Here is a 56,320-nt window from a genome sequence, read left to right as displayed (position 1 = left end):
TGGGATTCGAACCTACGACCAATTGGTTAAAAGCCAACTGCTCTACCAACTGAGCTAACGACCCAAAAATGGTCGGGGTAAGGGGATTCGAACTCCTGACATCCTGCTCCCAAAGCAGGCGCGCTACCGGACTGCGCTATACCCCGGCTTGAAATTGGCTCCGTGACCAGGACTCGAACCTGGGACCCAATGATTAACAGTCATTTGCTCTACCGACTGAGCTATCACGGAACTACACATTTCAATTTACAACTTTGTAGCTTTACTGCATTCTCTTCGACCCGTTCGCATCGCTGCGTTCGTGTGTCTGAGGCGCGCTATTCTACAATCTTCAGCACCTCTGTCAACCCCCTAATTTGCATTCAAGTTAATGATTTGCAACTTATTTTAGATTCCTGCCTGAAGCAGAAACCCTGGCGGGTGACTTACTGCGGGGCGCACTTTACAAGCCTTTTCCTTAGAGTTCAACAGCCTGAATGAAAAAAAGGCCTCGTTGTGCGAGGCCTTTTCGATTTTGCTGCGGTTACGGATCAGACGAAGACGATTTCGTCGTTTTCCACCACGCCCTGAGCGGTGTCACCCGGCATGAATCGACCGGAAAGGATCAACTGCGCCAGCGGGTTCTCGATCCAGCGCTGTATGGCCCTCTTGAGCGGCCGTGCGCCGTACACAGGGTCGTAGCCGACCGCGATCAGCTTATCCATGGCCTCTGGGCTCAGTTCCAGCTTCAGCTCCCGCTCGGTCAGGCGACTGCGCAGGCGACCCAACTGGATCTCGGTGATGCCAGCAATCTGATCCCGCGCCAAAGGCTCGAAGATCACCACTTCGTCGACCCGGTTGATGAACTCCGGCCGGAAGTGGCTGGAAATCGCATCCATCACCGCCGCGCGCTGCGCCTCACGATCACCCACCAATTCCTGGATCTGCACCGAACCCAGGTTGGAGGTCATGACAATCACGGTGTTCTTGAAGTCCACCGTACGGCCATGGCTGTCGGTCAAGCGACCGTCTTCCAGCACCTGCAGCAGGATGTTGAACACATCCGGGTGCGCCTTCTCGACTTCGTCCATGAGGATCACCGAGTATGGCTTGCGACGCACCGCCTCGGTCAGGTAACCGCCCTCCTCGTAACCGACGTAGCCTGGTGGCGCACCGATCAGGCGAGCCACGGAATGTTTCTCCATGAACTCGGACATGTCGATCCGCACCATCGCCTCTTCGGTATCAAAGAGAAATTCAGCCAGCGCCTTGCACAGCTCGGTTTTACCGACACCGGTCGGGCCGAGGAACATGAACGAGCCGCTCGGGCGATTCGGGTCGGACAACCCGGCGCGGGAACGCCGCACCGCGTTGGACACGGCCACCACCGCTTCGTCCTGGCCGATCACACGCTGGTGCAACAGGCTTTCCATCTTCATCAGTTTTTCGCGCTCGCCTTCGAGCATTTTCGACACGGGAATACCGGTCCACTTCGACACGACTTCGGCGATCTCTTCTTCAGTCACCTTGCTGCGCAGCAACTGGTTTTCAGGTTTTCCATGCTGGTCGACCATTTGCAGGCTGCGCTCCAGGTCCGGGATCACCCCGTACTGCAACTCCGCCATGCGGTTCAGGTCGCCTTTGCGGCGAGCGGCTTCCAGTTCCTGACGGGACTGTTCGATCTTCTGCTGGATTTGCGCAGAACCCTGAACCTCGGCTTTTTCCGAGTTCCAGATTTCTTCCAGGTCCGAGTACTCACGCTCGAGGCGGGCGATTTCTTCCTGGAGTTTTTCCAGGCGTTTCTTCGCTGCGTCGTCGCTTTCTTTCTTCAGCGCCTGGGATTCCACCTTCAGCTGGATCAAACGTCGTTCCAGGCGGTCCAGCACCTCCGGCTTGGAGTCGATCTCCATGCGGATGCGGCTGGCGGCCTCGTCGATCAGGTCGATGGCCTTGTCCGGCAACTGCCGGTCAGTGATATAGCGATGGCTGAGCTTGGCCGCCGCAATGATCGCGCCGTCGGTGATCGCCACCTTGTGGTGGACCTCATAGCGTTCTTTCAGGCCACGCAGGATGGCGATGGTGTCTTCTTCGCTCGGCTCGTCCACCAGCACTTTCTGGAAGCGTCGCTCGAGGGCGGCGTCCTTCTCTATGTATTGACGGTACTCGTTGAGCGTGGTGGCACCGACGCAGTGCAGTTCGCCACGCGCCAGGGCTGGCTTGAGCATGTTGCCCGCATCCATCGAGCCCTCGCCTTTACCGGCGCCGACCATGGTGTGCAGTTCGTCGATGAACAGGATGATCTGCCCTTCCTGCTTCGACAGCTCGTTGAGCAGGGATTTCAGGCGTTCTTCGAACTCACCGCGATACTTGGCACCGGCAATCAATGCCCCCATGTCCAGGGACAACAATCGCTTGCCCTTGAGGCCATCCGGCACTTCGCCATTGATGATGCGCTGGGCCAAGCCTTCGGCGATGGCGGTCTTACCGACGCCAGGCTCACCGATCAGCACCGGGTTGTTCTTGGTGCGGCGTTGCAGCACCTGGATAGTGCGACGAATTTCATCGTCACGGCCGATCACCGGATCGAGCTTGCCCTCCTCGGCACGCTTGGTCAGGTCGACCGTGTACTTATCCAGCGCCTGCCGGGCTTCCTCGTGGTTCGCGTCATTGACTGCCTCACCACCACGGAGGTTGTTGATCGCGTTTTCCAGGGCTTTCTTGCTCACGCCCTGACCGAGCAACAGCTTGCCGATCTTGCTGTTCTCGTCCATCGCGGCGAGCAGCACCAGTTCGCTGGAAATGAACTGGTCGCCCTTTTGCTGGGCCAGGCGATCGGCCTGGTTGAGCAGACGCGCCAGATCCTGCGACATGTTCACGTCGCCGGTCGGATTCTGAATTTTCGGGAGCTGGTCGAGCTCTTTGGTCAGCTCTTTACGCAGGCTGTTGACGTCGAAGCCCACCTGCATCAGCAGGGGCTTGATCGAGCCGCCCTGTTGCTCGAGCAGGGCTTGCATCAAGTGCGCCGGCTCAATGGCCGGATGATCGAGACCGACGGCCAGGGATTGGGCATCGGACAACGCTAACTGCAATTTGCTGGTTAAACGGTCTATACGCATGGGTCACCTTCCTTTTGAGCAGGCCGGACCTATAAAACATCCTGAATGAAGAAACCTGCCAGATACCACAATAGATGCGGTCGATTCTGGGAGTTTCAAGCGTCGAGACGTTGATGCAGGTCAGACAAGTCTAGCGTTCGAGCCAGATCAAGGAGGCAAATCGACCGGTGCGGGACGCACGGCGGTAGGAAAAGAAGCGTGGATCGGTGACGGTGCAGAACCCGCCGCCGTAGACAGCGGTTACACCACGGGCTGCCAGGCGCAAGCGCGCCAGCGTATAGATGTCGGCCATGAACTTGCCGGGGTTTTGACTCGGCGCAAAAGCTTGAGCAGCTTCGGGCAGTTGCTCGACGAAGGTTGCCCGCACTTCCGGGCCGACTTCGAAGGCTTTCGGACCAATGGCCGGGCCAAGCCAGACCAAAACCTCGGCAGGTGGCACGTCCAGGCTGTCGAGGGTCGCTTCCAGCACCCCCGCCGCCAACCCGCGCCAACCGGCATGGGCCGCCGCGACACGCGTACCGGCACGGTCGCAAAACAACGCAGGCAGGCAGTCCGCAGTCATCGCCGCACAGGCAATGCCCGGCGTTGAGGTCCAACTGGCATCGGCAGTGTCCACCCGGCTCGGATCCGCATGCGCCACGACGATGCCGTGGACCTGCTGCAGCCAGGCCGGTTGAATCGAAAAACGATCAGTCAGACGCCGGCGATTTTCGGCGACAGCTTCGGGGCTGTCGTCGACGTGATCACCAAGATTGAGGCTGTCGAACGGCGCCAGGCTGACGCCGCCCGCACGGGTGGTGACACAGGCTTTGACCCCGGCCGGCGCGGGCCAGTCAGGAATCAGCCAGTCACTCATCCGACAAACGCCTCGCGGTCTTGCTTGAGCAGGGTCAGCAACCAGACGAAATCTTCCGGCAACGGCGATTCCCAGCTCATGCGCTCACCGGTGGTCGGGTGATCCAGCTCGAGGAACCGCGCATGCAGCGCCTGACGCGGGAAGTTTTTCAGCGACTCGACCATGGTCGGGTTGGCGGCCGGCGGAATCCGGAAACGACCGCCGTAGGCAGGGTCTCCGACCAACGGGAAGTTAATGTGCGCCATGTGCACGCGAATCTGGTGTGTACGACCGGTTTCCAGCTTCACCCGCACGTGGGTGTGGGAACGGAAACGCTCAAGCACGCGGTAGTGGCTGACGGCCTGCTTACCACCTTCCATCACGGCCATGCGCTGGCGTTGCTGGCCATGACGACCGATCGGCGCATTGATCTTGCCGCCAGCCGTCACCACGCCGATCACGATGCACTCGTAGATCCGGCTGACGCTGCGGCTCTGCAACTGTGTAACCAGCTGCGTCTGCGCCTGAATGGTCTTGGCTACCACCATCAGACCGGTGGTGTCCTTGTCCAGGCGATGCACGATACCGGCGCGGGGCACATTGATGATGTCCGGCACGTGGTGCAGCAAGGCGTTGAGCAAGGTGCCATCAGCGTGGCCAGCAGCCGGGTGAACCACCAGGCCCGCAGGCTTGTTGATCACCAGGATGTCGTCGTCTTCATAGACGATGTCCAGGGCGATGTCTTGAGCGACCCATTCGCCCTGAGCTTCCTGCTCGGCAGTGAGTTCAAGAATGGCGCCACCGTGAACGATGTCTCGCGGGCGGACAACCGCCCCATCCACAGTCAGGCGGCCGTCTTTGATCCAGGCGGAAAGGCGCGAGCGCGAGTGCTCAGCGAATAATTGTGCGGCGACTTGATCGAGGCGTTGGCCGCCCAATTCGGACGGCACCTCTGCGCTAAGTTCAATTTTATCGGACATGCTCGGACTAGGCGTCGGCACAGCCTTTGGTTTCGGCTGCGCGCTTGTGGTTAAATACGGCGTCTTTTGCCCCGAGGCTATTCAACGGGGCGCTCATCATAACAGGACGGCCTCGCCCAAGACAGCGGCCGTCATAGGGACGCAAGCCGCCATGCAAGTGAAACACCTGCTGCTGATCGCCATCCTCGCATTGACCGCTGCTTGCTCTTCGAAGGAAGTCGTAGACGAAAACCTGAGCGAAGTCGAGTTGTACCAACAGGCTCAAGCCGATCTGGACAATAATAGCTACACCAGCGCCACTGCCAAGCTGAAGGCTCTGGAATCGCGCTATCCGTTCGGCCGTTATGCCGATCAGGCCCAGTTGGAGCTGATCTACGCCAACTACAAGAACGCCGAACCGGAAGCCGCCAAGGCCGCTGCCGAGCGCTTCATTCGCCTGCACCCACAGCACCCGAACGTCGATTACGCCTACTACCTCAAGGGCCTGACGTCTTTTGACCAGGACGTTGGCCTGCTCTCGCGCTTCCTGCCGCTGGACATGACCAAGCGTGACCCGGGTGCCGCTCGCGACTCCTACAACGAGTTCGCCCAGCTGACCAGCCGCTTCCCCAACAGCCGTTATGCGCCGGACGCCAAGCAGCGCATGATCTACCTGCGCAACCTGCTGGCCGCCTACGAAATCCACGTGGCCGACTATTACCTGACCCGTCAGGCCTACGTCGCCGCCGCGAACCGCGGTCGCTACGTGGTGGAAAACTTCCAGGAAACCCCTGCGGTCGGCGACGGCCTGGCGGTGATGACCGAGGCCTACCAGCGCCTGCACCTGGATGAACTGGCTGCCACCAGCCTCGAAACCCTGAAGCTCAACTACCCGAACCACCCAAGCCTGGTGGACGGTCAGTTCGTGCCATCGGTCGCCGAAGCCGACAACCGTTCGTGGCTGAGCAAGGCCACCCTGGGCCTGATCGAATCCCGTCCGCCGCTGCCGCCGGGAGAAACCCGCGCCAACCAGGACGTGCAGAAGCAGTTCCAGGATGCCAAGGACGCGATTCCGAGCGAGCTCAAGCCTAAAGACGGCAACGGCGATGTGATCGAGGAAGAGGATCACGAGGCCGAGGGCAACAACGAAGACCGCTCGTGGTTCAGCTACATGACCTTCGGCGTGTTCGACTGATACGACCGGCGGTACAGAAAGGGAGACGCTCGAGTCTCCCTTTTTTATTGCGCCGTTTTTATGCCGCGCGAATACGCTGTGCGCCTGTCATGTCCTTGGCTAAACTGGCGGCTCATCCGTCATAAAGCAGCTCACCATGCTTCGTTTACTATTCTGGATCGCAGTGATTGCCGCCGCTGTCTGGTTCTGGCGCAAGTACAAGCGCCAGGTCTCTGCACCCAAGTCCTCCGCCGAGCTGGAAGCGGCGCCCATGGTCCGCTGCGCCCATTGCGGCGTGCACCTGCCCCGCGACCGTGCGCTGAGCCTTCAACAACAGTGGTATTGCAGCCAGGCTCACCTTGAGCAAGGCCCAGGCTCCAGTGATCGCTGAGACGACCAGTCCCGGCGACAAACAGGCCCAGCGACTGCTGCGCCTCTATCACCTCTACCGCCTGAGCATCGGCATCACCCTGGTGCTGCTGATTTCCAGCAACCTGGACTACCGGTTGCTGACGTCCGCCAATGACGACCTGCTGCGCTACGCCAGCGGGTTGTACCTGGTGCTGAACATCCTGCTGGTGGTCTTCTTCGCAAACACCCGCCGTCCAACACAACTGCTCAGCCTGGCGCTGGTCGATGTCCTGCTGCTTTGCGTGTTGTTCTACGCCGGTGGCGGTGTGGCCAGCGCCATCGGCAACTTGTTGATCGTCTCGGTGGCCATCAGCAATACCTTGTTGCGAGGACGCATCGGCTTGCTGATCGCCGCCATCAGCGCACTTGGCATCCTGGGTTCGAGTTTCCTGCTGAATCTCAGCCATCCCGCCAGCCCCAACGATTACTTGCAGATCGGCACGCTCGGCGCCCTGTGTTTTGCCGCGTCACTGCTGGTGCAAGGCCTGGTCCGACGGCTGGAAGTCAGCGAAACCCTGGCAGAACAGAAAACCAGCGAAGTCATCGGCCTGGAAGCCCTCAATGCCCTGATCCTGCAACGCATGCGTACTGGCATTCTGGTGTTTGACGACCAATGGCGCGTGCAACTGGCCAATCACAGTGCGTTGGCCCTGCTGGGCTGCGAGCGTCTCGAAGGCCGGCGGATCGACGAACAGGCCCCCGCCCTGGTCGAACGTCTGCAACTGTGGATCAACAACCCGACGCTGCGCCCGCATAGCCTGAAAATCCCCGGCAGCGGCCTTGAACTGCAGCCGAGCTTCATTGCCCTGGCTCCTGGCCCGCATCAGCAGATCCTGGTCTTTCTCGAAGACCTCGCCCAGGTCACCCAGCAGGCTCAACAACTGAAACTCGCCGCCCTCGGCCGCCTGACCGCCGGTGTCGCCCATGAAATCCGCAATCCGTTAGGCGCCATCAGTCACGCCGCGCAGCTATTGCGCGAATCGGAGGAACTGAATGGCGCGGATCGACGTCTGACGCAGATTATTCAAGACCACTCTCAGCGAATGAATCGGGTAATCGAAAACGTCCTGCAACTGTCCCGTCGCCAGCAAACCGTGGCGCAACGACTCGACCTGAAGCCGTGGCTGGAGCAGTTCGTGACACAAACCCGCGAGCAGGCGACCGAGCGCCAGAAGATCCATCTACGCATGGCTTGCGGTGACTTCAGTACCTTGATGGACCCGAACCAGCTGGAGCAGATTCTCGACAACCTGATCCGCAATGCATGGCGCCATAGCGCCCTGAACCACGACCAGGCGCAGGTCTGGCTTGAGTTGTTCATCGACCCTGAGAGTCAGCTGCCGATCCTCGAAATCCTCGACGACGGACCCGGGGTGGCCCCGGACCATCAAGCGCAATTGTTCGAGCCTTTCTTCACCACCAGCCACCAGGGCACGGGCCTGGGCCTTTATCTGTCCCGCGAGCTGTGCGAAAGCAACCAGGCCCGCCTGGACTTCAAATCACGCCAGGGCGGCGGCTGCTTTCGCATTACCTTTGCTCACGGATGCAAACAAGGTTGAACATGAGCCCACGGCAAAAAGTCCTGATCGTCGACGACGAGCCGGACATCCGCGAACTCCTGGAAATCACCCTGGGACGGATGAGACTCGATACCTACAGCGCACGCAACGCTGGCGAGGCGTTGATCCTGCTCCAGCGCGAGGCGTTCGACCTGTGCCTGACCGACATGCGCTTGCCCGACGGCAGCGGCCTGGAGCTGGTGCAACACATCCAGCAACGCTACCCGCAAGTCCCGGTGGCCATGATCACGGCCTATGGCAGCCTCGACACGGCGATCAATGCGCTGAAGGCCGGTGCGTTCGATTTCCTGACCAAACCGGTGGACCTGACCCGCCTTCGGGAACTGGTGACCAGTGCCTTGCTGCTGCCCGCCCCTGGCTCCGCCATCGATCGTCGTTTGCTGGGTGACTCACCGCCCATGCGCGATCTGCGCAAACAGATCGACAAGCTGGCCCGTAGCCAGGCACCGGTGTACATCAGTGGCGAGTCCGGCAGCGGCAAGGAACGGGTCGCCCGCCTTATTCATGAGCGAGGACCACGGGCCAGCCAACCCTTTGTCCCGGTCAATTGCGGTGCGATTCCGACCGAGCTGATGGAGAGCGAGTTTTTCGGCCATCGAAAAGGCAGCTTCAGCGGCGCCATCGAAGATAAACCGGGACTGTTCCAGGCGGCCCACGGCGGCACCCTGTTCCTCGACGAAGTGGCAGACCTGCCTTTGCCGATGCAGGTCAAACTGTTGCGGGCCATCCAGGAGAAAGCAGTACGCAGCGTCGGTGGGCAACAGGAAGTGGTGGTCGATGTGCGCATCCTTTGCGCCACCCACAAAGACCTTGGCGCCGAAGTCGCTGCCGAACGTTTTCGCCAGGACCTGTACTACCGCCTGAACGTGATCGAGCTGCGGGTTCCGCCGTTGCGCGAACGCCGTGACGACATCGAGCCCCTGGCCAGCCATGTGCTCAAGCGCCTGGCTGCAGACACCGGGCAGCCCGCGGCAACACTCCACCCGAATGCCCTCGAGGTCCTGAAAAGCTACCGTTTCCCGGGCAATGTGCGCGAACTTGAGAACATGCTCGAACGGGCTCACACGTTATGCGACAACCAGCAGATCGAGCCCAGCGACCTGCGCCTGGCCGAAGGCAACTGTGCCGCCGAAGCGGGTGTGCCGGACCTTACGCAGATCGATAACCTGGAAGCGTACCTGGAAAACGTTGAGCGCCAGTTGCTTTTGCAGGCGCTGGAAGAGACCCGCTGGAACCGCACGGCGGCGGCTCAGCGGTTGAATCTGTCATTCAGATCGATGCGCTACAGGCTCAAGAAACTCGGTTTGGATTGACGGCCTCAAAAGATCGCAGCCTGCGGCAGCTCCTACAGGAGGGGTACGCATTTCTCCTGTAGGAGCTGCCGCAGGCTGCGATCTTTTGATCTTGTTTCAAATCCGCCCGGCTGGCGCATACGGCGCAGGATCGATGATCGGTGCCCTGCCCAGCATCACATCGGCAAACAACTGACACGACGCCGGTGCCAACACCAACCCGTTGCGGTAATGCCCGCAATTGAGCCAAAGCCCCTCAAAACCCGGCACCTGGCCAATATAGGGAATGCCCTCCGGCGAGCCTGGCCGCAACCCGGCCCAATGCCCCACCACCTCGGCATCGGCCAACGCCGGAATCAATTCGATAGCCGAGGCCTTGAGGCTTTCGAGTGCCGATTCGGTCGGCGTCTTGTCGTAGCCTTCATGCTCCAGGGTACTGCCAATCAGGATGTGACCATCGCGGCGCGGAATCGCATAGCGCCCCTTGGCCAGCACCATGCTTGGCAGGAAGTCCGCCGCGCACTTGTAGAGGATCATCTGCCCTTTCACCGGTTCGACCGGCAATTCAAGGCCCAGGCTCTTGAGCAGATCGCCGCTCCAGGCACCAGCGGTGAGGACCACTTGGTCGCCATGGATCGCGCCGGTGGAGGTCTGCACACCGACTATTTTTTCGTCCTGCCGAATAAACCCGCTGACTTCGCACTGCTCATGGATCGTCACGTTCGGCAGCGCCTGCAAGGCCGCCTTGAGCGACTTCACCAGCCGTGGATTGCGCACGTTGGCCACGTCGGCCATGTAGATCGCCCGGGAAAAACCACCGCCCAGCACCGGCACCGCATCGTGGGCCGCCGAAATATCCACAGCCCGCAGCGGCCGGCCCTCGCGCGCGGCCCAGGCCAGCGCCTCGGCCTCATCGTCCAGGTCAAGCCAGTACAGGCCTGTGGTATGCACCTCGGGATCAATGCCGGTGGCCGCAAACAAGCGCTCGCCCAGCTGTGGATAAAAATCCTGGGACCAATGCGCCAGCGCGGTCACCGCCGGGCTGTAGCGCCATGGATAGAGCGGCGAAACGATGCCACCACCGGCCCAGGACGATTCCTGGCCGACATTCGAGCGGTCCAGCAGCACCACACTCTGCACCTGGGACGCGAGATTGAATGCCGTCAGCAGCCCAATTACCCCACCACCGACGATCACCACTTGCTGTTGCCTGGTCATGTTCTGATCCAACCGTTCAATAGACAGAGGCGCAAAGGGCGCCCGAAAAGGAACTCAGCGACCCCAGCAATCCTTGGTGGTCAGGCCGTCCGCCGCATTGACCATGCTTCTGACACCGGTGTTGGTGAGCGTGAAGTCACCACACTTGTCAGCGGCCATGGCGGCATCGCTCTTGCGGGTTGCCGTCAGCATGAACGTCTGGTCCGTCAGGGTCGGTGTGATGCTGTAGTAATCGTTGCCGGCGCTAAGATCGGTGGCATTGGTGTAGACGTTATTCTTCGAATAGTAGCGCTCGAGGATCTGCGCCTGTTCCGAGAGCAGGCCGGCGACTTCGGTGCGACGCCCCTTGTTCACGTACTCGGTGAGGCTCGGATAGCCAATGGTGATGACGATCCCGATGATCGCAATCACGATCATGATTTCGATCAGGGTAAAACCGCGGTTGGAACTGCGCATGCCTCAATTCTCACTTACTGTATTTGTCGCCACATGATGCGACGGCTGCCGCCGCCGGATTTTTCCACCAGCGTGGAGATACCGCCACTGGAATCGTTCACGATCTTGCGCGTCGCGCCATTGACGATGGCGTTCAGGGTCGGCATCCCGCCGGTAAAGACCACGCCGCTGGACAGCGTGTCGGTGCTGTCGACCACGGCGTCGCCGTTGGTGTCGAGCACCGCGTAATTGAGCATCTTACCGCTGAACGCATCGAGTTCGATCAGTTTGCCGCTGCCAAAGCTGGCGCAAGGGTCGGTGGTATCCACGCTGGCCGTGGTAAAGACGATCCGACCGAGCACCAGGCTGGCCTGGTTGATCACCCGCTCACCGGTCAGCGCGCTGTTATACACCAGCGGCAAATACCAGCCCTTTTGCGTCGGGTAGGTGACCTCGTGCTGGCTGGTGGTGATGGACTGCGCCGACACCCCGGTCACTGCCTGGGCCTGCAGGCTGGAGGTAGTGATCTGCCCCGAGCCGCCCTGCGCGTCCCACACCGCGTAGAACGCCTGCAGGTCTTTGTTGGTCCTGTCCGCTGTCTCGTTGAATTTGCCGGTGCCGAAAAACACCATTGTTCCACCCTGGGCGCTGTCCGCCAGTAATGGCTGCGCGGTGATGGGCTGGGTAGCGCCGCCGGCGGTGGTGAACAAAGGCTTGCCGGCAAATGCGAGGCCCCAGGCGTTCGGGGTGGTGCCACTGAGGTCGAACTTCCAGAGCCGCCCCTTGAGGTCACCGCCATAGGCAGCCTGTACCACATTCTGCGAGTTCACCTTGAGTTTCACCGAAGACAAGCCGTTAGTGGTCTCGCTGCTGTCGATCACGATTTTCCTGATCAGGCTGCCGTCGCGAATATCCACCACGTACAACGCCGCCACCCCGGAGTAACTGCCATAGCCATTGGCAATGAACGCCGCCCAGCGCCCATCCGCCAAGCGTGCCACCTCCGGACGGGCGTAGGCATAACCCAGGTCATTAAAAGCGTTCGCCGCATTGGCAGTGTCCGGCGCGCTGATTTCCCACAGGGCCTTGGTCACATTCCCCGCCGATGCGTCGAACAGTTGCAGCGCATAGAAGGTTCGCCCGCCCGCGCCCGTTCCGCCCAGGGCGAGGGTCTTCCAGGCGCTGTTCAACTGGGCATCGAACACGCCCACCTGCCCATCCACCAGAAACCTGTGGCCAACGCCGTTGATGTAGATGGGATCGGCGATGTAATGCAAGGACGGCAGCACACTGGCGGGCATGTAGGCGTAGCGCCGGGCACCGTTGGCGGTGTTGATGACGCTGACAAAACCGTCGTTGGCGTTGACCACCAGGCTGGCATGCATGTTGGCCGCCTTGGTCGCCAGATAGGTGCTGTAGGAGGTATCCCCCGACCAATCAGCTGCGGTTTTATCCGAAGGCGCCGCCAGGACCAGCGGCGAGTTGACGATATCGCCGAGCAATACACTGCGCACTTTCAGGCCGGCCTTGTTCGCGCCCTTGCTCCATTCCAGCAGATCGCTGCCCGTAATACCGCCAGGCAAGCCCTGGCTGAGCACGCCTTGCTGAGCCGCAGACAAATTGGCAAAGGCCAATGTCACGGCGCTGTGGGTCTGGCTGTTCCACGATTGATAGGCCGGTCCCGTGGCGCCCGGCACGATGGCCGTATCGGTGGACCACAGCACCGAAGAGGTATCGACCGTGCCACTGGCGGTGAAGCCATAGGCCTTGATCGTGCCACGCCAGTCCCTGGGGTCGTAGCTGGTCTGGAAATAGCGGGTGCCGCTGGCGACACCACTGCCGCCGGAGCCGGCCTTGCTGCACAACAAGGGCGAATCCGCAGGCGTGAAGGCATAGGCCGGAGCGGCCAGCAACAAGGCACACATGGCCCCACTCAACCACCGCCAGCGCTGTGAGCGACTTTCAATATTTCGCATAAATGCTCTCCACCACACTGCGTGAACTGCCCGCAATGCCCACGGCGGTGACCCGGTACAGGGTCGCCGAGGTGTTACTCGGCACGTTCACCGCCGCCTTGGTGGTGCCGATGTTCTGCACGCCATAGAAGCCGTTGCCGGACGCGATCCAGGTCACCCCCGAGGTGGAATTGAACCCGGCCGCGGTGAGGCTCGCCGACTCGGCAGGCGGGGCGCACCGGGCAGTGCCGCTGCACACGGGCAACGAGTAACTATCGAGCTGCACCGCGCTTTCACCCACGCGCAATACCGCTTCGGCCAGCTGGAACGACTGATTGCGCAAGCCCAGGCTGCCGGCCATTTTTTCCTGCAGGGTGGCGTTTTGCATCGATGAAATACCGATCAGCGTCAGCAGCAACAGGAACACCAGGCTGACCAGCAGCGCCATGCCGCGCTGGGCACCAGGGGCAACGCTCATCGGCCCGCGCCTCATGGCAAGCGGTTGCGCAAGGCGGCAACCACGTTGAAGGTCTGGTCGCCCACCCGATTGTTCGGGTCGGTGAGGGTCAGGCTCAGGCGTACGCTGCGGATGCGTGCCGGGTCCGACGGGTTGCTGCTGTAACTGGACACTGCCAGATCGGAAGCCGAGCTGGCCAGGCCGAAGCTGACGTCGAAGGCACTGACGTTATCCACCAGTACTTGCTCGAGCGGCTTATCCCTGCCGACGCCCATCTTCAGCTCACCGTTCTTCAAGCTGTAGATCAATCGGCGGATGGGAAATGCCAGTTGCCCCGTAGCAGGTGCTTGCGAGTCGGAATACGCCGTCGCGCTGGTGCGACAATCGGATACCACCGTCCAGGCCGGCGTCCCGCCATTGCTGCCGATGTCCGCCGTGACCAGGGTCAACTTGCGACCGGCGTTGTCCCAACTGATCGGCTTTAGATGGCTGGCATTGAAGTCACGCGCTTTGCTGGCATCGGTGATAGACCCCAGGCAGCCGAACATGCCGACCATGCGGATTTCCTGGATCATTTTGCTCAGCACGAAACGCGCGTCCTCCTGCATGGCCGCCGCGGCGTTCTGGCTGATGTAAGTGTTTTTCGCGGCGATGAATACCTGCACCACGCCCAGCACCACGACCAGGCTCAAGGCCAGGGCGATCAGCAACTCGACCAGGCCGAAGCCGCGACTGAAGCGGCTCATGGCCTCGCCACCGGGTCGACAGTCGCGCGGCTGGTGAGGACGAAACTGCGCCGTGAGTCGGCAGCGTTGGCGGCCCGCGAGTCGTCCCAGGTGATGGTGATGGTGTACACCCGCTGGCTCAGGGAGATGCTGCCGGTCGCCGTTTCGCCACCAAAACCGGCAATGTTACGGGTGAAATCGTAGAGGTCCTGGTCCCGGGCGTCGTTCGGATTGCCCGAGGTTGGCGGTGTAACGGTGTAGTCGGCGGCTGCATTGGCGCGAATGCGGTCCATCATGTCGTAGGCGATGAAGCTGGCCTGACTGGTCATGCGCGCACTGTCGGTGTACTTCAAGGCATTCAATTGAAAGGCGGCCGCGCCCAACAGCCCCACGCCCAGGATCAGCAACGCCACCAGCACTTCGATCAGCGTCATGCCCTCCTGGGCACGCTTGCTCCATGGCCTCATCCGCAACTTCCACCCAATAGAATTCGTCCGTTCAAACACACATTCAGCGTCCTGCTTTGTGTTCCGAGCACATAGCTGATCACCACTGGCATGGAGGGTGATGACAGCCCGCCCAGATTATTGAAATCGATCGCCGTGACATCCGAGGGTAGCGCCAGAGTCGCCCCGCTGCTCATCGGCGGAACAACCCGCAACACATTGGCCGGGGTGCCCGTGCTGTCATAGACCGACAATTCCCCGCTCCACCCGCTCCCTCCCGCCGTGGGTCGCAGCCGAATGGGCACGCCTCGGTCGATGGCTTCCAGTCGGGCGTAGTTCAGGGCACGTCGCAGATCCCCCATCTCGGTGTCGGCCCTGGTGCCTTGTGTCGATCGGATGAACGCCGGAACCGCCAGGGTGATCAGGACCAGGAAGATCGCCAACGCCACCAGCAACTCGATCAGCGTGAAACCTTTTGAACGATGATCCACCGTTGCCCTTGGTTGCCGTCGGCTATACCTGCTTCTACTGGCGCAGGGATCGCGCGAGGCAGCATATTCCAGGGAGGGAGTTTTCATGCGTGAGCAAGGTTTCAGTCTGATCGAATTGCTTATGGGACTCGCGATTGTCGGGATTGTTCTGCTCCTGGTCAGTCCGGCCTTTGCAGGGCTTAAAGAATCGAACCATCGCGAGGAGGCAGCCAAGTCACTCGTCAGCGGTTTGCGCAGTGCAAGAAGCGAAGCGATAGCCCGTGGCCAGGTCGTGGTCATTCACGGCATCGACGACGACTGGAGCCAGGGCTGGCGGATCATTCTGGATGTCAGCGGCAAGGGCCATGAGGACCCCGACAATCCGCTGCTGGTCGAGCGCCGCAGCGGCATGGGCGTGGCGATCATGGGTAATCGGTATATCAAGACAGCCATACGCTTCGGTCCACTGGGTGGGCCGGTAGCCGGGGGATTTCAAGCGGGGACATTGCACGTGTGCGCGGCACGCGAAGCGCAGAGCCAGCACCAGGTGGTACTGGCCTCGAACGGTCGCATCAGCCTGCGCAACGAGCAGGCCGCGCAGGCGTTATGCCCGGGGTGAAGGCTCAGAGCAGCGAACGGACCCGCAGCTCCTTGGGCATGGAGAACGTGATGTTCTCTTCACGACCGGCCAACTCATCGGCACCGGTTGCGCCCCAGGCCTGCAATTGCTGGATCACGCCCCGCACCAGGACTTCCGGAGCGGAAGCGCCGGCGGTGATGCCGATGCGCTCGACACCGTCGAACCAGCTTTTTTCCAGGTCTTCGGCACCATCGATCAGGTAGGCCGGGGTAGACATGCGTTCTGCCAGTTCACGCAGGCGATTGGAGTTGGAGCTGTTCGGACTGCCGACCACCAGCACCACATCGCATTCGTCGGCCAGTTGCTTGACCGCGTCCTGGCGGTTTTGCGTGGCGTAGCAGATGTCGTCCTTGCGCGGGCCGCCAATGGCCGGGAAACGCGTACGCAATGCGTCAATGACGCGACTGGTATCGTCCATGGACAAGGTCGTCTGGGTGACGAACGCCAGTTTTTCCGGGTTGTGCACCTGCAGTTCGGCGACATCCTTTTCGTCTTCGACCAGATAGATCGCACCACCGTTGCTGCCATCGTACTGGCCCATGGTGCCTTCGACTTCCGGGTGACCGGCGTGGCCAATGAGGATGCATTCACGACCGTCGCGGCTGTAACGGGCGACTTCGATGTGCACCTTGGTCACCAGCGGACAGGTGGCGTCGAACACTTTCAGGCCACGGCCGGCGGCTTCGGTACGCACGGCCTGGGACACGCCGTGGGCACTGAAGATCACGATCACGTCGTCCGGCACCTGATCCAGTTCCTCGACGAAGATTGCCCCGCGGTTACGCAGGTCTTCGACGACGAATTTGTTGTGGACCACTTCGTGGCGCACATAGATCGGCGGCCCGAAGACTTCCAGGGCGCGGTTGACGATTTCGATCGCCCGATCCACACCGGCGCAGAAGCCACGGGGGTTGGCGAGTTTGATTTGCATGCTGTGCCTCGTGTCTTGCGCGCGAAAACAATGAAAAACCACTGTAGGAGCGAGCTTGCTCGCGAAAAACTCAGGTACACCGCGCACATTCTATGTTGACGCGGTGCCAATGAGTTCATCGCGAGCAAGCTCGCTCCTACAGAAAGCAGTTACAGCGCTTTGACGGTGATGATTTCCACGTCAAAGGTCAGCGTCTTGCCTGCCAGCGGATGGTTGAAGTCGATGGTCACTTGCGCGTCATCGAACTCTTTCACCACACCCGGCAATTCAGTATTGGCCGCATCGTTGAAGATCACCAGCAAACCGGGTGACAGCTCCATGTCCTGGAACTGCGAACGCGGGATGATCTGCACGTTTTGCGGGTTAGGCTGGCCGAAGGCGTTTTCCGGCTCGATGCTCAGGGTACGCTTGTCGCCCGCCTTGAAACCGAACAGCGCCGCTTCGAAACCTGGGAGCAGGTTGCCATCACCGACCTTGAAGGTCGCCGGGGCCTTGTCGAAGGTGCTGTCCACCGTGTCGCCGTTCTCCAGGCGCAATGCGAAATGCAAGGTGACTTCCGTGTTCTGGCCGATGCGTTGCTCAGCCAATACCTGTTCAGTCATGAACGGCTTCTCCGGTCTTTTTACTTTTGAACATATCCAGTGCCAGCATGACAGCGCCTACAGTGATTGCACTGTCGGCAAAGTTGAACGCCGGGAAATGCCAGCGGTTCTGCCAATGCACCAGGATGAAATCGATCACATGGCCCAGGGCAATGCGGTCATACAGGTTGCCCAGCGCGCCACCGAGCACCAGCGCCAGCGCAACGGCCAGCCAGGTCTCGTTGCGCCCCAGTCGCTTGAGCCACACCACCAGCACCGCACTGACCACTATGGCGATCAGGGCAAACAGCCAGCGTTGCCAGCCGGAGCTGTCAGCCAGGAAGCTGAAGGCCGCGCCGGTGTTGTAGGCCAGGGTCCAGCTGAACAGATCGGGGATCACCACGATCTGCTGGAACATCTCGAGCTTGCCCTCGAAGTAGAATTTGCTGGCCTGGTCGATGACCAGAACCAGCAAGCTCAACCAGAGCCAGCCCAGCCGTCCGAAACGGCCAACTGCATTAGGCCCGGCTGCATTAGGCATAGTGACGAACCTCGCCCGCGCCGCTGATGTTGTCGACGCAACGACCGCAGATTTCCGGGTGCTCCGGATTCACACCGACGTCTTCACGGCAGTGCCAGCAACGGGCGCACTTGGCGAAGGCCGACTTGACGATTTTCAGCTTCAGGCCGCTGACTTCAGTGACTACCGCATCTTCTGGCGCCTTAACAAACGGCGCAACGCTGGCGGTGGAGGTGATCAGCACAAAGCGCAGTTCGTTGCTCAGCTTGGCCAGGTCGGCGCTCAGCGCGTCTTCGGCGAACAGCGTCACTTCGGCCTGCAGGTTGCCACCGACGGCCTTGGCCGCGCGCTGGATTTCCATTTCCTTGTTGACCGCTACCTTCACTTCCATGATGCGGTCCCAGTAGGCGCGACCCAGCTCGAAGCCTTCCGGCAGCTCGGTCAGGCCTTCGTACCAGGTGTTGAGCATCACGGACTCGTTGCGCTCGCCCGGCAGGTACTGCCACAGCTCGTCGGCGGTGAACGCCAGGATCGGCGCGATCCAGCGCACCAGCGCTTCAGAGATGTGGAACAGCGCGGTCTGGCACGAACGACGGGCCTTGCTGTCGGCGCCGGTGGTGTACTGGCGGTCCTTGATGATGTCGAGGTAGAAACCGCCCAGCTCCTGCACGCAGAAGTTGTGGATCTTCGAGTAGACGTTCCAGAAGCGGTATTCGCCGTAGTGTTCTTGCAGCTCGCGTTGCAGCAGCAAGGTGCGGTCCACGGCCCAACGGTCCAGCGCGAGCATTTCTTCGGCCGGCAGCAGGTCGGTGGCCGGGTTGAAGCCGGTCAGGTTCGAGAGCAGGAAACGCGCGGTGTTACGGATACGCCGGTAGGCGTCCGCACTGCGTTGCAGAATCTGCTCGGACACCGCCATTTCGCCCGAGTAGTCGGTCGAAGCAACCCACAGGCGCATGATGTCGGCGCCCAGGGTGTCGTTGACCTTCTGCGGTGCAATGACGTTGCCCAACGACTTGGACATCTTGCGGCCGGACTCGTCGACGGTGAAACCGTGGGTCAGCAGCTCGCGGTACGGCGCGTGGTTGTCGATGGCGCAACCGGTCAGCAGCGACGAGTGGAACCAGCCGCGGTGCTGGTCGGAACCTTCCAGGTACAGGTCGGCACGTGGACCGCTTTCGTGGCCCATCGGGTGCGAACCGCGCAGGACGTGCCAGTGAGTGGTACCCGAGTCGAACCAGACGTCCAAAGTGTCGCTGATCTTGTCGTACTGTGGCGCTTCAGCGCCCAGCAGTTCGGCCGCGTCCAGCTTGAACCAGGCTTCGATGCCTTCGACTTCGACGCGCTTGGCAACTTCTTCCATCAGTTCAACGGTGCGTGGGTGCAGCTCGCCGCTTTCCTTGTTCAGGAAGAACGGGATCGGCACGCCCCAGTTGCGCTGGCGGGAGATGCACCAGTCCGGACGGTTGGCGATCATCGAGTGCAGGCGCGCCTGGCCCCAGGCCGGAACGAACTTGGTGTCTTCGATGGCTTTGAGCGAGCGCACACGCAGGGTGTCGCCCGTGGTCGGCTGCTTGTCCATGCCGATGAACCACTGCGCGGTGGCGCGGTAGATCAGCGGGGTCTTGTGGCGCCAGCAGTGCATGTAGCTGTGTTCGATGACGGTGGTGTGCATCAGCGCACCGACTTCGGTCAGCTTGTCGACGATGGCCGGGTTGGCCTTCCAGATGAACTGGCCGCCGAAGAATTCCAGCGACGGCACGTACACGCCGTTGCTCTGCACCGGATTGAGGATGTCATCGTTGACCATGCCGTATTTCTTGCAGGTCACGAAGTCGTCCACGCCGTAGGCCGGGGCGGAGTGAACCACGCCGGTGCCGGCGCCCAGTTCCACGTAGTCAGCCAGGTACACCGGCGACAGACGGTCGTAGAACGGGTGACGGAAGTTGATCAGTTCCAGTGCGGAACCTGCTGCGGTGGCCAGCACGGTGCCTTCAACGCCGTAACGGGTCAGGCACGATTCGACCAGCTCTTCAGCCAGCACCAGCAGCTTGTCGCCGATGTCGACCAGGGCGTAGTTGAATTCCGGGTGGACGTTAAGCGCCTGGTTGGCCGGGATGGTCCACGGGGTGGTGGTCCAGATCACGATCGAAGCAGGCTTGGCCAACGATGGCAGACCGAAGGCGGCAGCCAGCTTGGCTTCATCGGCAATCGGGAAAGCCACGTCGATGGTCGAGGACTTCTTGTTCTCGTACTCGACTTCCGCTTCGGCCAGGGCCGAACCGCAGTCGAAGCACCAGTTCACCGGCTTCAGGCCCTTGAACACGAACCCGCCCTTGACGATTTCGGCCAGGGCACGGATTTCACCGGCTTCGTTCTTGAAGTCCATGGTCTTGTACGGGTTGGCGAAGTCGCCCAGCACGCCCAGACGGATGAATTCGGACTTCTGCCCTTCGATCTGCTCGGTGGCGTAGGCACGGCACAGTTCGCGGGTCTTGTCCGCGCCCAGGTTCTTGCCGTGGGTCACTTCGACCTTGTGCTCGATCGGCAGGCCATGGCAGTCCCAGCCCGGAACATAAGGCGCGTCGAAGCCCGACAGGGTCTTCGAACGGATGATCATGTCCTTGAGAATCTTGTTCAGTGCGTGACCGATGTGAATCGTGCCGTTGGCGTACGGAGGACCGTCGTGCAGGACGAACTTCGGACGATCCTTGCCAATCTCGCGCAACTTTCCGTACAGGCCAATGCTGTCCCAGCGCTGCAGAATCTGCGGTTCGCGCTGAGGCAGGCCGGCCTTCATTGGGAAGGCGGTGTCCGGAAGGTTTAGCGTGGCTTTATAGTCGGTCATTTAAGGCTCTTCATTAGCGATTGGCGCTAGGTGCGACAGGGCACGGGCGGCGGCGACATCCGCATTGATCGCCGTCTTAAGCGCCTCCAGAGAGGCGAAACGCTGCTCTTCACGCAGCTTGTGGTGGAAAACCACCGTCAAACGCCGGTCATACAGATCGCCGGCAAAATCTAAAAGATGGACTTCGAGGTGGGCTTTGCCATCTCCCTGGACCGTGGGGCGAACGCCGATGTTGGCGACGCCTGGCCAGGTCTTGCCGTCGATGTCGACGTTAACCAGGTAAACCCCGGTCAGCGGCACGCGACGACGCTTGAGTTGAATGTTGGCGGTCGGCGTACCCAGTTGACGCGCCAGCTTCTGGCCGTGCAGCACGCGACCGGCGATCCGGTACGGGCGCCCCAGCAACCGCTCGGCGAGGGCAAAGTCAGCGGCGGCCAGGGCATTACGCACCTGGGTGCTGCTGACGCGAATGCCATCGAGCTCGACGGTCTGCGCCGCTTCCACGGTAAAGCCCTGCATGACGCCGGCCTGTTGCAGGAAATCGAAATCCCCTACCCGGTCACAGCCGAAACGGAAGTCGTCGCCGACTTCAAGGTGCTGAACGCCGAGCCCATCCACCAGGATGGTATCGACGAATTCACTGGCGCTGAGCTTGCTCAGGCGCTGGTTGAAGGCCAGGCACAGGACCCGGTCGACCCCTTCGGCGGCCAGCAGCTGCAGCTTGTCGCGCAACCGGGCCAGACGGGCCGGCGCCGTGTCCGGGGCAAAGAATTCCCGTGGCTGCGGCTCGAAAATCACCACGCAGCTGGGCACGCCCAACTCCAGCGCACGCTCGCGCAGCCGCGCCAGGATAGCCTGGTGGCCACGGTGTACACCGTCAAAGTTGCCAATAGTGGCGACACAGCCCCGATGCTGGGGGCGCAGATTGTGGAGGCCTCGAACCAGCTGCATAACGCGCTTCTTGCTCATAAAGTGGTCGATTATAACCACACCCGGCGGCCGACGACAGGCAACACCGTATCCCAAAGTAATCGAGCCGACAAAAACGCCGGCTCGCCCGTGCTTATCAAGACCCTGGCCTCAGCCAAGCGTCTTGCGGTTGAAGTCGCGCAACCGAAAGCCCATCAACACTAACATGCCGAAATACGCCACCACACCGGCAATCACCAAAGCGCCCAGGCGCAGGAAACGCTCAAGCATCTGGCCATCGCCCCAAGCGGGCATGAAGTGCATGCCAGCCAGCAATACCGCGGACATCACCGTGACCGCGACCACCAGCTTGGCGCCAAACTTCGCCCAGCCCGGTTGCGGTTGGTACATCTGCTGCTTGCGCAGTTGATAGAACAGCAGCCCGGCATTGAGGCAGGCACCGGCACTGATGGCGAGCGCGAGACCCGCGTGGGCCAACGGGCCGATCAACAGCAGGTTGAACAATTGCGTGACCACCAGGGTGAAAATCGCGATTTTTACCGGCGTGCGAATGTTTTGTTGCGCATAAAAGCCCGGCGCCAGCACTTTGATCACGATAATCCCGAGCAAACCGACCGAATAGGCGATCAGTGCGCGCTGGGTCATGGCCGCGTCATGGGCATCGAATTGACCGTACTGGAACAGTGAAACCGTCAGCGGCTCGGCCAGGATTCCCAACGCCAGGGCGCAAGGCAGTACCAGCACGAAACACAGGCGCAGGCCCCAATCGAGGATTCGCGAGTATTCCTGGCGATCCTTGCTGGCGTAGGTCTTGGCCAGGGTCGGCAGCAAAATCGTGCCCAACGCCACGCCCAACACACCGGACGGCAACTCCATCAGGCGGTCGGCGTAGTACATCCAGGACACCGAGCCGGCCACCAGGAACGAGGCAAAGATGGTGTTGATGATCAGCGAAATCTGACTGACAGACACCCCGAGAATCGCCGGCAACATCTGCTTCATCACCCGCCAGACGCCGCTGTCGCGCAGACTCAGGCGTGGCAGGACCAGCATGCCGATCTTTTTCAGGTGCGGCAGCTGGTAGAGCAACTGCGCCAGGCCGCCCGCCAGTACGGCCCAGCCCAGCGCCATCACCGGGGGATCGAAGTACGGCGTCAGGAACAGCGCAAAGATGATCATGCTGACGTTAAGCAGGGTCGGCACAAAGGCCGGCACCGAAAAACGGTTCCAGGTATTGAGGATCGCGCCGGCCAATGAAGACAGGGAAATCAGCAGGATGTAAGGAAAGGTCACTCTCAGCAGACTCGTGGTCAGCTCGAACTTCTCCGGCGTATCGACGAATCCCGGCGCAGTCACCCAGATCACCCACGGGGCGGCAAGCATGCCCAACGCCGTGACGAGCGCCAGTACCAGCGTCAGCAGGCCTGAGACATAGGCAATGAAGGTTCGAGTCGCCTCATCGCCCTTCTGACTCTTGTATTCGGCAAGAATCGGTACGAATGCCTGGGAAAACGCTCCTTCGGCAAAAATCCGCCGCAACAGATTGGGCAGCTTAAAGGCGATGAAGAAGGCGTCGGTCGCCATTCCTGCACCGAATGCACGCGCAATGAGGGTGTCACGGACAAACCCCAAAACCCGGGAAAGCATCGTGATAGAGCTGACGGCGGCCAACGATTTGAGCAGATTCATTGAAAGAGTTTGTGCCTGTCGATAAACAGCAGGCGAACTACGCGCCTACTTATGCGATACTCCGCGCCGCAACAGCACAGAGCCAAAGCTCGCGAGTTTACAGGTCGCACGCTGGAAAGAAATATCCAGAGGTGTAGTACCTACCACTTAGCGGAACGTCTCAACCGCCCTTGACAAGACCTCAACTCATCGGCATGATTCGCGGCCTATTTTGTTTGCTATTTCCTAAAAAGTCTTTCGAGGAGCTCGACGGTGGCCAACTCACCTTCCGCCAAAAAACGTGCAAAACAGGCTGAGAAGCGTCGCAGCCACAACGCCAGCCTGCGTTCCATGGTTCGTACCTACATCAAGAATGTAGTTAAGGCCATCGACGCAAAAGACGCTGAAAAAGCTCAAGCTGCTTACGTTCTGGCTGTGCCAGTTATCGACCGTATGGCCGATAAAGGCATCATCCACAAGAACAAGGCTGCTCGTCATAAGAGCCGCCTGAATGGCCACGTAAAGGCCCTGAACGTTGCCGCTGCTGCCTAAGCGACTCGTTCATTAAAAAACCGACCTCAGGGTCGGTTTTTTATTGCCCGCGATTTGATGGGCGCGCAAAAAAACTGTGGGAGCGGGCTTGCTCGCGAAGGAGCAGTGTCAGTCGACATCAATATTGACTGACACTGCGCCTTCGCGAGCAAGCCCGCTCCCACATTTGGATTTGCGTCTGATTATTGAGCGCTGGCCCACGGCAAGATCGGAATCGCCGTCACCGCATTCTGCGGGCTACCCTCGATCAACCGATCGCTGTACACCAGGTACACCAGCGTATTGCGCTTCTTGTCGAGAAACCGCACCACCTGCATGGTCTTGAACACCAGGGACGTGCGCTCCTTGAACACCTCGTCACCGTCCTTGAGCTCTCCCTTGAAGCTGATGGGCCCGACCTGGCGACAGGCGATGGACGCCTCGGCGCGGTCCTCGGCCAACCCCAGCCCACCCTTCACGCCGCCGGTCTTGGCCCGCGACAGGTAGCACGTCACACCCTCTACCTTGGGATCATCAAAGGCCTCGACCACGATGCGATCGTTCGGGCCGACGAACTTGAACACCGTCGACACCTGGCCAATTTCCTCGGCCGACGCCAACAGCGGCATCGCCAGCAGCAATCCCAACAATCCTTTTGCCACGCGCATCAGGTATTCCTTCAGACCAGAATCAGGTTATCGCGATGAACCAGTTCCGGTTCCGCCATATAACCCAGGAGACCGACAATCGCCTCAGACGACTGACCGATGATTTTTTGTGCCTCCAGCGCACTGTAGTTGGCCAGCCCACGGGCAATTTCACGACCGTCGGGCGCGACGCACACCACCATTTCGCCGCGACGGAAGCTGCCCTGGACCAACTTGACTCCAACCGGCAGCAGGCTCTTGTTGCCCTGGGACAACGCCGTCACCGCACCCGCATCCAGCACCAGCGTGCCACGGGTTTGCAGATGCCCGGCCAGCCACTGCTTGCGCGCCGCCAGCATGCCGCGCTCAGGCGAGAGCAAGGTGCCGATGCGCTCGCCCGCCTTGAGGCGATCCAGCACGCGCTCCAGACGACCACCGACGATGATCGTATGGGCACCGGACCGCGCCGCCAGGCGTGCCGCCCGCAGCTTGGTCTGCATGCCGCCGCGCCCCAGCGCACCGCCGGTACCGCCCGCCACCGCGTCGAGCGCCGGATCATCGGCGCGCGCCTCGTAGATCAGTTGGGCATCAGGGTTGTTACGCGGATCGGCGTCGAACATGCCATCGCGATCCGTCAGGATCACCAGCAGGTCAGCCTCGACCAGGTTGGCCACCAGCGCCGCCAGGGTATCGTTGTCGCCGAAACGGATTTCATCGGTGACCACGGTGTCGTTCTCGTTGATCACCGGGATGACTTTGAGCTCAACCAGCGCGCGCAAGGTACTGCGCGCGTTCAGGTAGCGCTTGCGGTCGGACAGGTCATCGTGGGTCAGGAGAATCTGCGCAGTGTGCCGGCCATGCTCGGCAAAGCTCGACTCCCAGGCCTGCACCAAGCCCATCTGGCCGATTGCTGCAGCGGCCTGGAGCTCGTGCATCGCACTGGGTCGAGAGGTCCAGCCAAGACGGCTCATGCCGGCCGCCACCGCCCCGGAGGACACCAGCACCAGCTCGACACCCGCCTCATGCAAGGCCACCATCTGTTCAACCCAGACACCCATTGCCGCGCGATCCAGGCCCTTGCCGTCCGCCGTCAGCAAAGCGCTGCCGATCTTCACGACCCAACGCTGCGCACCTGTCACCTTGCTCCGCATCATCTTCAACCTTAGCTTGAGGGCAGCGCGACCTGGCACTGCCCATGACGTTATTCGTGACCAACGATCGATTTACAGATACTAAAACGCCGCTCGATTGAGCGGCGCTTAAGTTTATCGCAACGAATCAGTCACGCACGTAAATGATTTCCGGACCGTCTTCGTCATCCACATCTTCTTCGTCCCAATCATCGTCACCGATGTCGTGGACCGACTTCACGCCGCTGCGACGCAGGGCACGCTTGTCATCCAGCGCCTGCAGCTGCGCGCGAGCCTCGTCTTCGATGCGCTGATCGAGATCCGCCAGCTCTTCCTTGTAGGCCGGGTCGTTGGCCAGGCGATCGGCACGATCTTCCATGTAACGCATGATGTCGTGGCACAGACGCTCGGTACCGAGCTTGGAGATGGCCGAGATCACATAGACCGGACCCGTCCACTCCAGGCGATCAACGATTTCCTTGACGCGAGCATCGTGCTCTTCTTCAAGGATCTGGTCGCACTTGTTCAGGACCAGCCAGCGATCACGCTCCGCCAGGGACGGACTGAACTTGATCAGCTCGTTGACGATCACTTCAGCGGCATCCGGCGCGCTGGCGTCATCCAGCGGCGCCATGTCCACGAGGTGCAGCAGCAGGCGCGTACGCGCCAAGTGCTTGAGGAAGCGAATGCCCAGGCCGGCACCCTCGGAAGCACCTTCGATCAAACCCGGAATATCGGCAATGACGAAGCTCTTCCAGCGATCGACGCTGACCACACCCAGGTTCGGCACCAGCGTGGTGAACGGGTAGTCGGCAACTTTCGGCTTGGCGGCCGAGACCGAACGGATAAAGGTACTTTTACCGGCGTTCGGCAAACCCAGCAAACCTACGTCCGCCAGTACTTTCATTTCCAGTTTCAGGTCGCGCTGCTCACCCGGCTTGCCCGGCGTGGTCTGGCGCGGCGCACGGTTGGTACTGGATTTGAAACGGGTGTTGCCCAGCCCGTGCCAGCCGCCCTGCACTACCATCAATTTCTGACCGGCCTTGGTCAGGTCGCCGATGACTTCCTGAGTCGCGGAGTCGATCACCGTGGTGCCGACCGGAACGCGCAGGATCAGGTCCTCACCCTTCTTGCCGGTGCAGTCGGTGCTGCCGCCGTTGGAGCCACGCTCGGCATCGAAGTGCCGGGTGTAACGGTAGTCCACCAGGGTGTTGAGGTTTTCGTCGGCCATCATGTAGATGGAACCGCCGTCACCGCCATCACCGCCGTTCGGGCCACCGTTCTCGATAAATTTTTCCCGACGGAAACTCATGGCGCCATTGCCGCCGTCACCAGCCTTTACGCGAATCGATACTTCATCAACAAACTTCATAACAAACGCCTCTCGCCATACGGACGAGCCGAAAAACAATCAAGACATAAGACTCTTGCAAAAATGAGCGCAGCGACCCCAAACCACGATACCTACATCGTACGCCAACAGCCCATACAAACAGCTTTGCAAGAGACTCACCCCACAAACGAAAAAGCCCCGTCGCGAGACAGGGCTTTTCCAGCGATCGCGCAATTAAGCCGCGACTACGCTCACGTAACGACGACCGAAGGCGCCTTTTACTTCGAACTTGATCACGCCTTCGACTTTAGCGAAGAGAGTGTGATCTTTACCCATGCCAACGCCGTAGCCAGCGTGGAATTGGGTGCCGCGCTGACGCACGATGATGTTGCCTGCTTTGATAGCCTGGCCGCCATACATCTTCACGCCAAGGCGTTTGGCTTCTGAGTCGCGACCGTTACGGGTACTACCACCAGCTTTTTTGTGTGCCATGAGTTCAATTCTCCTAGTGAGGAATTAGGCTGTAATTAAGCCTGAATACCGGTGATTTTGATCTCGGTGTACCACTGGCGGTGGCCCATACGCTTCATGTGGTGCTTACGGCGACGGAACTTGATGATGCGGACTTTATCGTGACGACCTTGGGAGATCACTTCAGCCACAACGGTAGCGCCAGCAACAACTGGAGCGCCGATATTCACGTCGTCACCGTTGGCAACCAACAGAACGCGATCAAAGGTAACGGATTCGCCGGTAGCGATTTCCAGTTTTTCGATCTTCAGGTATTCACCTGGGGCGACTTTGTACTGCTTGCCGCCAGTAACGATTACTGCATAAGACATGGTATTTCTCCGATAATCCTGCTCACCCAGCTCTTTATAAGAAGAGGTATTGGCTGGCATGGCTGCATGGGGCTGGAGGCCCGCTTGCAATTGCGTAAGGCAGGTGCTGCCCAGGAAGTTCAGGGTGCGCGATTGTACGCAAGGCACGAGCGCCTTGCAATAGGCCGTCCATCGCGCCTTGACACCTGCAGGCGTGGGTCCTAGCATGCCGCGCAACCCTTCTGGAGCAACTGTCGCTGATGCAACCCCAAGCTTTCTACCGCGCGGTGGCGGACGATTTTAGCGCCGTCGACGGCATCATCAAGAAGCAGCTGACTTCCCGAGTGCCGCTGGTATCGAAAATCGGCGATTACATTACCTCGGCTGGCGGTAAACGCCTGCGTCCATTATTGGTGCTGCTGTGTGGCAAGGCCCTCGGCCGCGAAGGCGACGACCTGCGCCTGCTGGCCGCCACCATCGAATTCCTGCACACCGCCACCCTGCTGCATGACGACGTGGTCGACATGTCCGGCATGCGCCGTGGCCGCTCGACCGCCAATGCCATGTGGGGCAATGCGCCGAGCGTGCTGGTGGGCGACTTCCTGTATTCGCGCTCCTTCGAAATGATGGTCGAGCTGGGCTCCATGCCAGTGATGAAGATCCTTTCGCAAGCCACGCGCATCATCGCCGAAGGCGAAGTGTTGCAGCTGTCGAAGGTGCGTGACGCCAGCACCACCGAAGAAACCTACATGGAAGTCATCCGCGGCAAGACCGCGATGCTCTTCGAAGCCTCGACCCACAGTGCGGCCGCCCTGGCCGGTGCGACGCCCGAACAATGCGAAGCGCTGCGCACCTTTGGCGACCACCTGGGCGTGGCCTTCCAGCTGGTCGACGACCTGCTGGACTACAAAGGCGATGCCGAGACCCTGGGCAAGAACGTCGGTGACGACCTGGCCGAAGGCAAGCCGACCTTGCCGCTGATCTACACCATGCGCGAAGGTACCCCGGAGCAGGCTGCACTGGTGCGCAAGGCGATCCAGAAAGGCGGCATCGAAGACCTCGAAAACATCCGCGCAGCCGTGGAAGCCTCCGGCTCGCTGGAGTACACCGCGCAACTGGCCCGTGATTACGTGGCCCGTGCGATCAAATGCCTCGACACGCTGCCAGCCAGTGAGTATCGCGATGCATTGGTCGAGTTGAGCGAGTTCGCAGTAGCCCGCACACACTGACCCCTGTAGGAGCCGGCTTGCTGGCGATCGCATCACCTCGGTGCCCCTGACACACCTGGTTGTATGCATCGCCAGCAAGCCGGCTCCTACAGTCCCACCTTCCCGCTCTAAAACCCTATACAATGTGCGCTTTTTAGCGATCCTGAATCCAAAGGAGCCTTAGTGAGCACGTTGCCACCCTGCCCGAAATGCAATTCCGAATACACCTACGAAGACGGCGCCCAGCTGATCTGCCCCGAGTGCGCCCACGAATGGTCCGCCAGCGGTGAAGCGGAAGCTGTGTCCGATGACGCCGTGAAAAAGGATTCGGTCGGCAATGTCCTGCAGGACGGCGACACCATCACCGTGATCAAGGACCTCAAGGTCAAGGGCACGTCGCTGGTGGTCAAGGTCGGCACCAAGGTCAAGAACATCCGCCTGTGCGATGGCGATCACGACATCGACTGCAAGATCGACGGCATCGGTCCGATGAAGCTCAAATCCGAGTTCGTCCGAAAAGTCTGATTCAGCTGTACGCCATCCCGCGCCTTGTCGTGGGGTGGTGCTTCGCCCTACCCGCCTCGCCCAATGAATCCTCGCAATAGCCAAACGCCAGCCGTTTTGACCTTACGCAATCTTTACCCTGAAAAAAGCCCAAAGCGCCAATAGGCCCTTGCTATTTATTGAATAAGAATTATTCTCATTGAACCCAATCAACGGAGATGAGAAGACATGACTTATTTGATCGATGCCTGGCTGGACCGCCCACACCCCTACCTCAGGATCCTGCATCGGGAAACCGGGGAAGTCTGTGCCGTGCTGGAAGAAGAAGCCTTGAGCGAATTGCAGGATCAGGGCGACCTGGACGTCAACGGCTTGAGTTCCAGCGAGCCGGTGGTGCTCAAGGAAGTGGTGCGCAACCTGTTCCTGTTCTGCTATGCCCGGGCGTTGCGCCCGACCAATGAACTGCATCACAAGATCGAAATATGAAAACCGCTAAACCTGTAGGAGCTGGCTTGCCAGCGATAGCGGTGTGTCAGGCAACGTGTTTGTTGACTGAACCAACGCCTTCGCGAGCAAGCCCGCTCCCACATTAACCCGAGGTCATATCGGGCCAGGTATTACAGAACGTCCAGCAGCTCGACGTCGAATACCAGTACGCTGTGCGGCGGAATGCTGCCAACGCCTTGAGCGCCGTAAGCCAGTTCGCTCGGCACGTACAGGCGCCATTTGCTGCCGGCATTCATCAGTTGCAGTGCTTCGGTCCAGCCAGCGATCACGCCGCCAACCGGGAATTCCGCAGGCTGGCCGCGCTCGTAGGAGCTGTCGAACACGGTGCCGTCGATCAGGGTGCCGTGGTAGTGGGTACGCACGGTGTCTTCACGGGATGGCTTGGCGCCTTCACCGGCTGTCAGCACTTCGAACTGCAGGCCGGAAGCCAGGGTGGTGATGCCATCGCGCTTGGCGTTTTCAGCCAGGAAGGCCAGGCCTTCGCCAGCGGCCGCTTCAGCCTTGGCTGCAGCTTCGGCCTGCATGATTTCGCGAATCACCTTGAAGCTCGCGGACATTTCTTCCTGACCAACACGGCTTGGCTGACCGGCAAACGCGTCGGTCAGGCCTGCCAGGATCGCGTCCAGGCTAACGCCCGGCGGCGGGTTGTCGCGCAGCTGGTCGCCCAGCTGACGGCCAATGCCGTAGCTCACGCGGGTTTCGTCGGTGGACAGATTTACTTCGGACATGACACTGCTCCGCTCTGGGGCCTTCCGAAAAGGTACTAATTCCTACAGAACCTTCCGAAAAGCCCTACATAAAAGGGCGAGCAGACTAGCACAGTTGCCATGGCATTGATGAGAGGCGTCAGGCGATCGGTACCTTCAGGTTTTCCTCGATATCGGCGACCAACCCGCACATTTCGTCATGTACCACCGTGTGCACCAGGTTGAAGTGCAACTTGGGAAAGGAGCGAAGCACATCCCGGGCATGTTCCACAGAGCGCAGGCTCAGCATATGGCCGTGGGTATCGCTCAACGGATACGCCGCACCGTGCATCCGCGCCTCCAGCAGGTAGATACCCCCTTCCATCGAAATCAGGTTCAGCTCATCGACCTTCCCGGCGACGGCATAGGCATTCAGCTCTTGCAGGTTCATGAACGCACCTCACGCAGTGGCGAGTTAACACCTTTACAGGGATATGCCTCGGCGCCTCAAAGCACAAGCCGAAAACGACGCCGCCCGTCTGTTTTGCAACAGACGGGCGGCGCGTGAGGAACAGGACAGCCGTTGTTTAGTGCTTGGTCACTTTATCCAGATAACCCATGGCAAATGCCGACACCACAAAGGTCATGTGGATGATGACATACCACTGCAAATGCTCGGGGTCGACGTTCTTGGCGTCCATGAAGATGCGCAGCAGGTGGATGGACGAGATCGCCACGATCGAGGCGGCCACCTTCATTTTCAGCGACGAGGAGTCCATGGTGCCCAACCAGTTGAGCTTTTCCTTGCTGTCGTCGATGTCCAGTTGAGAAACGAAGTTCTCATAACCGGAAATCATCACCATCACCAGCAAACCGCCTACCAGCGCCATGTCGATGAGCGACAGCAGCACCAGGATCAGGTCCGATTCGGCCATCGAAAAGACGTTGGGGATGACGTGGAAGACTTCCTGGAAGAATTTCAGCGCCAGTGCCAACAGCCCCAGGGACAGACCGAAATAGATCGGCGCCAACAGCCAGCGCGAGGCATACATTGCATTTTCGATAAAGCGTTCCATTGAATCTCACAGTAGGTCTGAAAATGGACGCGAGTATAACAGCCACCTGTCCATACCCAGAAGCCGCCAGAAACCATTGGGAAATCCGCAACCTGCGCGTGTGTGTCAATTTTTTCTGCTAGTGTCCAACCCATTGACAGCAAAATGACATCGGACAGGAAGACTGGAAATGGATGGGCGATTGCCTTTTACGAGTGCCGGAATTTGCCTGGCTCTGCTGCTCAGCGCCTGCTCGCCCAGCGACGAGAAGCGCCAGGTCAGCCTCGAGGAAAAAACGGCTCAGTTCGAAAAGTCCCTGGACGCCATCGAGGACCCGAAACTCAAGGATGAGATATCTGAGCTGGGTGGCTCGCTGTTGTTGCTCGAGCGCGCACAACTCAAGCTCGACAGCAAACCCGTGGAAACCGAATACGGCGAAGACGCCCTCGCCGTGCTCAAGCACTACCCGACGCCCCAGGCCCTGGTCGACACCTACATCAACGGCCTGTTCGTCCTGCACAAGGACTCCAGCTCCGACTACCTGACTGACCTGCAGCCAGTGTTCCCCTTCAACTTCAGCATCCCGGCGGCATTCCTGTTTCCCCATGGCCTGCAATGGCAGTCGGTCACCCTGAGCAACAAACGGGTCATCGCCTTCCAGCCGGAATGGTCGGAAACCGACCCCGGCATTCAACTGAGCCCATCGAGCTCCAACCTGACCAACCCTGACGACCTGACCGTGACCTATCCGTTCATTGAAGGCCTGGACGTCGATATCAAAAACCAGCCACAACCGGTGAGCCTGCAAGGCAAAGTGGAGGTCATTGCACCCCGCCGGCTCTACAGCTTCGACCTGACGAAAAAGGACGTCGGCCAGACCCGCACCAACGACAACCTGAGCGTCACCCTGCTGAGCCTTACGGATAACCACGCCGAAATCGAGTTCAGCAACAGCGCGCCGCTCGCCCCCGAGATCGCTGAAACACCATTGAACCCGTTGATCGTCCAGGCCAGGGATACCACAGGGCAGTTTCTGTCGCGCTCAGGATCCATCAATGAAACTGCTGCGCAAATCGCCTTCTACCAGAAGCAACTGGCGAAGATGGAACAACAGAAGCTCTGGAGCGAGTCACTGGAAAACCAGCTCAATGAAGAACAGCGAGCCTTCGAGAAACAACAGAAACGCCACTACTCCAAGGTGTATTTCAATGGCCCCATCGAAACCCTTGAGGTCAGCCTGCTGGATTTCTCCAGCGTGACCGTGACCCGCAAGGACTTGAACCTGCCGGTACGCCGCTTCGATCCCCATACCACGGCGAAAACCGTCCAGCCGCTGAACTTGCCGGTGGTGGTCTATGACGACAACGCCGCGACCTGGCTCAAGGGCGCGACCTTGACAGAGGAACAGTTGAAAAAAGGCGTCAGGATCAATCAATCGGTCGAGGACCCCAGCGCTGCACGCGTGGAGTTCACTCACCTGCGCAGCTTCAATGATGAACTGCTCGGCACCTCGTTCAACCCTGGCGAAAGCCCGGTCAGTTTCTTCACCGAAGACAGCAGCGGCAACCGCGATGAGCCAATCGAATTGCCACCCGAGGCCTATGAGGTCGACCCCCTGCGCGGCACCATCACCTACGACCTGAACCTGTTCCCACAAACGCCGGCCTTTGTGGTCGGTTCCATCCCGCTGTTCCTGGCCACCGTCGACAAGCAGGCCTACGATGCCCGTCAATTGCCCAAGGGCCTTGAACTCAAGGGCAATGCACTGGTGGTGGATGCGAAATTGTTTCCCGAACAGGACTGGCGGTTTTTTGCCAAGGATGACAGCGGTAACTACTTGAAGGAAATTCTTGCAGTCAGCCATGACGCGAGCACAGAAGGCCCTGCGTTATTTGCCGTGCATTACTTCTACGGGCAACCCACGCGCCTGGAAACCTATCAACGAACTGACCTCGCCACCGTGCAATACGGTTTCGAGGTCAAGCTCGACAAGGCTGACATGTCCAGCCAGCCCCAATAGCGCTGTCAGTGCTCGGGCCGGAACTCGAAGCCACCCACGTTACGACAACGGCCACCGTTGATTTCCCGCAACTGGGCTTGCAGATGCAGGCACCAGATCTGCGGGTCATCGGCCAGTTCATAGCCGTGCAGGGTCAGGCTTTCAACGATGGTATCGAGGATGGACTCGGCTACAAAAGGGCCATGGAACGGGCCTTGGGCCTTGATGGCTGAAGGTTGTTCGCCAGCCATTCCGGCGGCGAAGAGCAAGGTCCACATGCCCGTATCGCCAGCCAGCGGCTTGATGGCGCATTCGATACGGGTCACAAGACCCAGGCATTGACGGGTGAGACAGAGGTTGCGCGACATGGCGGCGACCCTCGGTAGATCCGGTATTCAGCCTCCACGGGAAGGCTGTCTCGATCCAGTGATACTGTCGATATCCTTGAGCAGAGAATAGAGGAAAAGTCTGACTAGCACGTCAAGTAAGACCAGAAGGCGCCGAATGGTCATAGTGTGAATATTGGCGCCAGAGTGATGGCACTTTTTCAGGTTTCACCCGATTGAACTGTAGGAGCAAGTTTGCTCGCGATGGCGGAGTGACAGTCAACATCGTTGTTGTCTGAAAGATCGCTATCGCGAGCAAGCTTGCTCCTACAGGTGGATCGGGGAGTCTCAGGGTCAGGCCGGCTTGGCCTCCACCAGCGCCTCGACCGCCATTTCCTTTTCAGCCTCTTTCAGATCTTCCTCGCTGATCATCTCCGCGATCACCCGCAAGCGCTCCACCACCCGTGCGTTGACGCTACCTTCAGGGAACTCGCCATTCTCATCGGGCTCGCCCGCCGGCTCGCCCACCAGCAGGCTCAGCGCCTCGTCAGCCTGGCGCACGGCGTAGACGTGGAACTGACCGGCGCGCACCGCCGCCAGCACTTTCTCATCGAGCATCAAGGTGGCGACGTTGGCGTGGGGAATGATCGCGCCCTGCTCGCCCGTCAGCCCGCGGGCTTCGCAGAGACGGAAGAAGCCTTCGATCTTCTCGTTGACGCCGCCCACGGCCTGCACTTCACCGAACTGGTTGATCGAGCCGGTAATCGCAAAGCACTGCTTGAGCGGGGTTTTCGACAAGGCCGAGATCAGGGTGCACGCCTCGCCCAGGGACGCACTGTCACCGTCGACGTAACCGTAGGACTGCTCCAGCGCGATGCTCGCGGAGATCGCCAGCGGAAACTCCTGGGCGTAACGGCTGCCCAGGTAACCGGTGAGGATCATCACCCCTTTGGAGTGAATCGGTTGACCGAGGTTGACCTCACGCTCGATGTCGACGATGCCGCTGCCACCCGGGTACACCGTGGCGGAAATCCGCGCCGGTACACCGAAGGCCGAGTCACCGACTTCCAGCACTGTCAGGCCGTTGCACTTGCCGACCGCCGCGCCCGCGGTGTCGATCAGGATGATCCCCGCCAGCATGTCATCTAGAATCCGCGCCGACACACGTCCCGTGCGAGTAGCCTTGGCCTTGAGCGCGCGCTCGATGTGCCCGGCGTCGGTCATCTCATCGCCGGCCAGGTGACGTATGAAGTCCGCCTCGCTGACCAGCTGGAACAGATCGCCGATGCGCGCCGACAAGCGTCCCTGATGCTCGGCCAGGCGTGCGCTGTAGGTTGCCAGGCGCGCCACCGCATCGGCGGTCAACGGCGCCATGCCTTCCTCGGAAGTTCGGGTCTTGAGCAACTGGGCGAACTGCTCCAGGCTCTCGTCGACCATCGGAATGTCTTCATCGAAATCCACCAGGACGCGAAACATTTCCTGGAAGTCCGGATCGAGGTCTTGCAGCGTGTAGTAGAGCTGGCGGGCGCCGATGATGACGACCTTGACCTGCAATGGAATGTGCTGCGGCGTCAGGGTGACGGTGGCGAAACGGCCCATCTCGCCCAGTGGCGATTCCATTTTCAGTTTGCGCGATTGCAGGGCGCGCTTCAGCGCATCCCACACGAACGGTTCGCTGAGCATCTTATCCGCTTCCAGGATCAGGAAGCCGCCGTTGGCCCGGTGCAACGCACCCGGTCGCAGTTGCCGATAGGTGGTGTAGAGCGCGCCCTGGTCGGTGCTGTACTCGATGCGGCCGAACAGGTTTTCGTAGGTCGGATGCGGCTCGAACACCACGGGCGCGCCACCACTGGCCGAATGCCCGACCACCAGGCTCGGCGCGTATTGCTCCTCCAGCAGCTTGCGGGCGACCGCATCGGTCTTGCTGTCGTCGACCAGTTGCTCGACCACGGTCTTGAGCAGATACACCTGCATCGCTTGCAGGTAACCGCACACCGCGGCGTTCTCGGCGTATTTCTCCGACAACGGCGACAGCAATGGCTGCAGGGCCAGGGTAATGGTCTCTTCGTTGAGATGGCGCAGTTGATTGCTCGACTCGCGCTTCCATTGCGGCAGGCTGGCGAGCTCCTCGTTCAGGCGCTCTTCGAGGTTGGAAATATCCTCATGGAAGCGTTCGCGCTCGGCTTCCGGCAATTGGGCGAACTCCGCCTCGTCCAGCGCCTTGCCTTCGAGCATCGGGGTGAAGGCGATGTTGCTGCTGTCGCGGTACAGCGCGACCTCTTTTTCCAGCGCCAGCCGCTCGATCACGTCCAGCGCCTTGTCGTAGCGCTGGTTGAAGGCGCGGTCGATGGCGCTTTTTTTCTGCTGGTAGGACGGGTGCTCGAACACCGCCGGAAAGGTCGCCAGCAGGTTGTCGATCAAGCCGTTGATATCACCGATGAAGGCACCGGCGGTGCCCGACGGCAACTCCAGGGCGCGCGGTTCGCGCGGTTCATCGAAATTATTGACGTAGACCCAGTCCGCCGGGGTCTGCAGGCGCTTGCCTTCGGCCTTCAGGTAGCGTTTGACGAACGAGAAGCGACCGGTGCCAGGCTCGCCCATGACGAATACGTTGTAACCGGGGCGTGGCATGGCCACACCGAACTGCAAGGCTTCGACCGCGCGTTCCTGGCCAAGCACACCGCGAAAGGGCTCCAGATCATTGGTGGTAGAGAAGCTGAACTGTTCAGCGGAAAACGGACGGGTCAGCGCTTCGGGCGCTAGACGCAAGCTGGCAGCAACAGGATCAGGCATCGGGCTTCCTTAACAATCAGGCGGGGCAGATAGCGGCATTCTGGCGCTGCCCATACCTCACTTGCAAGGCGCGCCTCATGGCAAAGCATAGACAAGCCACCAGCCCCAGGCGGGCCGGGGGCAAATCCGCGATTGCAGTGAAGTTTTAGCAAAAAATCACGGAACCACGGGATCGTGCCTAAACTCCAAACTGCGCGGCTGGACTAATAACCGGCCCAACTGGTGTCAGGTAGGCGCCAGCACCCTTGTCCATTGGTATGCACACAAAGAGAAAAAAGCTATGAAACGGATTCTTCTCGGTACTCTCTTCACCGCTGTATCCATCAACGCCATGGCGCAGGCGCCAGGCGGTCCGGATTGCGGTTGGGGCAACATGCTGTTCGAAGGTCAGCGTGGCACCCCGGCTCACTTCCTGGCATCCACCACCAACGGCACTTCCGGCAACGCAACTTTCGGTATGACTTCTGGTACCAACGGTTGCTCGACCAACGCGTCGCTGACCTATGGCGGCAAATCCTGGTTTGCCATGAATGGCATGATGAACGAGCTGTCCGAAGACATGGCTAAAGGTCAGGGCGAAGCGCTGACCACCTACGCCGTGGTACTGGGCGTGGCGCCGGAAGACCGTGCGCACTTCGCCGCTGTCACTCACGAGCACTTCCAGCAGATCTTCAGCAAGGCTGACGTGACCGCGGAAGATGTGCATACCAACACACTGGCCGTTCTGAAGAGCGATCCTCGTCTGGCCAAGTACGCCACTCAGGCATAAGCTCGACCCGCCCCGCTTCTTTCGGGAAGCGGGGTTTTATTTTTTGGACCTGCCCCTCTTTGGGTAATGTCATGCAACTGTAGGAGCTGGCTAGCCAGCGATGGCCTCATAGGCGCTGTGTTCATCCAGTCAACACGCGTCATCGTTAACGACCATCGCTGGCAAGCCAGCTCCTACAGTTGAATTGCATCCATTGTGCTGGGTCTTTATTTTTTCCTGTTCAAGTTGCCACTTATGCTCAAACGCCTTGCCTGGCTGGCGCTCTGTGTCTGCGCCCCGCTGTCCGCCGCGCCTCATATCGATCCCCAACGTTTGCAGCAGCTGGCCAACGATCCTTTCTGGATCTCCCTCGGTCACTACGAAACCGCCAAGCTCGGTGGCTGGCGCAGCTATGTCAGCGACAAAAAATTCTTTCTCGCCGCCGATGGCAACGAACATCCGGACCATGAACTGGCAGCCACCGTGCAAGCGCTGTACGCCCCTGCCAGTGCGGGTGAACAGCATGCGCAGTGCGTCTATCCGGCCCGTACCCGCTGGCTGAAAGCGCAGCTCAACCTGACCGATCTTCCGGCACCGGACTGCGCCGAATTCAAGCAATGGTTCAAGGACGTCTCGCCCCACAGCGCGGTGATGATCTTTCCGGCAGCCTACCTGAACAGCCCGTCATCGATGTTCGGCCACACGCTGCTGCGCATTGATCAGGCCGATGTACAAAGCGACAAGACCTCGCTGCTCAGTTACGCGATCAACTTCGGCGCCTACATCGAGGGGTCGGACAACAGCATCCTGTACGCATGGAAAGGCTTGATGGGTGGCTATCCGGGACTGTTTGCACTAGTGCCTTACCAGGAAAAACTCTCGGAATACCGCAGCCTCGAAAACCGCGACTTGTGGGAGTACCGGCTGAACCTGACCCAGCAGGAAACGGCGCGGATGGTCGAGCACGTCTGGGAGCTGAAACAGATTCAGTTCGATTATTTCTTCTTCGACGAAAACTGCTCCTATCGCCTGTTGGAACTGCTGCAAGTGGCGCGCCCGAGCCTGCGCCTGACCGGGCAATTCCCGCTGACCGCCATTCCCACAGACACCGTCAAGGCCGTAAAAGAAGCCGGGCTGGTGGAGTCCATCCAGTACCGCCCTTCCCGCGAGCGCGAACTGCTGAGTCGCGCCGAGACACTGACCGACGAAGAACAGCAGTGGGTGCTGAAAGTCAGCGCTGACCAGAAGCAACTGCAAACACCCGAATTCAAGGCACAACCCCGCGCGCGCCAAGCGTTGATCATCGATGCGGCCTATCGACTGGAGCGCTACCGCGCCAATGGTCAGGAGCGCGACCCGCAACGGGCACAGCGCAGTTTCGAACTGCTGCGGGCGATCAACCAGAACCCCGCACCAGAGCTCGATATCCCGCAACCCGGGCTTCCGGAAGATGGCCACGAATCCCGCACCTGGCAGGCCGGCCTCGGCACCCGCGGTGATCGTGCCTTTGGCGAGTACGGCCTGCGCATGGCCTATCACGACCTCAACGACAACGCCGAAAGCTTCCCCCTCGGCGCTCAGATCGAAATCCTGCAATTGAAACTGCGCCAGTACGAAGGCAATGACTGGCAAGTGCAGCAACTGGACCTGGCGACGATTCGCTCCCTGACCCCGCGCAACGAGTTGCTGCAACCGCTGTCGTGGCAGGTCACCGGCGGCCTGGAGCGGGTGCCGGGCAAGCATGATGATGAAACCCTGGTCAGCCACGTCAATGGTGGAGGCGGTGGAACCTGGCAACTGGCCGACGACACCCTCGGTTTTGCCCTGGGCACCGTGCGCGTGGAGCACAACAATGATTTCGCCGAATTCATCTCTCCGGCGGCGGGGTTCAACACGGGTCTGCTGTGGAAAAACCCGCTGGGCAATCTGAGCCTGGAGGCGAAAGGCGATTTCTTCACCAACGGTGAAGTGCGCCGTAGCCTGAGCCTGAACCAGCAGTGGGAATTGTCACGCAACCTCGGTCTGCGCCTGAGTGCCCAGCGCGAATTCAGCCACCTGGCCACGCCCGAGAATGAAGTGATGCTCGAGGTGAAGTGGTATCACTACTGACGCAACCAAATGCCTGCAACCATGGCCTAACCCCTATAACGGGAGAAAACCATGAGTCGTGCCTTCGTCAATGAAGATAATGCTGCTGCACAAGCTGATCAGCCAGTTGAACGGCAGGTCAGCGCGCAGCCCAATTACGTTACGCCCACTGGTCTCGCCCAATTGCAGGCGAAGGTCGCCGAGTTGCAGAACCTGTTGGGAGAACTGAGCGCACAAGGAGACTTGGCCAACAAGCAGCGAGAGGCAGACCTTCAGCGCGACTTGAGGTATTTCAGCCAGCGCCTGCAAAGTGCTCAGCTTGTACCGCCCCCGAGCTCAACGGAAAAAGTACAGATTGGCAGTCGAGTAACCTTCGCCGACGAAAAGGACACGGAGCTGACCGTGCAACTGGTGGGGGAAGATCAGGCTGACGCGCCAGCCGGCCTGATCAACTGGGGGTCTCCGCTGGGCCGGGCGCTGCTCGGAGCGCAACTCGGTGACGAGGTGCTATGGCAACGCCCTGCCGGCGATCAACTGATCGAGATCATCCGCATCGAACCGGCTTAAACCACACCCTGGGCGAGCATGGCGTCGGCAACCTTGACGAAACCGGCGATGTTCGCGCCCTTGACGTAGTTGACCTGACCGTTTTCTTCCCCGTAATGCACGCAGGCGTGGTGGATCGACTGCATGATCGCGTGCAGCTTGCTGTCCACCTCACCACCAGTCCAGAGCAGGCGCATGGCGTTCTGCGACATCTCCAGGCCGCTGACGGCCACCCCACCGGCATTCGACGCCTTGCCCGGCGCGAACAGGATGCCTGCCTCGATGAACAGGTCGACGGCTTCGAGGGTGGTCGGCATGTTCGCGCCTTCCGCCACACAGATGCAGCCATTGCGCAGCAACGCCCGTGCCGCATCGGCATCCAGTTCGTTCTGCGTGGCGCACGGCAGCGCGATGTCGCAGCTCAGCCCCCATGGATGCTGGCCAGCCAGGAACTCCAGGCCAAAACGACCGGCCAGTTCGCTGATGCGTCCGCGCTGGACGTTTTTCAGTTCCAGCACCGCCTGCCATTGCGCCTCGGTCAGCCCGCTTTCGCAGTACAGCGTGCCTTCGGAGTCGGACAGCGAAATCACTTTGCCGCCCAGGTCCATGACCTTGCGCGCAGCGTATTGCGCAACGTTGCCGGAACCCGAGATGGCCACGCGTTTGCCTTCGACGGTTTCACCGCGACGCTTGAGCATTTCCTCGGCGAAGTACACGCAACCGAAGCCGGTGGCCTCAGGGCGGATCAGGCTGCCGCCGTAGCTCGGGCCCTTGCCGGTCAACACGCTGGTGAACTGGTTGCTCAAGCGCTTGTACTGTCCGAACAGGAAGCCGATTTCACGGGCACCGACACCGATGTCACCGGCCGGCACGTCGACATCGGCACCGATGTGGCGGTACAGCTCGCTCATGAAGGCCTGGCAGAAGCGCATGACTTCGGCATCGCTCTTGCCTTTGGGGTCGAAATCCGAACCACCCTTGCCGCCGCCCATCGGCAGCGACGTCAGCGAGTTCTTGAAGGTCTGCTCGAAGGCGAGGAACTTCAGGACACCCAGGTTCACCGACGGATGGAAACGCAGACCGCCCTTGTACGGACCGATGGCGCTGTTCATCTGGATACGGAAACCGCGATTGACCTGCACCTTGCCGTGATCGTCGACCCAGGACACGCGGAACACGACGGCCCGCTCAGGCTCGCAGATACGCTCAAGAATGCCGGAGGTCAGATAGTGTGGATTGGCTTCAAGAAAGGGCCACAGGCTACGCAGCACCTCTTCGACGGCTTGATGGAATTCAGGCTGGTCCGGGTCGCGTTTTTTCAGGCGGGCAAGGAAGGAGTCGACGGATTCGATCATGGAAAAGTCTCGGCAAATTTATTGTCATTGGAAGATTTGAGCCGGACTTTAACAAACCAATCGCGCACAGGAACAGCGCAGAATGTCGCTTTTATGAAATTAAATGGTGCACAGGATATAAATTCAACCTGTTTCCGCGGTGTTTTTGCACCCAAACAGGGATTTCAAAATCCAGTTTTGCACCATCAGTTAGCCCGCCTTCGCGAGCAAGCCCGCTCCCACAGGGGAACGCATTTCAAAATGTGGGAGAGGGCTTGCTCGTGAAGAACGAGACTCGGTGCCAGTGAATACACACGCAAAAAAAACGGAGCCCGAAGGCTCCGCTTTTTCATGCAACCAACCCAAATCAGGCCAGTTTCTTGTGGCGTACCCGGTGCGGCTGGGCAGCGGCTTCGCCAAGACGCTTTTTGCGATCGGCTTCGTATTCGGTGTAGTTACCTTCGAAGAACACCGCTTGCGAGTCGTCTTCGTACGCCAGGATGTGAGTCGCGACGCGGTCAAGGAACCACCGATCGTGGGAGATCACAATGGCGGCGCCCGGGAAGTCCAGCAGGGCTTCTTCCAGGGAACGCAGGGTTTCAACGTCGAGGTCGTTGGACGGTTCGTCGAGCAGCAGGACGTTGCCACCCTCTTTCAGGGTCAGGGCCAGGTGCAAGCGACCACGCTCACCACCGGACAGGTCCTTGACGAACTTCTGTTGGTCACCGCCCTTGAAGTTGAAGCGGCCCACGTAAGTGCGCGACGGGATCTCGTAGTTGCCGATGCGGATCTGGTCGGAACCGTCGGAGATCTGCTGGAACACGGTCTTGCTGCCGTCCAGGTCTTCGCGGCTCTGGTCGACGCAGGCCAGCTGCACGGTTTCGCCGACTTCGATGCTGCCCGAATCCGGAGTTTCCTTGCCCATCAGCATGCGGAACAGGGTCGATTTACCGGCACCGTTACCACCGATCACGCCGACGATGGCGCCTTTCGGCATGGAGAACGACAGGTTGTCGATCAATACGCGATCGCCGTAGCCCTTGGTGACGTTCTTGAACTCGATGACCTTGTCGCCCAGGCGTGGACCGGCCGGAATGTAGATCTCGTTGGTTTCGCTGCGCTTCTGGAATTCCTGCGATTGCATTTCTTCGAAGCGTTGCAGACGTGCCTTGGATTTCGACTGGCGGGCCTTGGCGCCTTTGCGCACCCACTCCAGTTCTTCCTTCATGGCTTTTTCGTGAGCCGACTGCTGCTTGGATTCGGCAGCCAGACGATCGGACTTGGCTTCCAGCCAACCCGAATAGTTGCCCTCGTAAGGAATGCCCGCGCCGCGGTCAAGTTCCAGAATCCAGCCAGCGACGTTGTCCAGGAAGTAACGGTCGTGCGTGATCGCGACCACGGTGCCCGGGAAGTCGTGCAGGAAGTGCTCCAGCCACGCAACCGAATCGGCGTCCAGGTGGTTGGTCGGTTCGTCGAGCAGCAGCATGTCCGGGGCGGACAGCAGCAGGCGGCACAGGGCCACGCGACGTTTTTCACCACCGGAGAGGACTTCAACCTTGGCATCCCAGGCCGGCAGGCGCAGCGCATCGGCGGCGACTTCCAGCTGACGCTCCAGGTTGTGGCCGTCGCTGGCCTGCAGGATGGCTTCGAGCTTGGCCTGTTCGGCTGCCAGCTTGTCGAAGTCGGCATCCGGATCGGCGTAGGCCGCGTAGACCTCGTCCAGGCGTGCCTGGGCATCCTTGATCACGCTGACCGCTTCCTCGACCACTTCACGCACGGTCTTGGTCGGGTCCAGTTGCGGCTCTTGCGGCAGGTAGCCGATGTTCAGGTCCGGCATCGGACGGGCTTCGCCGTCGAACTCGGTGTCGACGCCTGCCATGATTTTCAACAGGGTGGACTTACCCGAACCGTTGAGGCCGAGCACGCCGATCTTGGCGCCCGGGAAGAACGACAAGGAGATGTTTTTCAGGATTTCCCGCTTCGGTGGAACAACTTTGCCCAGCCGATGCATGGTGAATACGTATTGAGCCATGGAGAACCTTGGGTCAGTGACTGATGAAATGATTAGGGTGCAGGCGAGGCCTGGCCAGACCATGCGCGCTGTACGCTTGAAGAGGCCAATGCGTATGCGCTGAAAAAAGTCTGATTCTAGGAGCTGGAACGCTCCCGCGTAACCGGCAAAGCTACCTTAATGACAGATGGCAGTCCAGCCGAGCGGGACTGGCACTTTGCCACAACTCAAGGCATGCTAGCCGCCCTTCGGGCGTCCGGCTTATAGTGCACGTCGCGCCAGTCCAGCCAAACCGCAGGATTACAGTTTGTCCAGTGTCCCTCCGTCCCTGATCACCCGTGCACCGACTGTTGCACCCGGCTCGCCCATGCGCGGCACACTCAAGGGCGCTTTGGCGATGCTGGTGTTGCTGCTGCTCGCATTGCTGTTCTGGCAATTGCTGGATCAGCTGCGCGAAACCCAGAAGAGCAAGCGCCAGGCCACCATCGACTACACCGCCGACCTGGCCACGCAAGTCAGCCTGAACATGGCGCTCAACGCGCAGATCGCCCTCAACCTGCTACCGATTGTCGAGCAGCCGCAAAGTGCCGACGAGCTACTGGACTTGCAGCGCAAACTGCAAAAATCCCTGCCCGACCTGCTGAGCCTCGCACTGCTCAGTCCCTCGGGAAGAATCCTCAGTGACACGGTTGGCACCCGCGAAGATGCCGACTATCTGGCGGAACTGGTGCGCCGCAGTCGCGCACAACCCCACTATTACAGCAACGCCATCGACGGCTCGCGAGTGCATTTGCTGTTGCATCAATCCAGCGGCAGCAACCGCGGCTATTGGGCCTTGCGCTTCAAACCGACGTTTTTCGCCTCCCTGACCAAGCTCAATGAAACGGCGGCGGCTCCGCTGTGGTTGGTGGAAAACCGCTTCAATCACCAGATCATCAGCCGCGACCAGGCGTTGCCGCAGGTCAACCCGGGCACCCTGACCCAGGACGATGTGGCCAACAGCGTACTGACCGTCCCACTGAGCGGCAGCGACTGGCAACTACGAGGCCTGTTCGATCGTCAGCGAGTACTCGAGGAACTGCTGCCGGCCTTCATCGGCAAATGCCTGCTGGGCCTGGCCTTTTCCATGTTGCCGTTCATCGTCCTGCTGAACATGCGCCGTCGCCAGCGCCAACTGCACGAAGGTCGCCGACGCTACCAGGAGATTTTCGAAGGCACCGGCGTGGCCCTGTGCGTCCTCGACATGTCGGGCCTGCGCAGCCTGTTCGACAAGGCTCAGTTGCTGCGCGACGAGCAACTGCAAACCTGGCTGGGGACACCAAACCTGCGCCGGCAATTGTTGCAGGAACTGCGCATCACCGAGGTCAATCAGGTCGCCCTGCAACTGCTGAACGTCAACACCTGTGAGCAAGTGTGGAACCTGCTGATCGATGGCAACCCCGTGGCGGGCAGCGCCATCGGCAATCAGGTCCTCGAAGCGGTGCACAAGCAACAGCAGCAGCTTGAACTGGAAATCAAGCTGCAGGACGCCGGGGGTCGTGACCAGCACCTGTGGCTGGTGTTGCGCCTGCCGCAAAACCCGGACGACTTCAAGGCCGTGATCCTGAGCATCACCGATATCACCAGCCGCAAGCTCATCGAGCTGTCGCTGCAGGAGCGCGAAGGCTTCTGGTCCGACGTCGTGCGGACCGTGCCCGATCACCTGTACGTGCAAGACGTGATCAGCCAGCGAATGATCTTCAGCAACCACCATCTGGGCCAGACGCTGGGCTACAACCGCACTGAACTGCAGCAGATGGGCGAGTACTTCTGGGAAATCCTCCTGCACCCCGACGATGCCGACTACTACCACCGCTCGCGCCAGAGCCAGCGGCAAGGCGGTTACAGCCAATTGATGCAGTGCCAGTTGCGCTTTCGCCACCGTGACGGCGAATGGCGGCGCTTCGACATTCGCGAGCAGGCACTGGCACGGGACAAGCATGACCAGGTCACCCGCATCATCGGCGTGGCCAAGGACGTTACCGAGCAGATTGAAGCCAGTGAGTCGCTGCGCGACAGCGAGCAGCGCTACAGGATGCTCGCTGAAAGCATCAGCGACGTGATTTTCTCCACCGACAACCGCATGGCGCTCAACTATGTCAGCCCGTCGGTGCAGGCAGTGCTGGGCTATGAAGCGGAGTGGATTTTCCAGAATGGCTGGCAATCGACCATTGCCAATCCGCAACAGCTGAGCGGCATCTACCACTTGATGGATCGCGTCAGCAAAGCGCTGGATAAACCCGAACAACTGGCCCTGTTGCGCAGCCAGGTGCAAACCCAACTGTTTCTGTTCGACTGCCTGCGCGCCGACGGGCGCAAGATTCCCATCGAACTGCGGCTGGTATTGGTCTGGGACGAACACGGTGCGTTCGAGGGCGTGTTGGGTGTCGGTCGCGACATCAGCCAGCAACGCCGGGCCGAGAAAGACCTGCGAATGGCCGCCACGGTATTCGAGCACTCGACCTCGGCGATCCTGATCACCGACCCGGCCGGCTATATCGTCCAGGCCAACGAAGCCTTCAGCCGTGTCAGCGGGTATGCCGTGGAACAGGTACTCGACCAGTTGCCGAACATGCTCACCGTCGACGAGCAGCAGGAAGCCCATTTGCGCTACGTGCTCAAGCAACTGAACCAGCACAGCACCTGGGAAGGCGAAGTGTGGCTCAGGCGCCGCAATGGCGAGCATTATCCGGCCTGGGTCGGCATAACCGCGGTACTGGACGATGAAGGCGACCTGGCCAGTTACGTGTGTTTTTTCAGCGACATCAGCGAACGCAAGGCCAGTGAACAACGGATTCACCGCCTGGCCTATTACGACGCCCTGACCCACCTGCCCAACCGCACGCTGTTCCAGGATCGCCTGCACACCGCGTTGCAAGCCGCCGAGCGGCAGAAGTCCTGGGTGGTGTTGATGTTCCTCGACCTGGACCGCTTCAAGCCGATCAACGATTCCCTGGGCCATGCCGCCGGTGATCGCATGCTCAAGGAAATGGCCACGCGCCTGCTCGGTTGCGTCGACGACGACGATACCGTCGCGCGCATGGGCGGCGATGAATTCACCTTGCTCCTGCAACCGCGGGCCAACCGTGAAATCGCCCTGAACCGGGCGATTCACGTGGCCGAGCAGATTCTCGCCAGCCTGGTCAAACCCTTCGTGCTCGAAGGCCGCGAGTTCTTCGTCACGGCCAGTATCGGCATCGCCCTGAGCCCGCAGGACGGCAATGAACTCAGCCAACTGATGAAAAACGCCGACACCGCGATGTACCACGCCAAGGAACGCGGCAAGAACAACTTCCAGTTCTATCAGGCGGACATGAACGCCAGCGCCCTGGAGCGCCTGGAACTGGAAAGCGACCTGCGCCATGCCTTGGAACAGAACGAATTCGTGTTGTATTACCAACCGCAATTCAGCGGCGATGGCAAACGCCTGACCGGTACCGAAGCCTTGCTGCGCTGGCGTCATCCGCGCCGCGGCCTGGTGCCGCCGGGGGACTTCATCCCGGTGCTCGAAGAGCTCGGCCTGGTGGTGGATGTCGGCGATTGGGTGATCAGCGAGGCCTGCCGTCAGCTCAAGACCTGGCATCAGGCCAAGGTGCGCGTGCCGAAGGTGTCGGTGAACATCTCCGCCCGGCAGTTCTCCGACGGCCAGCTCGGCACACGGATCGCCAACATCCTGAAGGAAACCGGCCTGCCGCCGGCATGCCTGGAGCTGGAGCTGACCGAAAGTATCCTGATGCGCGAAGTCAGCGAAGCCATGCAGATTCTCGCCGGCTTGAAAAACCTTGGCCTGAGCATCGCGGTCGACGACTTCGGCACGGGCTACTCATCGCTCAACTACCTCAAGCAGTTCCCGATCGACGTCCTGAAAATCGACCGCACCTTCGTCGACGGCCTGCCGTCGGGCGAACAGGACGCGCAGATCGCCCGGGCGATCATCGCCATGGCCCACAGCCTCAACCTGGCGGTGATCGCCGAGGGTGTGGAAACCCAGGAGCAGCTTGATTTCCTCAGGGAACACGGTTGCGACGAGGTCCAGGGGTACCTGTTCGGGCGGCCAATGCCAGCCAATACCTTTGAAGTGCAGTTCAGCAATGATGCCCTCTTCATGTTCGACTGAAATTTTGTGGGGATGCCATCGCCAGCAGGCTGGCTCCCACAAGAATTTAGGTCGGCCAGGGAATTTGCAGGCTGTCGCGACTTCTGTGGGAGCCAGCCTGCTGGCGATTGGGCCAGCACGATCACCACTGATCCCGTCATGAAGCCCACTTGTCTGCGACATGATGTCGTTTCATATGCCTTCCAAAACCCATTGGGTTAGAATGCCCCCCTTTTCCGCCCCCGATCCTTGAGGACCGCCATGTTCAGCCGTGATTTGACTATTGCCAAGTACGACGCCGATCTCTTTGCCGCCATGGAGCAAGAAGCTCAGCGCCAGGAAGAGCACATTGAGCTGATCGCTTCGGAAAACTACACCAGCCCCGCGGTGATGGAAGCTCAAGGCTCGGTACTGACCAACAAGTACGCCGAAGGCTACCCGGGCAAGCGCTACTACGGTGGTTGCGAGTACGTCGACGTCGTAGAGCAGTTGGCCATCGACCGTGCAAAAGAACTGTTCGGCGCCGATTACGCCAACGTTCAGCCACACGCCGGCTCCCAAGCCAACAGCGCCGTTTACCTGGCCCTGCTGTCGGCTGGCGACACCATCCTGGGCATGAGCCTGGCCCACGGCGGTCACCTGACCCACGGCGCCAGCGTTTCGTCCTCCGGCAAGCTGTACAACGCCATCCAGTACGGCATCGATGCCAACGGCCTGATCGACTACGACGAAGTCGAGCGCCTGGCTGTTGAACACAAGCCAAAAATGATCGTGGCCGGTTTCTCTGCCTACTCGCAGATCCTCGACTTCCCACGCTTCCGTGAAATCGCCGACAAGGTGGGTGCCTACCTGTTCGTCGACATGGCCCACGTGGCCGGTCTGGTCGCCGCTGGCGTCTACCCGAACCCGGTTCCATTCGCTGACGTGGTGACCACCACCACCCACAAGACCCTGCGCGGTCCACGTGGCGGCCTGATCCTGGCTCGCGCCAACGCCGACATCGAGAAGAAGCTGAATTCCGCCGTATTCCCAGGCGCCCAGGGCGGCCCGCTGGAGCACGTGATCGCCGCTAAAGCGATCTGCTTCAAGGAAGCGCTGCAGCCTGAGTTCAAGGCTTACCAGCAACAAGTGGTGAAAAACGCCAAGGCCATGGCCGGCGTGTTCATCGAGCGCGGTTTTGACGTGGTTTCCGGTGGTACTGAAAACCACCTGTTCCTGCTGTCGCTGATCAAGCAGGAAATCTCCGGTAAAGATGCCGACGCCGCCTTGGGCAAAGCGTTCATCACCGTGAACAAGAACTCCGTGCCAAACGACCCACGCTCCCCGTTCGTCACCTCCGGCCTGCGCTTCGGCACCCCGGCTGTGACCACTCGCGGCTTCAAGGAAGCAGAGTGCAAGGAACTGGCCGGCTGGATCTGCGACATCCTGGCGGACCTGAACAACGAAGCGGTGATCGATGCCGTTCGTGAGAAGGTCAAGGCGATCTGCAAGAAGCTGCCGGTGTACGGCGCTTAATTACAGCGCTTTACCGAGCCAGACAAAAACCCGACCCTCTGTGGTCGGGTTTTTTATGCGTCAATTCTTTTATAACCCGCGACGTCGACATTCCAGACAAACTAACAAAACGGCAACCAGCCATTTAATAAAACCCTGGAAAAACCCTGCCTTAATTTAAATCACGCCACTTTTATTAGAATCGCTATATTCCAAGGAAAGCACTTTCAGCTTGAGCACAAACCCACTCAAACAAGCGCTACAACCAAACGAATAGCGAGACAAGACAATGACTACAGACCGGCAAAAATCATTTATTGCGACACTAGGCACAGACAACATACCGTTGCACTTTCTCGACTTGCTACATGGCGAGCCAGCCATCGCCAGTAGTGTATTTGCCAGTGGTGGCTTTTTTACCGGCCCACCACCACGCAGAGACGACTCCCACCGGCTTGGGCTGCACCCTGAAATTTCAGCAGATGCCATACCCGGCCTATTACTCTATTTCAGATATACAAATTATGGCTACAGACTCTATATCCGGACACCAGGCCCGTATTTCGGAAAGTGCATCAGTGTCGATACATCCGGGTTTGTCGGCGCATTCCCCATTGCCGGTTCCACGACATTCAACTTGATCAATCGTCACAACAGGGCTATGACACTGGACGACATCAGGGAAGACAGCCTGGAGACCTACATCCAAGTCAGTGGATCCGGCCTCCTCCACCGCCAAAATCTATACGGCTCAAAGTACACATACATCGCCAACAAGGGACAGACACCCCTGCTTTGCAGATTGAAAATTCATGAAAGAAATGCGACTTACCTAAGCACCCCAGATGAAATCTAAGTAACTCCAACCAACAGTTGAAACTTTATCAAGGAAGATAAAATGAGCACCGATCGTCAAAAATCCTTCATTGCCGAACTGTCCACCAATTTCGGTCACCTGCACTTCCCTCGACTGACCCATAACAAAAAAGTCACCATGCAACCCCCTAAGCATTATAAGTACGAAGGCACACTAGATATTTCCAACTATCTTTTTGCGGACAGCAAAACCCCCCACGACACTTTAAGATTTTATTTCAGGTGCACCGCAAACCACTACCATATTTACATACGCACGCCAGGCGCCTATTACGGAAGCATCCTCGGCATGAACAAATACAAAACCATTATTGCAACAGAAAATAAAGACGCTGCCAATTTCAACCTTCTCGACAAAAACGGCAACGTGATTACATTGGATGACATCTCTTCCAATAAATTGTCCTTAACGATCCAGACCACTCATGGGGTCCCGCTTACCGGTACGAAATATATTTATTCCCACGATGGTCATCATGTCAATGCAGGCGGAGGCGGGAGCAACGTGGTCTTTCACCTGAACATCATCGAGCGCAATGCCTCTTATGTCGACAATCCGGACGAAGTCTAAAACTGATCCGAAAGCGCCTCGACTTCCCCCTTGAACCCGATTCGATTTTTTTCACAGACCCAAACCGCTCAAGACCGGGCCTTGCCATTCAACTGGTAAGACCGGTCATGCCAATTTCAACATTTTCCCTTGCGATCACCCGAAGTCCACGCCTAGACTGCGCCTGCACTGGACATACCGGTAAGACCACAATAATTAAGTCCTGAAGCCGAAAGCCCTCAAACTCGGCAGCCAGGACACCGACCAGGATTCCTCCCATGCTCAGATGGTGCTCGCGTTCAATCTTCCTCCAAGTGGTTCTCGGACTGGTGCTCGGCATCGTCTGCGGGCTGACCCTTCCCGAATACTCCGCTCAGCTCAAACCCCTCGGGGACGGTTTCATCAAGCTGATCAAGATGCTCATCGGCCTGATCGTGTTCTGCGTCGTGGTCAGCGGCATCAGCGGTGCCGGCGACCTGAAGAAGGTCGGCCGTATCGGCCTGAAATCCGTGATCTATTTTGAAGTCTTGACCACCATTGCCCTGGTGATCGGCCTGGTGTTCGCCTTCAGCACCGGTATCGGCAGTGGCGCGAACATTCATCTGGAACAGCTTTCTGCGGCTGACATGGGCGATATCGCCCAGCGCGGCCAGCACATGCACACCACCACACAGTTCCTGATGGACCTGATTCCGACCTCGGTGATCGGTGCATTTGCCGATAACAACATCCTGCAAGTCCTGCTGTTTTCGGTGTTGTTCGGCAGCGCCCTGAATCTGGTGGGAGAAGCGGCGTCGGGCATTTCGCGACTGATCAACGAACTCAGCCATGTGATCTTCCGCATCATGGGCATGATCGTGCGACTGGCACCGATCGGCGTATTCGGCGCGATCGCCTTCACCACCAGCAAATACGGCCTGGACTCGCTGCAGCATCTGGGCAGTCTGGTCGGCCTGTTTTACCTGACCTGCGTGGCCTTCGTGGCGCTGATTCTCGGCCTGGTCATGCGTCTTTCCGGCCTGAAGATGTGGCCTTTGCTCAAGTACCTGCGCGAAGAACTGCTGATCGTCATGGGCACCGCCTCGTCAGACGCTGTGCTGCCACAAATCATGCGCAAGCTTGAGCATCTGGGTATCGGCAGCTCGACGGTCGGGTTGGTGATTCCCACCGGATATTCGTTCAACCTCGACGGTTTCTCGATCTACCTGACCCTGGCCATCGTGTTCATCGCCAATGCCACCGGTACGCCGCTGGCCATGACCGACTTGCTGACGATTCTATTGGTGTCCTTGATCACCTCCAAAGGCGCACACGGCATCCCGGGTTCGGCCCTGGTGATTCTGGCGGCCACGCTGACGGCAATCCCGGCTATTCCCGTGGTGGGCCTGGTGCTGGTGTTGGCCGTGGACTGGTTCATGGGGATCGGCCGGGCCCTGACCAACCTGATCGGCAACTGCGTGGCCACCGTGGCGATCGCTCGCTGGGAAAAAGACATCGATGTGGAGCGAGCGAACAAAGTGCTTTCCGGCCAGGTGGGTTATACCTTCCAGCCGAGAAAACCGGTGGCTGCGGCCCATCAGCAGGAATTTTGAATGAACGCCGTGCCTGCTCCCGGGCAGGCATGGCCAAACCGTTTTTGAGCTCATGGAGCGAACAGTGATTACCTCGTCGACCGTTGTAAATTCAGTCGTAGAAAAACTTCGGGCCGCGCTGGCCCGCGGTCAGTGGCGTTCCGGTGACATGCTGCCAGGGCAACGCGAGTTGGCCGAACAACTGGGTATCAGCCGCCCCAGCCTGCGAGAAGCCGTCATCGTGCTCGAAACCCTCGGTCTGGTGCGGTCCATGCCGGGTAAAGGGGTGGTGGTCCTGGAGGCCAATCTTGCCGACAGCCAACAGCACGACAGTGCCGTGGCCGCCGCAAGCCTGGAAGACGTACTGCAACTGCGCTACACCCTTGAGCCGTTCATCGTCGGTCTGGTGGCGCAGTCGATCAGCAGCAAGGAAGTCGGGCAACTGCGCCTGACCCTGATGGACATGCGCGAAGCCCTGGAGGCCAACGACAGCGAAGCCGGGGTGAGCGCCTACATTGCGTTCCACGAAGAACTCTTCACCCTGACCTCGAACCCGATCTTCCAGAGCGTTGTCCAGCAGACCAGCAATGCGCTCAAACAAAGCGCCGAAGTGCTGCGCAATTCCCCGGAACATCTGGCCGAACGCCTCGAAGAAAACGAAGCGGTGGTGCGGGCGATCCGCAGCAAGAACAGCGCCCAGGCCAGTGCCGAGATGCGTCGGCACATCCTTCGCGAGGGCCAGCGCATGGGCATTGAACTGAACATCCCGGACGACAACCTTGGCAGTTGAACCCTCTTCGAACTGGAGATTGGCCATGAACAGCTTCGTTTCACCGCAAACGCTTACGACCCTGCCCTTTCCACCGGCGGCGGATGATCTGTACTCGCGGGTCCTCGACGCCATTCTTGAACAGCGCATCCATGAGGCCAGTCGCTTTACCGAAGAAAGCCTGGCGCAAATGTTCGGTGCAAGGCGCAGTGACATGCGTGATGTGCTGATGCGACTGTCCCATCAGCAGATCATTATTCTGCGGGTCAATCATCGCCCCCGTGTAGCGGCGCTCAATGTCGATCAAGTTCGGCAAACGCTGCATGCGCGGCGACTGACCGAGCTCATGCTGGTGAAGCTGGCCTGCCAGCGGCCCTGCACGCAAGCCTTGAAGCGCCTGAGCGCGTTGGTCGATCGCGAGCGTCAATGCACTGAGCGTGGCCGGGCAATACGTCTGTCAGGAGAGTTTCACCTACAGTTGGCAGAAATGGCGGGCAATGCACCGTTGGCGCATTTTCTCGGCAGCCTGGTGCCAGCGAGTTCGCTGGCGATTGCGCAACTTGAGGTGTGCGGGGAGGACTATTGCGCCTGGCAGGTGCACGAGAAAATAGTGGATGCGCTAACGCGTAGGGATGCCGTGATGGCAGCGACATTACTTAACCGGCATCTGGATTATCTGGAGGCGGTATTGCTGAACGCTCAACCGCTCTCCAACCGCAAGCGTATTGCCGGTTAGTTCGCCGCCACTCGAGCGAACCCCTGGCGAATCTTTTCTTCCGGCAAATCATCGGCAATGAACACGATCACGCTTTCGCGCGCTTCATCGTCGGCCCACTCGGTGTCCCAGTCGAAACCGTACAACTTAAGAACCCCCTGAAACACCATGCGGCGCGGTTCGCCGACGATGTTCAAAACGCCCTTGTAGCGCAGCAGTTGCTTGCCGTGGTCTTCCAGCAGTTCGTTCATGAACTCGCTGAGCTTGTCGATATCCAGCGGCTTGTCGGTGCGCAGCACCAGGCTGGAAATACGGTCGACGGACGGCGCCTGACTGACCGGGCGCAAACTCACGCCACCACCAAGATCGGCATTGAGATTGAAACCACGCACGTCGAGCAGTTCGGCCAGGTCGATCTTGCCGTGGTCGACCACGCGGATCGGTGCACGGCGATTGATACGGGTCAGGCGTTCGCTCAACGCGGTGAACGCAGGTTCGTCCACCAGATCACGCTTGCTCACCAGCAGCCGGTCGGCGAAACCGATTTGCGCCTGGGCGATGGTCTGGGTCAGATGCTGCTCGGCGTGTGCCGCGTCCACCAAGGTGATGATGCCGTCGAGGATGTAGCGCTCGCGCAGCTCCTCGTCGATGAAGAAGGTTTGCGCCACCGGAGCCGGGTCGGCGAGGCCGGTGCACTCGATCACCAGGCGGTCGAAGGCGATTTCGCCACTGTCGAGACGTTCGAGCAGCAGATACAGGGCCTTGGTCAGGTCGGTGTGGATGGTGCAACAGACGCAGCCGTTGGACAGCGTCATGACTTGAACCGGCTCGTCACCCAACAGTTGGGTGTCAATGCCGGCGTCGCTGAATTCATTTTCGATCACGGCGATTTTCAGCCCATGCTCGGCTTTGAGCAGGTGGCGCAACAGCGTGGTTTTGCCGGCGCCGAGGAAGCCGCTGAGGATCGTGACCGGGATTGGAGTGAGCAAAACGAAAATCTCCCATGCGCTGATAAAACTGTAGGAGCCCGGCTTGCCGGCGAAGGCGTCCGGAAGATCGCTTTCGCCGGCAAGCCGGGCTCCTACAGTGGTGTGTCGCCTAGGCGTGTTGTATCAACAACACTTCGGCCCACCCTTGCCACCGTAACGAGCCTCCTGGCGTTCCCGAAAGAACATCTCGTAGCTCATCACCGGTTTGTCCGGGTGCTTTGTTTGCATATGCTCGACGTAGTTGTCGTAGTCGGGCATGCCGACCATCAGGCGCGCTGCCTGACCGAGGTATTTACCGAGGCGACTCAGGTCATTGAACATGCTGCAATCCTCTGGTTACGCATCCGGAAGCGCCTGGAACGGCGCTTCCTTGTCCGTGCGTTCTTTCGTACCCCAGGCAGAAATACCGACCTTGAGTGCGTAGAACAGGATGCTGAATACCACGAACAGGAACAGCGCAGTCAGCGTGGCGTTGGTGTAGGCGTTGAAGATCACGTGCTGCATCTGAGTGATGTCCTTGGCCGGGGCGAGGATCTGACCGTTGGCCAGGGCATCGCTGTATTTTTTCGCCAGGGCCAGGAAGCCGATCGCCGGGTTGGCGTCGAACAGCTTGATGAAGCCGGCGGTGGTGGTGCAGATCAGCAGCCACACGGCAGGCAACAAGGTGACCCACACATAACGCTGGCGCTTCATCTTGATCAGCACCACGGTGCCGAGCATCAGCGCGATACCGGCCAGCATCTGGTTGGAGATGCCGAACAGTGGCCACAGGGTATTGATGCCACCCAACGGATCGATCACGCCCTGGTACAGCAGGTAACCCCACATCGCCACACAGCCGGCGGTGGCGATCAGGTTGGCGGTCCAGGATTCGGTGCGCTTGAGCGATGGGACGAAAGAGCCGAGCAGGTCCTGCAGCATGAAACGGCCGGCACGGGTACCGGCGTCCACCGCGGTCAGGATGAACAGCGCTTCGAACAGGATCGCGAAGTGGTACCAGAACGCCATGGTGTTTTCACCCGGCAGCACACTGTGCAGGATCTGCGCGATGCCGACCGCCAGGGTCGGTGCACCGCCGGCACGGGCCAGGATTGTGGTTTCACCGATGTCGTGCGCTACTGCCTGCAGCGCTTCCGGGGTGATTGCAAAACCCCAGCTGCTGACGGTTTGCGCCACAGCCATCACGTCACCGCCCACAACTGCGGCGGGGCTGTTCATGGCGAAGTACACGCCTGGCTCGATCACCGATGCGGCGACCATGGCCATGATGGCCACGAAGGATTCCATCAGCATGGCGCCATAACCGATGTAACGGGAGTTAACCTCGTTATCCAGCAGTTTCGGCGTGGTGCCGGAGGAGATCAGCGCGTGGAAACCCGAGACCGCGCCACAGGCGATGGTGATGAACAGGAACGGGAACAGACCGCCCTTCCACACCGGGCCAGTGCCATCGACAAATTGGGTCAGCGCCGGCATTTTCAGCTCGGGCATGGTGATCAGGATGCCGATCGCCAGGGCCACGATGGTGCCGATTTTCAGGAACGTCGACAGGTAGTCACGCGGTGCCAGGATCAGCCAGACCGGTAACGAAGCTGCCACGAAACCGTAACCGACCAGCATCCACGTAATCTGAACGCCATTGAAGGTGAAGGCCTTGGCCCAGACCGGATCCGCAGCAATCTGCCCACCCAGCCAGATCGACCCCAGCAGCAGCAATACGCCGATCACGGAAATCTCACCGATGCGGCCCGGGCGGATGTAGCGCATGTAGATGCCCATGAACATCG

50 protein-coding genes, 2 tRNA genes and 1 pseudogene are annotated in these 56,320 nt (G+C 59.9%); 20 read left to right on the top strand and 33 right to left on the bottom strand.

Annotated elements, in window-relative coordinates:
* Window positions 1-69: 69 nt before the first annotated feature.
* The 5 genes from SOP95_RS25960 to rluD all read right to left on the bottom strand — a co-directional run bounded on the left by SOP95_RS25960 (window position 70) and on the right by rluD (window position 4,910).
* Window positions 70-146 (bottom strand) — tRNA-Pro (locus tag SOP95_RS25960).
* 9 nt (window positions 147-155) lie between these two features.
* A tRNA-Asn gene (locus SOP95_RS25955) sits at window positions 156-231 on the bottom strand.
* 299 nt (window positions 232-530) lie between these two features.
* Complete coding sequence (gene clpB / locus SOP95_RS25950; RefSeq protein WP_274074553.1) at window positions 531-3,095, bottom strand: ATP-dependent chaperone ClpB; 2,565 nt, start codon at window positions 3,093-3,095, stop codon at window positions 531-533.
* Window positions 3,096-3,225: 130 nt separating this feature from the next.
* Window positions 3,226-3,951 (bottom strand): peptidoglycan editing factor PgeF, encoded by a 726-nt coding sequence (gene pgeF, locus SOP95_RS25945; protein WP_323608775.1) that lies wholly within the window; start codon window positions 3,949-3,951, stop codon window positions 3,226-3,228.
* On the bottom strand, window positions 3,948-4,910 hold the full coding sequence (rluD, locus tag SOP95_RS25940; RefSeq protein WP_274074551.1) for a 23S rRNA pseudouridine(1911/1915/1917) synthase RluD: 963 nt from the start codon (window positions 4,908-4,910) through the stop codon (window positions 3,948-3,950). The genes pgeF and rluD overlap by 4 nt, the downstream gene beginning before the upstream one ends.
* A gap of 151 nt (window positions 4,911-5,061) precedes the next feature.
* Here rluD and SOP95_RS25935 point away from each other — a divergent pair, with 151 nt between their 5' ends.
* From SOP95_RS25935 to SOP95_RS25920, 4 genes are all read left to right on the top strand, one after another.
* Window positions 5,062-6,084: an outer membrane protein assembly factor BamD gene (locus SOP95_RS25935; RefSeq protein WP_274074550.1), complete on the top strand. Its 1,023-nt coding sequence runs from the start codon at window positions 5,062-5,064 to the stop codon at window positions 6,082-6,084.
* A 136-nt stretch (window positions 6,085-6,220) separates the two neighbouring features.
* Window positions 6,221-6,454, top strand: a complete 234-nt coding sequence (locus SOP95_RS25930; RefSeq protein ID WP_274074549.1) for a PP0621 family protein — start codon at window positions 6,221-6,223, stop codon at window positions 6,452-6,454.
* Complete coding sequence (locus SOP95_RS25925) at window positions 6,444-8,033, top strand: sensor histidine kinase (protein ID WP_323608774.1); 1,590 nt, start codon at window positions 6,444-6,446, stop codon at window positions 8,031-8,033. Before SOP95_RS25930 ends, SOP95_RS25925 begins: the two co-directional genes overlap by 11 nt.
* A 2-nt stretch (window positions 8,034-8,035) precedes the next feature.
* Window positions 8,036-9,367, top strand: coding sequence for a sigma-54-dependent transcriptional regulator (locus SOP95_RS25920; RefSeq protein ID WP_323608773.1), 1,332 nt, complete (start codon window positions 8,036-8,038; stop codon window positions 9,365-9,367).
* A gap of 96 nt (window positions 9,368-9,463) precedes the next feature.
* On the opposite strand, the gene thiO is transcribed toward SOP95_RS25920, so the two are convergent.
* From thiO to SOP95_RS25885, 7 genes and pseudogenes are all read right to left on the bottom strand, one after another.
* A complete protein-coding gene (thiO, locus tag SOP95_RS25915) occupies window positions 9,464-10,564 on the bottom strand; it encodes a glycine oxidase ThiO (RefSeq protein WP_323608772.1) in 1,101 nt (366 codons plus the stop codon).
* Between the two features lie 54 nt (window positions 10,565-10,618).
* Window positions 10,619-11,020 (bottom strand): type IV pilin protein, encoded by a 402-nt coding sequence (locus SOP95_RS25910; protein WP_323608770.1) that lies wholly within the window; start codon window positions 11,018-11,020, stop codon window positions 10,619-10,621.
* 14 nt (window positions 11,021-11,034) lie between these two features.
* Window positions 11,035-12,864 (bottom strand): annotated as a pseudogene (locus SOP95_RS25905) (pilus assembly protein); the annotation flags it as partial.
* A 97-nt stretch (window positions 12,865-12,961) separates the two neighbouring features.
* A complete protein-coding gene (locus SOP95_RS25900; protein ID WP_323608768.1) occupies window positions 12,962-13,432 on the bottom strand; it encodes a pilus assembly PilX family protein in 471 nt (156 codons plus the stop codon).
* A gap of 11 nt (window positions 13,433-13,443) precedes the next feature.
* Window positions 13,444-14,157, bottom strand: a complete 714-nt coding sequence (locus SOP95_RS25895) for a PilW family protein (protein WP_274074542.1) — start codon at window positions 14,155-14,157, stop codon at window positions 13,444-13,446.
* On the bottom strand, window positions 14,154-14,603 hold the full coding sequence (pilV, locus tag SOP95_RS25890) for a type IV pilus modification protein PilV (protein ID WP_274074541.1): 450 nt from the start codon (window positions 14,601-14,603) through the stop codon (window positions 14,154-14,156). Before pilV ends, SOP95_RS25895 begins: the two co-directional genes overlap by 4 nt.
* The gene (locus tag SOP95_RS25885; protein ID WP_323608766.1) at window positions 14,600-15,073 is read right to left on the bottom strand and encodes a GspH/FimT family pseudopilin; all 474 of its coding nucleotides are present in this window, start codon (window positions 15,071-15,073) and stop codon (window positions 14,600-14,602) included. The genes pilV and SOP95_RS25885 overlap by 4 nt, the downstream gene beginning before the upstream one ends.
* Before the next feature lie 85 nt (window positions 15,074-15,158).
* On the opposite strand from SOP95_RS25885, the gene SOP95_RS25880 reads away from it, so the two are divergent.
* Window positions 15,159-15,671 carry a GspH/FimT family pseudopilin gene (locus SOP95_RS25880; RefSeq protein WP_323608765.1) on the top strand — a complete coding sequence of 171 codons (513 nt, stop codon included), beginning with the start codon at window positions 15,159-15,161 and terminating at the stop codon, window positions 15,669-15,671.
* 4 nt (window positions 15,672-15,675) lie between these two features.
* On the opposite strand, the gene ispH is transcribed toward SOP95_RS25880, so the two are convergent.
* The 6 genes from ispH to murJ form a co-directional block, all read right to left on the bottom strand.
* Entirely contained in the window at window positions 15,676-16,623 is a 948-nt protein-coding gene (gene ispH, locus SOP95_RS25875; RefSeq protein WP_046815712.1) for a 4-hydroxy-3-methylbut-2-enyl diphosphate reductase, read from the bottom strand.
* A 149-nt stretch (window positions 16,624-16,772) separates the two neighbouring features.
* Complete coding sequence (fkpB, locus tag SOP95_RS25870; protein ID WP_274074607.1) at window positions 16,773-17,210, bottom strand: FKBP-type peptidyl-prolyl cis-trans isomerase; 438 nt, start codon at window positions 17,208-17,210, stop codon at window positions 16,773-16,775.
* A 7-nt stretch (window positions 17,211-17,217) separates the two neighbouring features.
* Window positions 17,218-17,745 carry a signal peptidase II gene (gene lspA / locus SOP95_RS25865; RefSeq protein WP_323608764.1) on the bottom strand — a complete coding sequence of 176 codons (528 nt, stop codon included), beginning with the start codon at window positions 17,743-17,745 and terminating at the stop codon, window positions 17,218-17,220.
* The gene (ileS, locus tag SOP95_RS25860) at window positions 17,738-20,569 is read right to left on the bottom strand and encodes an isoleucine--tRNA ligase (RefSeq protein WP_274074536.1); all 2,832 of its coding nucleotides are present in this window, start codon (window positions 20,567-20,569) and stop codon (window positions 17,738-17,740) included. Before ileS ends, lspA begins: the two co-directional genes overlap by 8 nt.
* Window positions 20,570-21,520, bottom strand: a complete 951-nt coding sequence (gene ribF, locus SOP95_RS25855; RefSeq protein WP_046815716.1) for a bifunctional riboflavin kinase/FAD synthetase — start codon at window positions 21,518-21,520, stop codon at window positions 20,570-20,572.
* 129 nt (window positions 21,521-21,649) lie between these two features.
* Window positions 21,650-23,188 carry a murein biosynthesis integral membrane protein MurJ gene (gene murJ / locus SOP95_RS25850; RefSeq protein WP_274074535.1) on the bottom strand — a complete coding sequence of 513 codons (1,539 nt, stop codon included), beginning with the start codon at window positions 23,186-23,188 and terminating at the stop codon, window positions 21,650-21,652.
* Window positions 23,189-23,440: 252 nt separating this feature from the next.
* On the opposite strand from murJ, the gene rpsT reads away from it, so the two are divergent.
* Window positions 23,441-23,719, top strand: coding sequence for a 30S ribosomal protein S20 (gene rpsT / locus SOP95_RS25845; protein WP_020798646.1), 279 nt, complete (start codon window positions 23,441-23,443; stop codon window positions 23,717-23,719).
* 182 nt (window positions 23,720-23,901) lie between these two features.
* Here the strand turns inward: rpsT and SOP95_RS25840 are convergent, their stop codons facing one another.
* The 5 genes from SOP95_RS25840 to rplU form a co-directional block, all read right to left on the bottom strand.
* Window positions 23,902-24,366: a CreA family protein gene (locus SOP95_RS25840; protein WP_274074534.1), complete on the bottom strand. Its 465-nt coding sequence runs from the start codon at window positions 24,364-24,366 to the stop codon at window positions 23,902-23,904.
* Between the two features lie 11 nt (window positions 24,367-24,377).
* A complete protein-coding gene (proB, locus tag SOP95_RS25835; protein WP_033047437.1) occupies window positions 24,378-25,496 on the bottom strand; it encodes a glutamate 5-kinase in 1,119 nt (372 codons plus the stop codon).
* A gap of 127 nt (window positions 25,497-25,623) precedes the next feature.
* A complete protein-coding gene (cgtA, locus tag SOP95_RS25830) occupies window positions 25,624-26,847 on the bottom strand; it encodes an Obg family GTPase CgtA (RefSeq protein ID WP_274074533.1) in 1,224 nt (407 codons plus the stop codon).
* Between the two features lie 195 nt (window positions 26,848-27,042).
* On the bottom strand, window positions 27,043-27,300 hold the full coding sequence (gene rpmA, locus SOP95_RS25825; protein WP_003281574.1) for a 50S ribosomal protein L27: 258 nt from the start codon (window positions 27,298-27,300) through the stop codon (window positions 27,043-27,045).
* 35 nt (window positions 27,301-27,335) lie between these two features.
* Window positions 27,336-27,650 (bottom strand): 50S ribosomal protein L21, encoded by a 315-nt coding sequence (gene rplU, locus SOP95_RS25820; RefSeq protein WP_003176051.1) that lies wholly within the window; start codon window positions 27,648-27,650, stop codon window positions 27,336-27,338.
* A gap of 239 nt (window positions 27,651-27,889) precedes the next feature.
* Between rplU and SOP95_RS25815 the strand changes: the two genes are divergently transcribed.
* From SOP95_RS25815 to SOP95_RS25805, 3 genes are all read left to right on the top strand, one after another.
* Window positions 27,890-28,858, top strand: a complete 969-nt coding sequence (locus SOP95_RS25815) for a polyprenyl synthetase family protein (protein ID WP_323608761.1) — start codon at window positions 27,890-27,892, stop codon at window positions 28,856-28,858.
* A 162-nt stretch (window positions 28,859-29,020) separates the two neighbouring features.
* Complete coding sequence (locus SOP95_RS25810) at window positions 29,021-29,362, top strand: zinc ribbon domain-containing protein YjdM (RefSeq protein ID WP_020798653.1); 342 nt, start codon at window positions 29,021-29,023, stop codon at window positions 29,360-29,362.
* Between the two features lie 207 nt (window positions 29,363-29,569).
* Complete coding sequence (locus tag SOP95_RS25805; RefSeq protein WP_180204545.1) at window positions 29,570-29,827, top strand: PA4570 family protein; 258 nt, start codon at window positions 29,570-29,572, stop codon at window positions 29,825-29,827.
* Between the two features lie 131 nt (window positions 29,828-29,958).
* Here the strand turns inward: SOP95_RS25805 and SOP95_RS25800 are convergent, their stop codons facing one another.
* The 3 genes from SOP95_RS25800 to SOP95_RS25790 form a co-directional block, all read right to left on the bottom strand.
* Window positions 29,959-30,576: an FKBP-type peptidyl-prolyl cis-trans isomerase gene (locus tag SOP95_RS25800; protein ID WP_137804297.1), complete on the bottom strand. Its 618-nt coding sequence runs from the start codon at window positions 30,574-30,576 to the stop codon at window positions 29,959-29,961.
* Between the two features lie 118 nt (window positions 30,577-30,694).
* Complete coding sequence (locus tag SOP95_RS25795) at window positions 30,695-30,985, bottom strand: DUF6482 family protein (RefSeq protein ID WP_274074532.1); 291 nt, start codon at window positions 30,983-30,985, stop codon at window positions 30,695-30,697.
* Between the two features lie 136 nt (window positions 30,986-31,121).
* On the bottom strand, window positions 31,122-31,610 hold the full coding sequence (locus tag SOP95_RS25790) for a TIGR00645 family protein (protein ID WP_007970904.1): 489 nt from the start codon (window positions 31,608-31,610) through the stop codon (window positions 31,122-31,124).
* Between the two features lie 169 nt (window positions 31,611-31,779).
* On the opposite strand from SOP95_RS25790, the gene SOP95_RS25785 reads away from it, so the two are divergent.
* Entirely contained in the window at window positions 31,780-33,609 is a 1,830-nt protein-coding gene (locus SOP95_RS25785) for a hypothetical protein (RefSeq protein WP_323608759.1), read from the top strand.
* Between the two features lie 5 nt (window positions 33,610-33,614).
* On the opposite strand, the gene SOP95_RS25780 is transcribed toward SOP95_RS25785, so the two are convergent.
* The gene (locus tag SOP95_RS25780; RefSeq protein ID WP_046815727.1) at window positions 33,615-33,956 is read right to left on the bottom strand and encodes a PA4575 family protein; all 342 of its coding nucleotides are present in this window, start codon (window positions 33,954-33,956) and stop codon (window positions 33,615-33,617) included.
* A gap of 312 nt (window positions 33,957-34,268) precedes the next feature.
* Window positions 34,269-36,707 carry a Lon protease family protein gene (locus tag SOP95_RS25775; protein WP_274074530.1) on the bottom strand — a complete coding sequence of 813 codons (2,439 nt, stop codon included), beginning with the start codon at window positions 36,705-36,707 and terminating at the stop codon, window positions 34,269-34,271.
* Between the two features lie 280 nt (window positions 36,708-36,987).
* Between SOP95_RS25775 and SOP95_RS25770 the strand changes: the two genes are divergently transcribed.
* The 3 genes from SOP95_RS25770 (at window position 36,988) to SOP95_RS25760 (ending at window position 40,110) form a co-directional block, all read left to right on the top strand.
* Window positions 36,988-37,476: a DUF3015 domain-containing protein gene (locus SOP95_RS25770; RefSeq protein WP_020798660.1), complete on the top strand. Its 489-nt coding sequence runs from the start codon at window positions 36,988-36,990 to the stop codon at window positions 37,474-37,476.
* Between the two features lie 234 nt (window positions 37,477-37,710).
* On the top strand, window positions 37,711-39,564 hold the full coding sequence (locus SOP95_RS25765; RefSeq protein WP_323608757.1) for an Lnb N-terminal periplasmic domain-containing protein: 1,854 nt from the start codon (window positions 37,711-37,713) through the stop codon (window positions 39,562-39,564).
* Between the two features lie 51 nt (window positions 39,565-39,615).
* On the top strand, window positions 39,616-40,110 hold the full coding sequence (locus tag SOP95_RS25760; RefSeq protein WP_323608756.1) for a GreA/GreB family elongation factor: 495 nt from the start codon (window positions 39,616-39,618) through the stop codon (window positions 40,108-40,110).
* On the opposite strand, the gene gdhA is transcribed toward SOP95_RS25760, so the two are convergent.
* Both gdhA and ettA read right to left on the bottom strand, forming a co-directional pair.
* Window positions 40,107-41,444: an NADP-specific glutamate dehydrogenase gene (gdhA, locus tag SOP95_RS25755; RefSeq protein WP_274074527.1), complete on the bottom strand. Its 1,338-nt coding sequence runs from the start codon at window positions 41,442-41,444 to the stop codon at window positions 40,107-40,109. The two genes, SOP95_RS25760 and gdhA, sit on opposite strands and share 4 nt — an antisense overlap.
* A 346-nt stretch (window positions 41,445-41,790) precedes the next feature.
* Window positions 41,791-43,455, bottom strand: coding sequence for an energy-dependent translational throttle protein EttA (ettA, locus tag SOP95_RS25750; protein WP_008058240.1), 1,665 nt, complete (start codon window positions 43,453-43,455; stop codon window positions 41,791-41,793).
* Window positions 43,456-43,801: 346 nt separating this feature from the next.
* Between ettA and SOP95_RS25745 the strand changes: the two genes are divergently transcribed.
* The 7 genes from SOP95_RS25745 to SOP95_RS25715 all read left to right on the top strand — a co-directional run bounded on the left by SOP95_RS25745 (window position 43,802) and on the right by SOP95_RS25715 (window position 53,565).
* A complete protein-coding gene (locus tag SOP95_RS25745; RefSeq protein WP_323608776.1) occupies window positions 43,802-47,590 on the top strand; it encodes a sensor domain-containing protein in 3,789 nt (1,262 codons plus the stop codon).
* A 240-nt stretch (window positions 47,591-47,830) separates the two neighbouring features.
* On the top strand, window positions 47,831-49,084 hold the full coding sequence (gene glyA, locus SOP95_RS25740; RefSeq protein WP_077185842.1) for a serine hydroxymethyltransferase: 1,254 nt from the start codon (window positions 47,831-47,833) through the stop codon (window positions 49,082-49,084).
* A 268-nt stretch (window positions 49,085-49,352) separates the two neighbouring features.
* Complete coding sequence (locus SOP95_RS25735) at window positions 49,353-49,919, top strand: hypothetical protein (RefSeq protein WP_323608755.1); 567 nt, start codon at window positions 49,353-49,355, stop codon at window positions 49,917-49,919.
* 42 nt (window positions 49,920-49,961) lie between these two features.
* Window positions 49,962-50,510 (top strand): hypothetical protein, encoded by a 549-nt coding sequence (locus tag SOP95_RS25730; protein WP_323608754.1) that lies wholly within the window; start codon window positions 49,962-49,964, stop codon window positions 50,508-50,510.
* Between the two features lie 257 nt (window positions 50,511-50,767).
* On the top strand, window positions 50,768-52,081 hold the full coding sequence (locus tag SOP95_RS25725; protein WP_274074524.1) for a C4-dicarboxylate transporter DctA: 1,314 nt from the start codon (window positions 50,768-50,770) through the stop codon (window positions 52,079-52,081).
* A 64-nt stretch (window positions 52,082-52,145) separates the two neighbouring features.
* A complete protein-coding gene (locus tag SOP95_RS25720; RefSeq protein WP_274074523.1) occupies window positions 52,146-52,850 on the top strand; it encodes a FadR/GntR family transcriptional regulator in 705 nt (234 codons plus the stop codon).
* Between the two features lie 25 nt (window positions 52,851-52,875).
* The gene (locus tag SOP95_RS25715) at window positions 52,876-53,565 is read left to right on the top strand and encodes a GntR family transcriptional regulator (protein ID WP_323608752.1); all 690 of its coding nucleotides are present in this window, start codon (window positions 52,876-52,878) and stop codon (window positions 53,563-53,565) included.
* Here SOP95_RS25715 and yjiA read toward each other — a convergent pair.
* From yjiA to SOP95_RS25700, 3 genes are all read right to left on the bottom strand, one after another.
* Complete coding sequence (gene yjiA / locus SOP95_RS25710; RefSeq protein WP_323608751.1) at window positions 53,562-54,533, bottom strand: GTPase; 972 nt, start codon at window positions 54,531-54,533, stop codon at window positions 53,562-53,564. The genes SOP95_RS25715 and yjiA overlap by 4 nt on opposite strands.
* A 123-nt stretch (window positions 54,534-54,656) precedes the next feature.
* Window positions 54,657-54,854 (bottom strand): YbdD/YjiX family protein, encoded by a 198-nt coding sequence (locus SOP95_RS25705; protein WP_007895266.1) that lies wholly within the window; start codon window positions 54,852-54,854, stop codon window positions 54,657-54,659.
* A 15-nt stretch (window positions 54,855-54,869) separates the two neighbouring features.
* Window positions 54,870-56,320: carbon starvation CstA family protein (locus tag SOP95_RS25700; RefSeq protein ID WP_323608750.1), on the bottom strand; the 1,451-nt coding region annotated here is incomplete at its 5' end.

It is taken from the genome of Pseudomonas sp. YuFO8, assembly GCF_035065025.1.
GTDB classification, from domain to species: domain Bacteria; phylum Pseudomonadota; class Gammaproteobacteria; order Pseudomonadales; family Pseudomonadaceae; genus Aquipseudomonas; species Aquipseudomonas putida_AE.
Note: the sequence above shows the minus strand (reverse complement) of the source record. Positions and strands in the feature narration are given on the sequence as shown.

Coding starts and splice junctions, on each gene's coding strand:
- clpB (WP_274074553.1), bottom strand. CDS start 3,095: ATGCGTATAGACCGTTTAACCAGCAAATTGCAGTTAGCGTTGTCCGAT.
- pgeF (WP_323608775.1), bottom strand. CDS start 3,951: ATGAGTGACTGGCTGATTCCTGACTGGCCCGCGCCGGCCGGGGTCAAA.
- rluD (WP_274074551.1), bottom strand. CDS start 4,910: ATGTCCGATAAAATTGAACTTAGCGCAGAGGTGCCGTCCGAATTGGGC.
- SOP95_RS25935 (WP_274074550.1), top strand. CDS start 5,062: ATGCAAGTGAAACACCTGCTGCTGATCGCCATCCTCGCATTGACCGCT.
- SOP95_RS25930 (WP_274074549.1), top strand. CDS start 6,221: ATGCTTCGTTTACTATTCTGGATCGCAGTGATTGCCGCCGCTGTCTGG.
- SOP95_RS25920 (WP_323608773.1), top strand. CDS start 8,036: ATGAGCCCACGGCAAAAAGTCCTGATCGTCGACGACGAGCCGGACATC.
- thiO (WP_323608772.1), bottom strand. CDS start 10,564: ATGACCAGGCAACAGCAAGTGGTGATCGTCGGTGGTGGGGTAATTGGG.
- SOP95_RS25910 (WP_323608770.1), bottom strand. CDS start 11,020: ATGCGCAGTTCCAACCGCGGTTTTACCCTGATCGAAATCATGATCGTG.
- SOP95_RS25900 (WP_323608768.1), bottom strand. CDS start 13,432: ATGAGCGTTGCCCCTGGTGCCCAGCGCGGCATGGCGCTGCTGGTCAGC.
- SOP95_RS25895 (WP_274074542.1), bottom strand. CDS start 14,157: ATGAGCCGCTTCAGTCGCGGCTTCGGCCTGGTCGAGTTGCTGATCGCC.
- pilV (WP_274074541.1), bottom strand. CDS start 14,603: ATGAGGCCATGGAGCAAGCGTGCCCAGGAGGGCATGACGCTGATCGAA.
- SOP95_RS25880 (WP_323608765.1), top strand. CDS start 15,159: ATGCGTGAGCAAGGTTTCAGTCTGATCGAATTGCTTATGGGACTCGCG.
- ispH (WP_046815712.1), bottom strand. CDS start 16,623: ATGCAAATCAAACTCGCCAACCCCCGTGGCTTCTGCGCCGGTGTGGAT.
- lspA (WP_323608764.1), bottom strand. CDS start 17,745: ATGCCTAATGCAGCCGGGCCTAATGCAGTTGGCCGTTTCGGACGGCTG.
- ileS (WP_274074536.1), bottom strand. CDS start 20,569: ATGACCGACTATAAAGCCACGCTAAACCTTCCGGACACCGCCTTCCCA.
- ribF (WP_046815716.1), bottom strand. CDS start 21,520: ATGCAGCTGGTTCGAGGCCTCCACAATCTGCGCCCCCAGCATCGGGGC.
- murJ (WP_274074535.1), bottom strand. CDS start 23,188: ATGAATCTGCTCAAATCGTTGGCCGCCGTCAGCTCTATCACGATGCTT.
- SOP95_RS25840 (WP_274074534.1), bottom strand. CDS start 24,366: ATGCGCGTGGCAAAAGGATTGTTGGGATTGCTGCTGGCGATGCCGCTG.
- proB (WP_033047437.1), bottom strand. CDS start 25,496: ATGCGGAGCAAGGTGACAGGTGCGCAGCGTTGGGTCGTGAAGATCGGC.
- cgtA (WP_274074533.1), bottom strand. CDS start 26,847: ATGAAGTTTGTTGATGAAGTATCGATTCGCGTAAAGGCTGGTGACGGC.
- rpmA (WP_003281574.1), bottom strand. CDS start 27,300: ATGGCACACAAAAAAGCTGGTGGTAGTACCCGTAACGGTCGCGACTCA.
- rplU (WP_003176051.1), bottom strand. CDS start 27,650: ATGTCTTATGCAGTAATCGTTACTGGCGGCAAGCAGTACAAAGTCGCC.
- SOP95_RS25815 (WP_323608761.1), top strand. CDS start 27,890: ATGCAACCCCAAGCTTTCTACCGCGCGGTGGCGGACGATTTTAGCGCC.
- SOP95_RS25805 (WP_180204545.1), top strand. CDS start 29,570: ATGACTTATTTGATCGATGCCTGGCTGGACCGCCCACACCCCTACCTC.
- SOP95_RS25800 (WP_137804297.1), bottom strand. CDS start 30,576: ATGTCCGAAGTAAATCTGTCCACCGACGAAACCCGCGTGAGCTACGGC.
- SOP95_RS25795 (WP_274074532.1), bottom strand. CDS start 30,985: ATGAACCTGCAAGAGCTGAATGCCTATGCCGTCGCCGGGAAGGTCGAT.
- SOP95_RS25790 (WP_007970904.1), bottom strand. CDS start 31,610: ATGGAACGCTTTATCGAAAATGCAATGTATGCCTCGCGCTGGCTGTTG.
- SOP95_RS25785 (WP_323608759.1), top strand. CDS start 31,780: ATGGATGGGCGATTGCCTTTTACGAGTGCCGGAATTTGCCTGGCTCTG.
- SOP95_RS25780 (WP_046815727.1), bottom strand. CDS start 33,956: ATGTCGCGCAACCTCTGTCTCACCCGTCAATGCCTGGGTCTTGTGACC.
- SOP95_RS25775 (WP_274074530.1), bottom strand. CDS start 36,707: ATGCCTGATCCTGTTGCTGCCAGCTTGCGTCTAGCGCCCGAAGCGCTG.
- SOP95_RS25770 (WP_020798660.1), top strand. CDS start 36,988: ATGAAACGGATTCTTCTCGGTACTCTCTTCACCGCTGTATCCATCAAC.
- SOP95_RS25765 (WP_323608757.1), top strand. CDS start 37,711: ATGCTCAAACGCCTTGCCTGGCTGGCGCTCTGTGTCTGCGCCCCGCTG.
- SOP95_RS25760 (WP_323608756.1), top strand. CDS start 39,616: ATGAGTCGTGCCTTCGTCAATGAAGATAATGCTGCTGCACAAGCTGAT.
- gdhA (WP_274074527.1), bottom strand. CDS start 41,444: ATGATCGAATCCGTCGACTCCTTCCTTGCCCGCCTGAAAAAACGCGAC.
- ettA (WP_008058240.1), bottom strand. CDS start 43,455: ATGGCTCAATACGTATTCACCATGCATCGGCTGGGCAAAGTTGTTCCA.
- SOP95_RS25745 (WP_323608776.1), top strand. CDS start 43,802: ATGCGCGGCACACTCAAGGGCGCTTTGGCGATGCTGGTGTTGCTGCTG.
- glyA (WP_077185842.1), top strand. CDS start 47,831: ATGTTCAGCCGTGATTTGACTATTGCCAAGTACGACGCCGATCTCTTT.
- SOP95_RS25735 (WP_323608755.1), top strand. CDS start 49,353: ATGACTACAGACCGGCAAAAATCATTTATTGCGACACTAGGCACAGAC.
- SOP95_RS25730 (WP_323608754.1), top strand. CDS start 49,962: ATGAGCACCGATCGTCAAAAATCCTTCATTGCCGAACTGTCCACCAAT.
- SOP95_RS25725 (WP_274074524.1), top strand. CDS start 50,768: ATGCTCAGATGGTGCTCGCGTTCAATCTTCCTCCAAGTGGTTCTCGGA.
- SOP95_RS25715 (WP_323608752.1), top strand. CDS start 52,876: ATGAACAGCTTCGTTTCACCGCAAACGCTTACGACCCTGCCCTTTCCA.
- SOP95_RS25705 (WP_007895266.1), bottom strand. CDS start 54,854: ATGTTCAATGACCTGAGTCGCCTCGGTAAATACCTCGGTCAGGCAGCG.